The organism is Palaeococcus ferrophilus DSM 13482, assembly GCF_000966265.1.
GTDB lineage: Archaea > Methanobacteriota_B > Thermococci > Thermococcales > Thermococcaceae > Palaeococcus > Palaeococcus ferrophilus.
In genome coordinates this window covers 1-53,641 of record NZ_LANF01000009.1, presented here as the reverse complement: position 1 = coordinate 53,641, position 53,641 = coordinate 1, and the positions used below count along the sequence as shown (strand labels likewise).

Here is a 53,641-nt window from a genome sequence, read left to right as displayed (position 1 = left end):
GCTAAGAAATGCGGCTCCTGACCTCCTCAACAACCCGTTTGACGAGTCCTTTCTCGGGCAACTTGAACGACTCCACTATTGGGACTATCCTGCCAACCGCACCGTTTATTGTGGCAGCCATGTCCTCAAGGGAGCGGACGATGCGGCCCTGTTCCTCCATAGTGGAAGTTACCTCCTCAGTTGAGGCTGTGGTTTCCTCCGCAGATGCCGCTAGGTTCTCCATTGCCTTCAGTGCCTTCTCAGCCGCCTCTTTCGTGCGCATAATGCTATCTTTAACCTCTTCCATCTGGGGGGTCACTTCCTCAATCATCTCAGCGATGTTTTTGAGGTACTGAACCGTCTCCTCCAGGCTTGATGAGCTCTCTTCAACGATGTTGACGCTGTGCTCCGTCAGGTCTACCGTGTTCTCTATCCTGTCCGACATCTGCGTTATTATTGCCCTTATGTTTTCCGCTGCCTTTTTGCTTTCTTCAGCGAGCCCCTGTATCTCCTCAGCAACGACTGCGAAGCCTTTTCCGGCTTCACCCGCCCTGGCAGCCTCAATAGCGGCGTTTAAAGCAAGAAGGTTTGTCTGCTCTGCTATACCCGTTATCACGTTGGTGATGTTCTCAATGTTTTTACCCATGTCCCTTATTGAGTCAACGGCATCTTTTACGTCTCCTATGGTACTTTGAATCCTTTTTATCTTCTCTGCGGAGATGCGGCTTTTCTCCCTTCCATCATTGGCCATGATCACGACCTCTCTCATAGATCCCTCAAATTCCTCCATAGAACGAATGCTCTGGTCGCTTATCTCACTCACGTAGCGCATTCCCTCGGTTATCTCGTTGATGTTCTCCTGCTGCCTCTGCGCCTCAATTGCTATCTGTCGGACGGCTTCAGTGCCCTGCTCGACCAATCTAACGCCATCCTTCGACATCTCAAGAAGTCGTTCCGAGTTTGCCTTCAACCCTAATGTTATCTCGTTTAAAGTGCTCACTGTTTTAATCAATTTCTCCCTAAACTCACTGAGGGCCCTGTGGACCCTCTCGAACTCCGCACTCCCCTCTCCGGGTGTCACCGTGAGATCGCCGCTTGAGAGGGCAGTGATGTAATCGACAAGGTGTTTCAATTCATCCTCCAGAGTTTCTCCATGTTTTATGCTTGTTTCGTGCAGGGACATAAAATCGTTGATTATTCTTTCGAGATATCTAAGGAGATAAACTCCAACGGAGATGCTGAGGGCCAGCATTCCGACAAGGTAAATCTTAAGGTACGTGAGCTTCCTCCCGTATGTGCCGCTGTAGAGTCCTACCGCTTTGTTCATCTCGGTCAGGAGCTCAACGTTGTGAGTCAGAATATACTCAAGGGCATCCTTGAACTGTGGGTCACTCGTGTCTTTCGTGGCTACTATCTGAACGTTTCTGTAGAAAGGTTGCCATAGTGCCTCCACTTTTTTGAGTTGGGCCTGAACCTCAGGAGGCGCAGGGGGAATGGATTGTTCCTTGTTGTGTATCGGGGCGGTCCCACCGTAGAGCAGGGCTTTCAAGCTTTTATCAAAGAGTTCAGCCGTTGCCAGGAGCTCTTCCCGGTAGTTGTCTTCGCCTACTGCTATCGCAAGGGCCTCCTTCGACATCTTCTGAGTGAGCATCCTCTGCCGGCCTGCGAGGTCTATCACTACTCCGTCCGCCTTTGCCTTACTGGCGTAGATGAACACTCCCGTGACTGAGACGAGGTTGAGGATTAGCACTATGATTATCCCTACTCTGACGGTCTTTCGCATGTCCATCTATATCCCCCCGTGGAAAATAACATTTTCAAAGTTTAATACAATTTTGTGTAGGTAAAAATGTAGGTAAAGAGACTCTTTGTTAAACCCCGCCGTAAGTACTCGGCTAGAATGGAGGGCACTTCCTACGGGGAACCCGTTAGTAGGGGTTCCTCCTTTCAAAGGATGTGAGATGGAGAGAATGTTCCGGTGAAGAAGGCTGAGGAAGAGGCCAGAACACTCAAGAGAGAACTTGAGGAGGGGCGGGCTATCCGAAGAGCCAGCGCTCGATGACCTTTCCCGCGTCCTTTATCGCTATGGCCGCGTCGCTGTGCGGGAATTCCACGATGAGGGGCCTCCTAAGGGACACCGACTCAGGAACGTGGGGGTCGTAGGGAACCACTCCCAGGACGGGAACCTCGAAGGTCTCCTCGATGTAGTCCTCAATGAGTGCTGGGTCAACCTTCTGCACGTTGTTCAGAATGACCCCGTGCTCCATGCGCTCCTCCCTGTCGAGGAAGAGGTACTTCTCCAGCTGGTCGTGGATTGTGTAGGGGAGCTCTCCTCTTCCGGCCCTCTCGACGTCGAGGACGACAACCTGATGAGTGGCTATTTCGTAGAGTTCGAGAAGGTCCATGGGAAGGCCGCTCGGCGTGTCCACGAACGTGAGGGCGTACTCCTTTGAGAGCTCCTCGAAAACGTGGATTAGAAGGGACGTGTGTGCCCCCACCACCTGCCCCAGCTCCTTTGAGCCGGGCAGCACGCTTACCCCGTACTCCCTGAGCTTGTAGAGGGCTGCCTCGGGCTCCACGAGGGGGTCCTTGAGAAGCGTGTGCAGCGTCACCCTCACTGCCCCCATATCGAGGTACTCCGTCATGTCCGGGAGGTATATGTCCCCGTCCACGAGGAGGGTGTTGTAGCCCATCCTGCCCATTAAGATGCCGAGATTTATTGCCATCACGGTCTTCCCCGAACCCCCGGGGCCAACGAAGAGGACTATCAACTCCATCCCTCCTTGATGACGCGGTTTATGAACTCCGTCCCCGGGTTTCTGCCGAACACCCACCTCTCGAGGTTCTCCCCAACTTTTCGGAACGCCTTGGCTGCCGGCGACGATGGGTCGTGCTCGAGTACGGGCTTTCCGTAGTTTATGGCCTCCGGGACCTTCTCGTCCATGGGGACCACTCCGAGAACCTCAACGCGGACGTTCTCGTCGAGGAAGCGCAGTACTCCTTCAATCTCCTCCTCCGATTCCCTGACCTTGTTGAGGACCACCCCCACGCGCAGGCCGTAGAGGTCCCCGAGGGCCTTGAGCTTAAGAATCTCGTTTTTCACGAGGGTCTCGAAGGAGTGTATCGGTGAACGCTCAACCTCAACGACCACTATCTGATACTGGACCAGGGAGAAGAGGGGCAGCGTGTCGAAGGGAATCCCCGTGGGGGAGTCTATTATCGTGAGGGCAAAGTGGCGCATCGCGTTACTCACAACGTCCTTGAGTCTCTCTGCTGGTGTCATGAGGATGTCGTAGAAGCGCGAACTCCCAGGGAGTACAAAGAGCCTGTTCTCGGGAATCTCGTATATTGCCATCTCCGGCCTCAACGAGTCATCCTTCAGAAGGGCGTGAAGATGGTACCTGGGCCTGTCAAGGCCGAAATGGAACGCCAGCTTGGGGAGGTAAACGTCGCCGTCTATCAGGAGGGTTTTGTACCTTTCCCTCGCGAAGTAAGCCCCGAGGTTGGCGGTAAGTGTAGTCTTTCCAACCCCGCCCCTACCGGTTACAACAACGCCCACCATACTTACCTGCTCCTCATGAATTCTCCGGGGAGAACTGATTCCAGCATCCTCTTGATATTACTATTACAGAGAGCGTTATATACATTTCGGGCTCGCCCAGCCGCTTTTAGAGTTGTACTAAAAGGCCAAGATAAAGACAAAGGGAAGGCGCGCTCACGCGCCGAGCACCAGCTGTGCCGGGTCTCTGAAGCCGGGCCCAAGGCCGAGGACGAACATCGCGAAGTACCAGTATCTGCGCTCGTTCTCATCCTTAACAAAGTAGCGGACGCCGTAGTAAACGACCGCCAGGATAAGGAGCTTCCAGGGGTAGAGTATGAAGGGGCCGAAGTGATTCGCGAGAATCCCCTCGATCCAGTGAACCTCGTAGTGGTTGTAGCGGTGTATCGCAACCACTGTCGAGCCGAGGTCGAAGGTGTGAACGAGTACCGTGTAGAGGAACGTCCTCTCAAAGGGCCGGAAGCGGTAGAATACGAGGACGGGGAGGGCGAACGCTATCGTATAGAGCAGCGTGTAGGCGTAGGCCTCAGGCCTCACAATGTGCGTGAAGAACAGGTACAGCGGATAGGCCGAAACGATGAGCCCCCACGCCACGGTTAGCTTGGGGTAGAGGTTGAGTTTCACATCAACCGCCAGCGCGGGCACTATGAGGAAAAAGGCCGTGAAGAATATCCCGGGGGTGAGTATCCACGGGTTTGGGGAGAGCACCTTCCCGTCAACAAGGGCCCTCGTCGTGGAGCCAAAGAGAACCATGGGAATGACGGCGTAGAAGAGTCTCTCGTCCACCTTGATGTTGAAGCGCTTGATGATATGGTCGTAGGTGAGTATCACACCCACCCCGAGGAGGAAGCCGTAGAGGGCGGTGTTGTAGGGGTTGTAGCCCTCGCGGGTGTACATGGGCCTTATGAAGTAGTTCCATAGGAAATCATAAATGCTCTGACTTAACGCCATCGTCACCACCTTAGGCCACTAAGGGGGAGGTCTAATAAGGCTTTTGCCTGCACTTTGGAAAATTGCTGCCCTCTGAGGTAGCGCAAAAATATTTTAAAGGCGGAACCTTCAGGGCGTTTGAGTCACAGGGTGAGAGGCATGATTGATGCGCACGCTCACATCGAGATGTTCAAAAAAGACGCCCCGGCGGTTGCGGAGGAGAGCAGGAAGCATCTCAAAGCCGTGCTCGATTCGATAACCGAGTACCGCAAGTTCCACGTCTGGAAGAGCTGGGAGCTGTTGAAGCCCTACTTCGGCTTCGTCTTTCCGACGCTGGGTTTTGCCCCAAACGAAGCAAGAAGGGGCAACTGGGAGAAGGTGGACAGGGTCGAGGCCTTCATAAGGGAGCACTCCGATGAGATAGTGGCCGTGGGAGAGATTGGCCTCGACTTCTACTACGCCGAAACGGAGAGGGAGAGGAGGAATCAGCGGGAGATTTTTCACCACTTCCTGAACCTGGCGGTAGAGCTCGACAAGCCCGTGGTTCTGCACGCGCGTGATGCTGAGAGAGAGGTTTTCGAAGCTATCCAGAGGGCCGGAGTCAGGGCCTACTTCCACTCCTACAGCGGCCCGACGGGCCTCGCCCTCGAGATAGTCGAGAACGGTCACATCATCGGCATAAACACGGGGATAGACTTCATACCCAATGTTAGGGAAGCGGCGGAAGTTCTACCCCTTGGGGGTATCGTTGTAGAAACGGATGCTCCCTACATGAGCCCCTACAAGGGCGAGAAGAACTACCCGTGGAACGTGGAGTACGCCGTCAGGAGAATAGCTGAGCTTAAGGGCCTTGAGGTGGGAGAGGTTGAGAGGGCCACGGAGAGGAACGTGGTGGAGTTCTTTTCCCTCCCGCTATAGGGCGCACATTAGGTCAAAAACCACCGCGCCGGCCCAGTGCAGGAGGAAGCTGGGAAGAAAGCTCTCGCTCCTGAGGTCAATCTCCGCGAACACTATCCCGCCTATGAGCGAGTACGGTATTTCAAGGGGCGGTTTTCCTATGTGGACGAGCACGTAGGGAATCAGCTGGACAATTATCCCCTTCCACCTATTTTTCTTCGCCAGAGGGAAGAGGAGGAAGCCCCTGTAGAACGCCTCGTGGGCGAACATGCTAATCCCGATGAGGGCCTCCCCCATCAGGAATCCCCAGGCTGAGCGGTAGGGGAATATCGGGTAGTACGCCCTAAAAGATGGCATCCGTGAAGCGTAGAAGCTAACAGGCAGTGTGAGAACGAAGAGAAGGAGGGCAAGGATGTAACCGTCCTTCTTCCCGCGCCTGAAGCCAAGTTCCTCAGCGCTGAAGCCGGCAAGCCTCGCGAGGATGAGGGGTAGCGCGAGGTAGAAAACGACCGCCGAAAACGTCCACCCGTAGAATCCCTTCGATGTCAGAAGGCTCATGGGGATAAGGGAAAGCAGGAGGAGGTAGAAAAGAAACAATTCCGTGGCTCACTCCTCCTTGGGCTCTTCCTCTTCCTTCTCCTCGGTGGGGGCTTCCTCTCCAGCTTCCTCAGTCTTCTCCTCGGCGGCGGGCGCTTCTTCGGTCGTCTCCTCGGCCTCCTCCTTGACTTCCTCGACGTTCTCGGCAGAGGCTTCCTCTTCAACCTTCTCCTCCGGGACTTCCTCCTTGGCCTCGGGCGGCTTGAGGAGGTCGTCAACGGACGGGGTGAAGGTTATCTTCTCGTAGCCGAGCGCCTTGAGGTCGGCCTCGAGGAGGAGCTCACCTATGGCGAGGTGCCTCGGGTCAACGGTCTGCTCGCCGAAGTTTATGCTGACGTCCTTCTCGCCGACCTCTATGATGACGTTCTCCATGTTGACATTCGGGAGCCTGAGCTCGATAAGGGCCTTGACCTTCTCTATCGGGTCGTCTATCTTCTCAACGACCTCGACCTCGTAGATGAGCGTCTTCCCGGCGAGCGGGTGGTTGAAGTCAACCCTGACCCTTCCGCTTGAGACGCTGAGAACCCTCGCCCTCTTTCCGTCTATCTCGACCTCAAGGCCCGGGAACGGGTAAACGCCGTGCTTCTTGAACTGGCCGAGGGTGAGGGTCTTTATGAGCTTGAAGTCCCTCTTTCCAAAGCCCTTCTCGGGCGGAACCTCTATCTCGTATTTCTTGCCGATCTCGAGCCCCTCGAGGGCCTCATCAAGGCCCCTGAGGACGTGGCCGGCACCTATTATAATGGGGACGGGCCCGTAAACGCCCCCCTCCTTGTATATTCCCGCTTCTTTCGCTATCTCCTCGGAGGTTGTGTCGAAGACCTCCCCAGTCTCCCTGACCTTTCCGGTGTAGCTGAGCCTCACAACATCTCCCTTTGCAACCTTCATGAGCATGACCTCCCTTTTTCATGTTCTACCACAGATTTGAGGGGTTGCTTTTTAAGCTTTTGCCGGTCGGGTTGGGCTTCATAAGCATTATATAGGAATAAGTCATCCACCCATCGGGTGGTGGTAATGTTCGGAAAGCTCAAGGAGAAGTTGGGATCGTTCGTTGATAAGGTCGCCCAGACCGAGATAAGCGAGAAGGACGTTAACCGCGCTCTCGATGACCTCGAGATAGAGCTCTTGGAGGCGGACGTCGCTTTCGACGTTGTTGAGGAGCTCAAGGAGCGCATAAGGGAAAAGCTCATCGGCCAGAAGGTGAAGATAGGAACCGATAAGAGAAAGCTCGTTGAGGAGGCAGTTGAGGAGGCCATCCTTGAAATCCTAACGCCCGGGAGGGGGATTGACCTTCTCGAGGAGATACGCTCCAAGGAGGACAAGCCCTACGTGATAGCCTTCGTGGGCTTCAACGGGAGCGGGAAGACCACAACGATAGCGAAGCTCGCCCACTGGCTCAAGAAGAACGGGCTCTCCGTTGTTATAGCGGCAAGCGACACCTTCCGTGCCGGGGCAATAGAGCAGGTGGAGGAGCACGCCAAACGGGTCGGGGTGAAGGTCATAAAGCACCAGTACAAGAGCGACCCCGCTGCGGTAGCTTACGATGCTATAGAGCACGCGAAGGCGAGGGGGATTGACGTGGTGCTCATAGACACCGCAGGGAGAAACGAACTCAACAGGAACCTCATGGACGAGATGAAGAAGATCGTCAGGGTAACGAAGCCTGACCTCGTTGTTTTTGTGGGCGACGCGCTCGCGGGCAACGCCATAATCGAGCAGGCCAGACAGTTCAACGAGGCCGTGAAGATTGATAGTGTGATACTCACCAAGCTCGACGCGGACGCGCGCGGAGGAGCTGCAATAAGCATAAGCCACGAGATAAACGCCCCCATACTCTTCGTTGGCGTTGGCCAGGGCTACGATGATTTGAGGCCCTTCGACGAGAAATGGATGATGGAGAGGATTTTTGGGGCCTAGTTCCCCTCCATTTCCTCCACGGGAAGAACGTATATCTCCCCAAAGGGCTCCTCCTGGATGAGCTCGACCTTCCCCATGTTGGAGAGGAAGAGCAGGTAGAGGAAAGTCCTCGCGACTATCTTGGGGCTGAAGTCGAAGACGAGGTCCCAGAAGCTTATCTTCTCCCTCGTCTCGGCGTAGACCTCTTTCACTATCTCGTAGAGCCTCGTCACGTGCTTCTCTATGTCCACGCGGAAGTCGTCAACCACGAATATCTCTTCCTCTATGTTGATCTTCTTCTTTTTCCGCGGCTTCTTCCTCTCCGCCTCCTCAAGGGCGTCCATGAGGGCATCTATGAGATCGTCAAGCGTGTAGAGCCTGTCCACGCGCCTTATCGGCGGAACAACCGGGTCAACCTCCACCCTTATGCGCTCCTCGCCTTCCTCTTCCTCCTCCTTCTCCTCCCCCCCGTAGAGAAGGGCCTCGGTTTTCATGCGGAGGAGAATTGAGGCAGCGAGTATGGCCCTCGCGGAAACGCGGAGGTCGAGATCGCGCATCTCCCTGAGCCTCTCTATGTACTTCTCCGTTATGTCCGCTATGTCGATGTTCCAGGGGTCGACTTTGCCCATCATCACCAGCTGAAGGAGTATGTCAACGGGCGTTATCTCCTCTTCCATACGGTGCTCCATTTAACCCACCTCTTAAACAGCCTCCCTCACATCCCGAGGGCGCTCTTCTGCCTCGCCTTCTCGAGGTACTCCATGGCCTTCTCGAGGCTCAGGGAGACGACCCTTGAGACACCTTCCCTCATGCTGACGCCTATGATTTTGTCGGCGTTGGCCATCATGACGTCCCTGAGGGTTATCACTATGAACTGGCTCGTCTCGGAGCCCTCCTTTATCAGATCGGCAACGCGCTTGACGTTTGCGTCGTCAAGGTGGGCATCTATCTCGTCGAAGAGGTAGAAGGGCGCCGGCTTGTAGCGCTGTATCGCGAAGACAAAGGCGAGAGCGGTTAAAGCCTTCTCGCCGCCGCTCATGGCCTCTATCCTCTTGACCTCCTTTCCTGCTGGCTTTGCCTCTATCTCGAGGCCGCCCGAGAACGGGTCCTCCTCGTTCTCCAGCTTGAGCTTGGCCTCTCCTCCCGGCGAGAGCTTGGCGAAGAGCTCCGAGAAGTTCTTGGCTATGGCTTCGAGCGTCTGCATGAACACCGCCCTCTTCTGGCCCTCTATCTCCGCTATGAACTCCTCTATGCTCTCCTTCTCCGCCTCGAGCTGCTCCCTCTTCGACTTGAGCTCAAGGTAGCGCGTCTCAACGACTTCAAAGTCCTCTATGGCCTTCATGTTCACGGGCTCGAGGCGCTTTATCTCCTCCTCCATCTCGTCTATCTCGTCCCTGAGCTTCTCCAGGTCGAGGGGTATCTCCTTCACGAGGCTTACATCATGGTGCTTGAGCTCGCGGTTGAGCTCCTCAAGCCTGCTCCTGTACTGGGCGATCTCGATCTTCAGCGTGTTGAGCTCGAGGCTGACCTTCTGGAGCTCCTCCCTGAGCTTCTCCTTCTCCTCCCTAAGCGCGTCTATCTCCTTCCTGAGCGCGTCCCTCTCTTCCCTGTGCTTCTGGACGTCCCCCTTGAGCTTCTCCTCCTCGGCCTTGAGCTCCTCCAGCTCCCGGTTGAAGGCCTCCAGGTCGGCGGTGTTCTTCTCTATGCTCTGCTTGAAGGCGTTTATCCTGTTGGCGAGCCCCTCTATCTCCTCCTCAAGGTCGGCTTTCCTCGGAATGAGCTCCTCGTTTATCCTGACCTCGAGGCTCTCGAGCCTGCTCTCCACCTTGCTGTACTCCTCCTTGAGCTTCGTCAGCTCGTGCTCCACCTCTCTAATCTTGGTGTTGAGCTCCCTCGCCTCGGGGTTGTCGAGGGCCTTCTTCAGCTTCTCCTTCCTCTTCTCGAGGCGCTCTATCCTGCCCTCGAGTTTGGCCATCTCGCTCTTTGCCCCTTCAATTTTCTTCTCAAGCTCTTTTATGGCCTCTTCACTCACCTTAATCTCCTCGGAGGCGTTCCTGTCTTCCTCAAGGAGCCTCGCGAGCTCCTTCTGGAGCACGTCAACGTCCTTCGCAAGGTCGCTCCTCTTAACCCTCAGCTCGAAGAGCTCCCTCTCCAGCCCGCGGTGCTCAAGCTTCAGGGCGTTCAGGGCGCTCTCAAGCGATTCCTTCCTGCCCTCAAGTGAAGAAACCTTCGCCTTCAGCTCCTCCACGTTTACCGTCTTGAAGCGGCCCCGCGGCCTGTAGTGGCCGCCAACGATGGCACCGCTCCTCTCGAGGAGCTCCCCTCCGAGGGTGACCATCCTTGCTTTGCCTATGCCTATGCTCCTCGCCTCGTTCATGTCCTCAACTACAGCAGTATCGCCTATGGCGTAGGAAACGGCGTTTTTGTAGAGCGGATCAAAATCAACGAGCTCAATCGCGGGGGTCCCCACCCCGGGCTCTTTCCTCGGTTTTATCTTGTTGAGCGGGAGGAACGTTAGCCTTCCGAGCCTGTTCTTCTTGAGGAAGTTTATCGCCCTCTCCGCGACCTTATCGTCATCCACCACCACGTTGTCGTAGTGGCTCCCGAGGGCCACCTCTATCGCCACCGCGTACCTCTCGTCCCTTATCCTTATCAGCTCGCCGAGGGCCCCGTGTATACCCTCTATGCCCGAACGCTTTAGAGCTTCTATTGCCCTGTTGCTCGTCTGGGCCTCCTGCTGTGCTTCAGCCCTCATGAGTTCCTTTCTCGCGCTCTCAAGCTCGGCCGAGACCTTGGAGAGCTCCTTTGTCTTCTCCTCCATCTCCTTCTCAAGCTTCCTGAGCCTGCCCTCCCCGCGGTTCATGCTGGCCTCGACCTTGGAGAGCTCCTCCTTTCTGGCCTCGACCTCCGCCTTGAGCTCCTCTATCCTGCTCCGGAGGGAGAGCTTTTTGGCGTTTAGAGTGCTGATCCTGGCTTTGAGGCGCTCTATGTCCTCCTGAAACTTCCCTATGTTGGTCTCGGCCTGATAATAAGCCTTTTTGGCCTCCTCAAGCTCGTCGGTGGTTTTATCGAACTCCTCCTTGGCTATGCGGAAGTTCTTATCTATCTCCCCGAGCTTCACCACGAGCGCGTTCCTCTCCTTCTCCTTCTCCTCGATCTCCGCTTTGAGCTTCTCCCTGCGCTTGCCCCAGCGGTTTATCGCGCTCTTGCTCTTCTCCAGCTCGTCCGATACCTTCTTCAGCTCCTCCTTCGCCTTGGCCATGCGGAAGTTCGACTCCTCTATCTCCTTTTTGGCGATCTCAATGTTCCTCTTGGCCAGCTCAATCTTGCTCTGAACCTCGCTTATTTTCCTGGTTATCGCGAGGAGTTCATCACTGCTCTCGCTCTCTATCAGGTTCTCCAGCCTCGCGAGCTCCGCCTCCTTGCTCACTATCTCCTTCGCTATCTCCTTGAGGCGCTCCTCTATACTTGCCCCCTTCTCCCTCAGGGCCTCCTCCTTCTCCTCGCCCTCATCTATCAGCCTTTCAAGCCTCTTTATCTCCCCGACGAGGAGAGTAACCCTCGCCTTCTCCAGCTTCTCCTTGAGGTCTAGGTAGCGAAGCGCGTCGTTGCGCTCCTTCTCAAGCTTGTCGAGCTGCTTCTTGACCTCGCTTATGAGGAGATCAACCCGCGCTAAGTTCTCCTCCGCCTGCTTGAGCTCGCCCATCGCCTTCGTCTTCTTCTCGTCGTACTCTGCTATGCCGGATATCTCGTCTATTATGAGCCTTCTCTCCGTCGGCGACATCTTGATGAACTTCGTTATGTCTCCCTGGAGGACGAGGTTGTAGCCCTCCGGAGAAATCATCGCGGCGCTTAAGAGGTCGAGTATGTCGCTCCTGCTCGTCCTCTTGCCGTTCAGTTTGTAGAGGCTTCTACCGTCGGGGTAAACGCGCCTCGTTATCACGACCTCGTCCTCGTCGATGGGGAATCCCCTGTCCTCGTTGTTGAAGTAGATCGAGACCTCCGCGTACTTCGCCGGGGGTTCCTTCTTCGTGCCGGCAAAAATAAGGTCGCTTATCCTCGTTGCACGCATGGCCTTCGCCGACAGGCCGCCGAGAACGAAAAGCATCGCATCCCCGACGTTGCTCTTCCCACTACCGTTGGCCCCAACGATTGCTGTGAAGCCCTTGGAGAACGGTATTGTAACCTTCCTGTTACCGTATGATTTGAATCCCCTCATTTCAAGCTTCTCTATGTACGGCATCCTCCACACCTAAAGTGTTGGTTGCTCACACGTTCGTTATATAATTTGTGCCCGCAAAACGTGTACAAAAGCGGGCACTCAGCCGAGCTTCTTCTCAAGGAACAGTGCCAGCAGTAGGAGAAAGCCCAGCCCCAAAACCGCCATGTACGCCCACCGCGTAGTCACTTCGGAAGCGCCTATGACCGTGCCGCCCGCTTCAAGGGAGAGCCTCACCTCGCCGGTTCCCCTCACAACTATTGCCACGAAGTCCTCGTCGCTCCTCACGGCTATCCTTCCTGAAACGGTGTCTCCCTTCGCGCTGAACTCCGCTTTCTTCGGGTCGCCCAGGGGGTCAAAGTCCTCCCTCTCGCTGTTGAGCGTGAAGTGGTACGCCCTCAGCTCCAGGTTCTCCCCGCTGGCCCTTATGGTGAGGCTCCTCCCCCTGAGGGCTGTCGCGTTGAGCACTATAACCTCGAGCCCCTCTCCGAAAGGCTTCCTTCTCATGCTGAGCGTGAGGTTCCCCGGTTTATCCATGTAGCGCGCCACCAGGAGCACGGAGTTAAAGAAACCCTTCCCTTCAACCATTGCCATGAACTCGCTCTCGTTGAACACCAGGAAGTCGGGCCTTCCAGCCGGTGCCTCCGATGTGTGGAGTATCTCCCCGTAGGGGCTGAGGATGTGGAGCTTGAGGTCCTCCCCCTGGCGGACGTACCTGCCGTAGAGGAGGGCTATCTTCTCCCCCGTGGCGTTTTCGAAAATGTAGGGGGGACTTACGTCGCGCCACACCACGTGGTAGGGAAGGCCGAGGTAGTGGGTCTCCGACGTGAAGTTGCTCTTCGCGAGCCAGTTGTCCCCGTAGACGGGAAGCCTTCCGGCCCCGGCAACTTCAAGGGTTAGGGGATAGTTCTCCCCGTTAACCGTGGCGTTGAACCTCACCATGCCCTCCACCCGGAAGCCCGAGGGGAAGCTCGGGAGCGAAACCACGAGGGTCAGCTGGGCGCTTCCATCAACGTTAAGGGTTTTAACCTCGTTCTGGCCGTAGTAGAACGCGTAGCTCACAGAGTCCGGCAGTCCCGAAGTCCCGAGCTCCACCCTCCCCTTCCCGGTGATCAGAATGCTGTAAACGGCGGAGCCGCCGAGGTAGGCCCTCGAGTAATCGTTGACGAACTCAACGCGGAGGCCCCTTTCGAGGCTAAGGGGCACGCTGGTCGTGAATTCCGGGGAGCTTATGAGAACCGTGACGTAGCTCACATCCGCGGTGAGGTTAAACGTCACTTCCCTCTCCTCGCCCTCCCGGAGGGTCAGCTCAACGGATAGGGGAGAGCCGATAACGACGGAGTTGCTCGTGGGGCTGACCTTGCCGTGGAAGTAGCCGCCTTCGTTTTTGAGCCTCAGCCTCAGGGCATCGCCCTCAAGGGAGTAGGAGACGACGGAAATCACGGGGGGCTCGAAGTAAAAGCTCTCCTGGGCCACGGCGCCGTAGTTGAGCACGATGGCCCCCTGGAGGGGGTTTCTCTCGAAGGCGACCTCGACCTCCTCCCCCCTCGGGAGGTACACCTCCCTCTTCTCAAGCGTCAGACCGCCGGAGGTGAGCGAAACGGTAGCGTTCACCCCATCTCCGTGATTTAGGAGGGTTGCGTGGAGCTTCTCATCCCTGCTGAGTCTCTTCACCTCCACCTGAGGGCGGGTTTTCTCTATCAGGACGTTCTTTGTGATGCCTCCCAGGGAGAGCACGAGGGAGCGGGAGGGGGGCGTCTGCACGGTGAAAATTACCTCATCTCCCCTTCCCATACTCACGGAGAGCTCTTTGAGGAGGATGCCGTTTGAGTAAACGCGGAGGGTGTCGTTTATGCCGTAGTAGCCCTCCCACCTCACGCGGAGCTTCGTGTACGTGTCAAACGCCTCCACCACCTCGACGGAGAAGTCCTTCTTCCTCAAGACCTCCACATTGGAGTAATTCCCCTCGAGGTGGAGCACGAGCTTTTCTGTGGCCGGGTCAAAACGCCCGATGGTGTAGTTGACCCCGTTGAAGTAGAGGCTCCCCCCGAACCCGAGCACGCTCGAGTTCACTCCCTCCGGTCCCTCGACGCGGAGGTATATCAGGCTCCCCGAGGGGGAGGCGTCGAAGGTGACCACGCTGCCATCAACGATGAGCACCTCGTCAATCCCGACCTCAACGGAGTAGGCCACGACGCTCGCGGAAAAGAGGAGAAGGAGGAGGAACGTGAGGAATTTCTTCACCTTCATCACCTCACTCCGGATACTCCTTGCGGTAAATCCCCAGCAGGGTGAAGAGGAGCGCCGCCAGGATGGCTCCTACGAAGAACAGCGCTGACATTGCCGGTTCTCCTTTGTAAGCGTCGAGACCCGCGTGGAGGGTGAAGCTGCTCTTGAGGAGAACTCCAACCTGGTAGTTTAGCGTAAAGCGCTCGGGGTTGTCAAAAAAGGGCAGCTGGGGAAGGATGAACTGCGCAACGAAGACGAGGGCGAAGGCCGAGAGGGAAGCGTAGAGGGGGCGTGAGACGAGGATTGAGAGCAGCATCGCGAGCGCACCCAGGCTCCCGAGAAGGAGGAGGGTGACACCGAGGGCATAGAGCGTTTCATCGAGCGTGGCCGTGAAGCCCTCGAGGCCGGCCTTGTAGAGCAGAACCCCGTAAACCTGAAGGAGCATGTAGGGAACCCCAAAGAGGATTGCCAGGCCCGTAAGTCCAGCGAGGAACTTGCCAAATACGATCTCGCTCTTCCTTATGGGCTTTGTGAGGAGGAGCCTTATGGTTCCGCGGTCAATCTCGCTCGCGAGGAGGTCGCTCATGAGGATTATCGCCACGAGCTGGCCGATGACGCTGAGCCAGAAGTTCACCATGAACTCCGAGGTCACTATCTGGAAGGAGCGCTCGAGGGCCCTCGCCCCGTACTCCGTTATCTCCTCGTGGGTGAAGAAGTAGACTATCACTGGGAGGAGCATGGCAGCGAGCATAACCTTGAAGCGCCTCGCCCTGATGATCCGCGAGACCTCGCTGGAGTAGAGGACGCCTATCACTCTTCCACCTCCAGGCTGAACTTCTCCATGAGAATCCTCTCGAGGGGGCTCGTGTGGGGCTTGAAGAGCTTGAGCCTTATCCCCTCGGAGCTCAGGTACTTTGGAAACGCCAGAAAGAACTCGTCGCGGAACTTCGGTTCCACGATTACCCTGAGAACGTTGTCCTCCTCCCATGCCTCCCTCACGTAGGGCCTCTCGCGGAGGTAGGCGAGTGCCTTCCCGTTGTCGGAGGTTATCACGTCGTACTCGTTCTCCTCCACCTGCGTCAGCTCGCTTATCCTTCCCTGGGCTATTATGCGCCCCTGGTTGATTATCCCCACGTGGTTGCACATCCTCTCTATCTCGCTGACTATGTGGGAGCTCACGAAAATCGTCTTTCCCTCCTTTGCCAGCTCCAGAATTCTGCCGATGAACTCTATCCTCCCGAGGGGGTCGAGGTTGGCGGTGGGCTCGTCGAGGATTAACAGTTCGGGATCGTTCATGAGCGCCATCGCGAACATGACCCTCTGCTTCTGTCCGCTTGAGAGCTCCTTCATTTTGTTGAGCGCTATCCTCCCGACGCCCACGTACGCCATCAGCTCCTTGGCCCTCTCCCTTGAGGCGTCCCTCTTCATCCCGGAGAGGCGCCCCATGTAGGTTAAGAACTCGAAAATGGTCATGTTGTCGTAGGCTATCGGCGTTTCGGGCATGTAGCCGACGTTCTTCATTATCTTTACCCTCTCCCGGGGCATTTCCATGTCGAAAATCCTTATCTCGCCGTAGGTGGGCCTTAGGGCGGCGGTGAGCATCTTTATCGTGGTGGTCTTTCCGGCACCGTTGGGGCCGAGAAAACCGTAGACCGCACCCTCCGGCACGTTCAAATCGAGGTTGTAGACTATGTTCCTCTTCCCGAAGAACTTGGTGAGCTTTTCCGTCCTGATAACGTCCATAAACGGCACCTAATACTGCTTTGCTCGTGAAGATTATAATCTAAACGGATTTAAAAACGTTTTGATGGAAACTTCCTTTGACAAACAAAAAAGGGTAGAGGGCTCAGAATATCAGCGGGGCCCTGTACTCGCCCCAGACCTCGCGGAGGACGTCGGTGACCTCTCCGAGCGTCGCGAGGTGCCTGTGGGCCTCGATGATGTAGGGCACGAGGTTTTCATCCTCAGTTTCGGCGGCCTTCCTGAGCCTGTCGAGGGCCTCCTCGACCTTCTTACCATCACGCTCGCTCCTGAGCTTCTTAAGGCGCTCAATCTGCCTGTCCCTGATGCTCGGATCAACCTTGAGTATCTCCACATCCAGCGGCTCGTCAACTATAAACTCATTCACGCCGACGATGATGCGCTTCTTCTCCTCGACTTCCCTCTGGTACTTGTAGGCTGACTCCGCTATCTCCTTCTGGATGTAGCCGCGCTCGATGGCCTTCATCATGCCGCCCATCTTCTCTATCTTCTCGATGTACTTGAGGGCCTCATCGTAGATGTGGTCGGTGAGCCACTCGATGTAGTAGCTTCCTCCGAGCGGGTCTATGGTGTCGACGACGCCGCTCTCGTAGGCGATTATCTGCTGCGTCCTGAGGGCGATCCTAACGCTCTTCTCGGTCGGGAGTGAGAGGGCCTCGTCGTAGGAGTTGGTGTGAAGGCTCTGCGTTCCGCCGAGGACAGCAGCGAGGGCCTGGATAGCAACCCTAACTATGTTGTTCTCGGGCTGTTGGGCGGTAAGGGTTGAGCCAGCGGTCTGGGTGTGGAAGCGCAGGAGCATTGAGCGCGGGTTCTTGGCGTTGAACTTCTCCTTCATTATGTAGGCCCAGAGCCTTCTGGCCGCTCTGAACTTGGCTATCTCCTCGAGGAAGTTGTTGTGGGCGTTGAAGAAGAAGCTCAATCTTGGAGCGAACTTGTCAACGTCCATACCCCTCTCTATGACGGCGTTAACGTACTCTATACCGTCGGCGAGTGTGAAAGCCACCTCCTGGACGGCGTTCGCTCCAGCTTCCCTGATGTGGTAGCCGCTTATCGAAATCGGGTTCCACTTGGGGACGTTCTCGGCGCAGTACATTATGACGTCCGTGGCGAGGCGCATACTCTGCTTGGGCGGGAAGATGTAGGTCCCCCTCGCTATGTACTCCTTGAGGAGGTCGTTCTGGACGGTTCCACGGAGCTGTTCGGGCTTAACGCCCTGCTCCTCCGCAACGAGGATGTACATCGCCAATAGGTTGGCGGCCGTGGCGTTGATGGTCATTGATGTGGAAACCTTGTCGAGCGGGATTCCATCGAAGAGTATCCTCATATCCCAGAGGGAATCAATGGCAACGCCGACCTTACCGACCTCTCCCTCGCTCATCGGGTGGTCGCTGTCGTAGCCTATCTGGGTCGGCAGATCAAATGCCACACTCAAACCCGTCTGGCCCTGCTCAAGGAGGTACTTGTAGCGCCTGTTGCTCTCCTCGGCGGTTCCGAAACCGGCGTACTGCCTCATCGTCCAGAACCTGCCGCGGTACATGGTCGCGTAAACGCCCCTCGTGAATGGATACTGGCCCGGAAAACCGAGCTTATCAAGGTAGTCCCACTCTTCGAGGTCGGCAGGGGTGTAAACGCGCTTGACCTCGAAGCCGTCATCCGTCATGAACTTCTCCTTTCTCTCGGGCCTCTTGGCGATGAAGGGCTTAACGGTCTTTTCCTCCCATTCCTTCTCGGCTTCCCTAATCTTCTTTATCTTCTCGGGGTCAAAGGTCATCCGCACCACCACTCACTCATATGTTTTAAGCCTATAAAAACCTTTTACATTGGGAAAAGCGGGGTTTTGCATTGGATAATTTGTCCAGCAGGAAGGGATAAATACCCCCGCGGGAATTCCCATTGGGTGGTTGTGTGATTGAGAAGGTCGTTCTTGAAAGGGCCGCGGAGAAGATAGAAGAACCCTGGTCTCCCGTGGAGGTGGCGAAGGTAAACGATTACGTGGTCAGGATGGCGCTCTTTGAGGGTGAGTACCACTGGCACAGGCATGCCAACGAGGACGAGCTCTTCTACGTGCACAGGGGCAGGATAGTCATCCAGCTGAAGGGATTCCCCGATATACACCTCGAAGAGGGCGAGCTCGCGGTCGTTCCAAGGGGAGTTGAGCACTGCCCGAAGGCGCTTGAGCCATCCTACGTGCTCATGTTCGAGAGGGGCACGCTCAAGAGCAGAGGGGACTGAATTGGAGCGTTAAAATCGGCTTTGGGAGAAAGGAACCTTAGAATTGTGGTGCGGTGGCCGGGATTTGAACCCGGGCCAGCGGCGTGGCAGGCCGCTGTCCTAGACCAGGCTAGACTACCACCGCACTGCCCCTGCCGTAAGATACTACGTAAGGGGAGCATTTATAAAGTTTTCGGTCGTTCTACCGGTGGTGAGGGATGATGATAATCGAGACACCAAGAAGGCTTCACCTGGGCCTTATAGACCCTTCCGGTTCCCTCGGAAGGCGCTTTGGCTCCCTCGGCGTTGCCCTTGAGGACGGCTACAGGATAAAGCTCTTTCCTCATGATTCGCTCGTGGTTAAGGCGGAAGGCGAGGACGTTGAGACCATAAAGAGCGTGATCAAGAGGATGAACGAGCGCTTTGGAACGGGGTTCAACTATTTGGTTGAGGTCGAGAGGGCCATACCGCGTCACGTGGGGCTCGGTTCCACCACCCAGCTCTCCCTCGGCCTGGCACTCGGCATAGCAAGGCTCAATGGGGTAAACACGAACGTTGAAGAGCTGGCTTCCCTCCTCGGGAGGGGCAAAAACTCGGGAACCGGGATATACGCGTTCAAATTCGGCGGTTTTGTGCTCGACGGCGGCGTCAGGGGTGGAATCCCCCCGCTCATCTTTAGGGAGGAGTTTCCGGAGGATTGGGCGTTCATACTCGTCACGCCCGAGGTGGAGCCGGGGTTTGACGAGGAGGAGGAAAAGCCCGTCATGGAGGGGACACTCGGGAACATCGAGGCCGCGAGGGAGATAAGCCACAGAATCCTCCTTGGACTCCTTCCAGCGCTCAGGGAGAGGGACATAGAGGCCTTTGGGGGACACCTCTCCGAAATCCAGAGGCTCGTTGGGAGGCACTTTGAGAGCACCCAGGGGGGCGAGTTCAGGGAGGACGTGAAGCTTGTAGTGGACTTCCTCCGCGAAAAGACCCATGGCGCAGGGCAGAGTTCATGGGGGCCTACGGTTTACGGGCTCATTGATAGGGAGCTCTATCCGGCGATCTCGGCAAAGCTCAACGACTTCCTCAGGGAGCACGGGATAAGGGCGAGGGTGGAGCTTGGAAGGGTTAGGAACAGGGGTGCGGAAGTGATAAGTGAGAACGCATACCTCGAAAGGTTGATAAGGTCCGTCGGGGAAAGATGATTGGTGGGAATATGGGGGCCTTGGAAAGGGCTTTGGAGCTAATTGAAAAATTTTTTGGAGATAATGCGGAGATTGTGCTCCTTTTCGGTTCACGGGCCCGGGGCTCGGGTTCCCCCTCCTCGGACTACGATATCCTGGTCATCCTGAACTCAAAAAAGGACAAACCTATCTTTTGGAAGAAGCTTTTCAGGCTGGAGGTAACCCTTGGTGTGTCCTACGATGTGGTTTTGGTGTCAAAAGATGAGATAACGGCCGATAATCCACTGATCTGGGGTATTTTAACGGGGTACAAGGTTCTCAAGGGACAGGAAAAGTGGGAGAAAATTCTTAATTCACTCCGGAAAGAGATCAAGGCTAAAAAGCCCGTTTTGATCGAGGAGGGAAGGAAATGGGAGATCGCCCAGCTGATTTGACGCTGAAAATAGCGGGGGAGCACCTCAACGCCGCCCTGGACGAGCTGCATGCTGGAAGATTGAATTTTGCCGTCTTCCACATACAGCAGGCCATTGAGAAAAGCCTCAAGGCGCTTCTACTCTCAAGGAACACAGATATTAGAACCCACAAGCTTGGTCAGCTCTTCGCCCTTGCCCGGATTGACCTCTCGGACGAGGACATGCTGAACCTTGGCGAAATAGAGAGGGAGTACACCCGGAGCAGGTACTACACCCCGGGCTTTAACCCCCTGACGGATTATAAAAAAGAGGACGTCCTTAGGTGGTACGCAACAGCAGAGCGCATTTATTCCCTGGTGGTGAAAATGATATGACCCTCGAACGCTTCATCGGCGTGAAGTACCGGAGGGACGAGGATAAAATCGCCCGCCTCAGGGAGCTTTTAGAGGAGATAGGCATCGAAGGGGCGAGGGTCATCGAGGAGAGGGTTGACCTGCAGTTCGATGCCCTCAAAAACCTCCGCGAGAACCTTGAGGATGACGAACTCTTCATAAAGCTCGTCATAGCGAACGCCGTTGTGAGCTACCAGCTGAGCGGAAAGGGGGAGGCTTGGTGGTGGGAGTTCTCGCGCCACTTTTCGGAGAATCCTCCGGAGGGAAGCATCTGGAAGGCTTACGCCGATTTTCTGCCCCGTTCCAGAACCAACAGGCGGCTCGTCGCGGGGAAGGTGAAGCGCCTCCAGAGGCTCGAGCCCTTCCTTGAGCCGCTCGACCTGAACGCCCTTGGGGAGTACTACCTCGCCGGAATGGGGCGCCTCAGGGATGATATTGCGGAAGCGCTCAATTCAAAGAGGAGCGCCAAAACGATAGTCTTCGCCGTCAAGATGTTCGGATACGCCGGGAGGATAGCCTTTGGGGAATTCGTGCCCTACCCGATGGAGATTGAGATACCCGACGACGTGAGGATAAACGCCTACACGAAGCGCTTCACGAACGAACCCCCCGTGAGCTTCTGGGCGGGAATAGCGGAGGAGACCAAAATCCCCCCGCTCCATATTGACTCGATACTCTGGCCCGCCCTCGGGGGAAACGAGGAGGTAAAAAAGAGGCTCAAAGGGAACTGCAAAAAGTGGGAGCTGGTCCTTGAGCTGGTTGAGCTTTAGACGCTGGCCCTCTCGAACTCCTCCTTTCTATCGAGCGGTTTTGTGGCGTCAATCCCCCACTTGGCGGTGAGGCTCTTCGTTGCGGAGGGATCGAGGGAGCTTCCCCTCGCGTTGGGAACTATCACAAGGTCCCTGTCTGCCTGGAAGCGCGTTGCCACCGCCCACTCCACATCCCTGTCGTCGTAGATGTTGATGTCCTCGTCAACGACAACCACGTGCTTTAAGCTGGGGTGCCCGGCGAAGGCGGCGAGAATCGCGTTCTTCCCATCCCCGTCGTGCTGTTTGGTGATGCTAACAACGGCGTGGAGCCACATGCCGCTGCCCTCCGTTAGGCGGACGCCGTGAACCTTCGGCACAACCCTTTTCACGCTCGCGTATATCTGCGGCTCCTTCGGGAGGCCCATGAGCATGAAATGTTCATACCCTCCGGGGAGGAGCGCGTGGAAAATCGGGTCATCAACGTGGTACATCCTCTCGAAGACCATCAGCGGCTGCTTCCTCACGTAGTCGTAGGTTCCGGTTATATCAACGAAGGGGCCCTCGTCAACCAGCTCGGGCGTTATCCTAGCCTTAAAGGCGAACTCCGTCTCTACCGGCACGGGGATGCCGTCAACCTCAACCACTTCAAGCGGCCTTCCAAAGGCCCTCTCGCTCATTCTCGACGCTATCTCAAGCTCGCTCACTCCGTAGGCGGTGCTCACCGCTCCCGCAAGGAGGAGGTGGATGGGGTTGCCAACCACAACGACCACGTCCAGCTCCTCCCCCCTCTCGGCCCTCTCCTTCCACATGGCGTAGAGGTGTCTCGGGACGAGCCTTATGGCGGCGGTTTTTTCATCCCTCACCATCATCCTGTGGAAGGACACATTTACGAAGCCGTTATCGTCCTTCGCAATGACCATTGCGGAGGTGAAGTACTGGCCGCCATCCTTGGGGTAGTACACGGGGATGGGCAGCTCCGTTAGGGAAAAGTCCTCCGTGGAGTTCTTGAGGAACGGCGCATCTTCCACCACCCTGTAGGGTGAGGGGTTCTCCATAGCATCTGCCATGAAGTGGATTATCTCCCCTATGCCTATGCCGAGGTAGGCCGCTATCCTATCCCTCGTGCTCCACACGTTCCCCGCAACCTTCCACCCCTCAACGTCAGTGAAGAGAACGGGCCGGTCCATGTGCCTGAGCAGGTGCCTCGTCACCTCGAGGCGTTTGCTGACGGGCTCATCAATCACAACGGTATCCCCAAACCTCTCGATTATCTCCGCGAGCATGATACCACCTGAAAAATGTAGGGGAGCGGGAATAAAAACCTTGGCTTTAGTGCGTGTAGAACGCCTTCCTGTAGAGTTCCTTTATCTCGTTCACTGTCGGCTCGATGGGATTGAAGTTTATGAGCGGGTCGCGGTGGGCTTTTTCTGCCATCTCATCGAGCCTCCTGAGGAACTCGCCCTCGTCAACGCGCTCCATGAGCGGCTCAACTTTGAGGGTCTCGCTGAGCTCCCGTACCTTCTCAACGAGCTCTTCCGCTCCACTCAGCCCCAGCTCCCTGGCAATCTCCGCGTAGCGCAGCCTCGTCCTCCCGTCGCGCATGTTAAACTCCATCACGTGAGGAAGCAGAACCGCGTTTAAATAGCCGTGTTCGCCCATCCACGCCGCTTTGTGGCTCATGGCATGCGCCAATCCGAGCCTGGCGTTGAGGAAGGCTATGCCGGCCATGGTTGCCGCGTAGTGCATCTCCTCCCTCGCCTCGGGGTCGCCCTCAAGGGACTTTGGAAGCCACTCGAAGACCGCCTTTGTGGCCCTGAGCGCGAGCGCGTCGCTGAAGGGCGTCGTTGCGGTGGTGGTGTAGGCCTCAATCGCGTGCACGAGTACATCCAAGCCCGAGTTCCTCGCAACCTTAGGGGGCATGCCGCGCGGAAGCCTCGGATCCAGTATCGCGTACTCCGGCGCTATCTCAAAGCTCACGAGTGTGTACTTGAGGTCTCCGTACTTGAGCACGCTCGCTGCTGATACTTCACTCCCGGCCCCGCTCGTGGAGGGGATTGCCACAAGGGGTGTCCTGAGAGGTGGAATCCTCTTCAACGGCGGATTGAAGCGGTCGAGAACCGCGACCTCCTCGAACTCAGCATCCGAGTCGTAGAAGACTTTAACCGCTTTGGCAACGTCTATAACGCTCCCCCCGCCGATGGCCACGATCATGTCGGGGCCGAAGGCCTTAACGCGCGGGAGCACCTCCTCCACGTACTCGTAGCTTGGCTCGGGGGGAACGCCCTCCACCACCATCACCCCTGCCCCGGCATCTTCCACGTGGTTCATGGCCTCGTTGAGGAAGCCGTGAACCCTCATTGACCTGCTCGAGAATATAAGAACCCTTTCGTGCCCCTTCGCCACGCTCCGGAGGTATGAGAGGGAGCCCTCCCCGAAGGCTAGTCGAGTTTTCAGGCTGAAGAACCTCATGCGCATCACCGGATAATCTTCGCGAGGGAAGGATAAAAGGCTAACCCAGACCCTCGGCGATAGCTGGTGTCATCACAGTTCAGTTCCGAAACCGCTCGTCATCGGGTGTGAGGGAGTAGGAATCAGCGCTTTTAAGTTCTCCGCACGTAGGTCTTCCTCTCCACCACGCGGCCCTCCTCAAACCGGTACACTTCAACCCTTTCGAAGCCGAGGGTTTCCCTCTTGTAGGCCACGAGGTAGTCAATGAAGTTCCTAAGGGCGTAGCGCGTTATTGAGCTCCCCACGTACTTCCTCTCGTAGAGGAGAACCAGCCTCTCGGTCTCCTTCAGCCAGGTGTAGAGCTTTGACCTCTCCCCCTTTGGGCGGCTCAGGGGGTCAACTATAAGGTAGCCGTCGAAGGTGTACCCCTCAAAGGGTGAGCCTATGAAGACGTTCTCCTCAAAACCCTCGAGGGGGAAGGGGAGCGCCTCGGCAAGGAAAGTCATTCCCCTGGAGAGCCACGCCTTCATGAATGCCCTCCCTATCCTCTTGGCGTCCCCCGTGAGGAGAACCACTCCGGAATCAAGGTTCGCTATGTCTATCAGCATACTCCATCCCACCGTTTTTTAAACGAAGGTGTTTAAAGAATTTCAGAGAGGGATTTAAAGCCAAATTGGTGCATAGGGAGTAACGCAACTCCCCGGTCCTACAGATGGGGCTTCACTGGCGGTGAATACCGCAAGGTATATAACAATGCCGCTGAAACTCTGTGGTGAGGTGTTACCCCATGAAGAAGGTGTTTGGATTGTTGTTGATTGGCCTCATGGCCTTCGCCGTGGTGGCCAGCGGATGTATAGGCGGTGGGGAGAAGAGCACCACGCAGGGCAAGATAGCCATAGTCTACGATGTTGGTGGCAGGGGTGATCTGAGCTTCAACGATATGGCCTACCTCGGTGCCAGCAAGGCAGCTAAGGACTTTAACCTCCAGCTCGTTGAGCTCCAGAGCAACAGTGAGGACGACTACGTCACGAACCTCGAGACCCTCGCGAGCCAGAAGGAGTACACGATTATAATCGCCGTTGGATTCATGATGACCGACGCGGTTAAGCAGGTCGCCACAAAGTACCCCGACCAGAAGTTTGCAATCATAGACGGTTTTGACCCTGAGATGCCCGACAACGTCATGATGATCCTCTTTAAGGAGAACGAGGGTTCAGCCCTCGTAGGTGCTCTTGCGGGCCTCATAGCGGCCAACGACGGAAAGGACAAAGTGGGTATCGTCCTTGGAATGGAGATACCCGTTCTCTACAAGTTCGAGGCAGGCTACCGCTTCGGTATCAAGTGGGCAGAGGACTACTACAAGCAGAAGGAGGGCAAGGACATCAACCTGGACGTTCTCTACCAGTACACCGGCTCGTTCGGTGACGCCGCTAAGGGTAAGGCCGCCGCCCAGGCCCAGCTCAGCCAGGGTGCCTGGGTGATATACCAGGTCGCCGGCGGTACGGGCCTTGGTGTGTTCGATGCCGTTGAAGAGGCTCTCAAGGCCCAGAACAAGAAGATGGGACCGCCGTTTGCAATAGGTGTTGACTCGGCCCAGGACTGGATTAAGCCGGGAGTCATCATTGCCTCAATGATGAAGAGGGTTGACGTCGGTGTCTACACCGCCGTTAAGGACGCGGTTGAGGGCAACTTCAAGGGCGGCGTCGTTGAGCTCGGCCTCAAGGAGGGCGGTGTTGGCGTAAGCACCGTGGACGATGTTATGGCGATGTTTGACTCACTCCCGCAGGATACCCAGCAGCAGAAGCTTAAGGACCTTGGCTTCAACAGCAGGGACGAGCTCAAGCAGTACCTTGAGGACACAAGGAAGCAGGTTCCTGACTGGGTCTGGGGGGCCGTTGATGAGCTCAAGCAGAAGATCATCAGCGGTGAGATTAAGGTTCCGGCTCCCATGGACAAGGACGGCATAGAGGCCGTTAGGAGCGCCCAGACCTGGCAGGACATGATGAACCTCGCCAAGTGAAGTCCTTTTCTTTTTCATTCTCTTTGGGAGGTGCGACGATGGAGAGGACGCCAATAATCGAGATGAAGGAAATAGTCAAGGTTTATCCTGACGGAACGAGAGCCCTCAAAGGTGTTGACCTTACCGTGTATAAAGGTGAGATTCTAGGTCTGCTTGGTGAGAACGGTGCAGGAAAGACCACCCTCATGAAGATACTCTTCGGTATGCTCTCCCCGACGGACGGTAAAATATTCGTTAACGGGGAGGAGCTTCATTTTAAGAGTCCTTCCGATGCCATAGCCCACGGCATCGGTATGGTTCATCAGCACTTCACGCTCGTTGATGTTTTTGACGCCCTCCACAACATAATCCTGGGCATGGAGGGCCACGGTCTCTTCTCGAAGATAGACGTTGATAATGCAAAAAAGAAGCTCCAGAGGCTTATGGACGACCTGAACTTCCAGGTGCCCCTCGAGGTTCCGGTGGAGGACCTCCCCGTGGGGGTCCAGCAGAGGATTGAGATACTTAAGATGCTCTACCGTGACGTTGACGTCCTCATCCTTGACGAGCCGACCGCCGTTTTGACCCCCCTTGAGGTGGAGGAACTCTTCAGGGTTCTGAGACAGCTGAAGGCCGAGGGGAAGACGATAATCTTCATCAGCCACAAGCTCAACGAGGTTCTGGAGCTGACCGACAGGGTCACCGTCATAAGGAAGGGGGAGCTCATCGGAAGCGTCAACACGAGCGAAGCTACCCCACAACTCCTTGCGAAGATGATGGTCGGCAGGGACGTCGTTCTGAGGATTGAGAAGCCCCCCAAGGAGCCGGGAGAGCCAATTTTCAAAGTCGAGAACCTCAGCGTTATGGGGGATAGGGGGGAGGTCGCCGTCAAGAACCTCTCCTTCGAGGTTCGCGCGGGTGAGATATTCGGTATAGCCGGTGTTGAGGGCAACGGCCAGACGGAGCTTATAGAGGCCATATCTGGCCTTCGAAAGGTTGCTGGAGGGAAGGTTTACCTCAACGGCAATGACGTAACGGGGAAGGGGCCGAAGGATCTCTACGACAGGGGAATGGCCCACGTTCCCGAGGACAGGACCCACATGGGTCTCATACTCGACATGACCGTTACGGAGAATTCCATACTCGGCCTCCACTGGCACCCGAATTTCCAGCGCTTCAGGGGAGTGATTCACTGGGGCAAGGCAAGGGAACACGCGAGGGCCCTCATAAAGCAGTTCGACATCTCCGCCCCGGGAACTGAGGCGCCGGTTAAGTCCCTCAGCGGTGGCAACCAGCAGAAGTTAATCGTGGCGAGGGAGGTTAGCAAGGAGCCGGTGTTCATAATAGCCGCCCAGCCGACAAGGGGCGTTGACGTCGCCTCAACCGAGTACATAAGGAACTACCTCGTCAGGCTGAGGAATGAGGGCAAGGCGGTTCTTCTCGTCTCGGCCGACCTGGACGAGGTCATCCAGCTGAGCGACAGAATGGGAATAATCTACGAGGGAGAGTTCATGGGCGTTGTGAAGCCCGAGGAGGTAACCATTGAAGAGATAGGAATGATGATGGGAGGTATCCGCTATGAAAACATCAGGAAGTGAGCTCCTAAAAACGGTCAACTTCCGCCCCTTCGTCGAGAGCCTCATAGCCGTCCTCGTGGGATTCCTCATAGGTGCGATAGTCCTGGTGGCCTTTGGGTACAACCCGCTTGAGGCGTACTACTGGCTGCTGCGGGGCGCTCTGGGGTCCGTGGGTGGGATGGCCTCGACCCTCAAGTACTCCACCCCGATAATGCTCACGGCCCTCACCTTCGCCCTCGGCACGAGGACGGGAATCTTCAACATCGGTGCGGAGAGTTCGTTCTACTTCGGGGCAATAGCTGCGGTTATCTTCACCAACATGTGGCCCAACGAGCTCTTTGGAATCGTCATGGGCATGCTCCTAGGTGCCCTCTGGGCCCTGCCCGCGGCCCTCCTCAAGGTTTACCGCGGCGTCCACGAGGTCATCTCCACGATCATGCTCAACTGGATTGGGTGGTACTTCGTCCTCTGGCTCATAGTCGGCCCCTACGCCAACCCCAACGACCCCAACAAGACCATCAGAATACCTGAAGTCGCCAGACTGCCGGAGATCGGCTACGGCCTCTCGATAGCCATCGTGATAGCAGTCCTCGCCTCCATACTAACCTACTTCCTGCTCTGGCACACCAACCTCGGCTTTAGCATGCGCGCCAGCGGTATGAACGAGAAGGCCGCCCGCTACGGCGGAATGAGCCCGAGGATGGCCATCATATGGTCCTTCGTCATAGGAGGCTTCCTCAGCGGGCTCGGCGGTGCGATGAAGATTATGGGAGAGGGACCCACCTACGCCATAAGCCAGGGCGGTGCGAACATCTACGGGTTCGGTTTCGACGGAATAGGCGTGTCCCTCGTGGGAAGGAACCACCCCCTCGGCATAATACTCTCGGCGGTGTTCTTTGGAATGCTCAGGGCGGGAAGGTCGCTGATGCAGGCGAACGCCCACGTTCCCCTCGAGATAATCAACGTCATCCAGGGAATAATCGTCATCACCGTCGCCGTCCCGTCCCTCTACGACCTCGTTAAAAAAGCCCTGAGGAGGTCTGCCCCATGAACGCGGTGGACATAATGACGATCCTCTTCACCTCCCTGATGGCCATGGTGCCCATAGTGCTCACGAGCGTTGGAGCGGCGTGGAGCGAGAGAGCGGGTGTGGTCAGCATAGGCTACGAGGGCGTCCTCCTCATGAGCGCCTTCTTCGGCGCGATATTCGCGGAGCTCACCGGACACGCAACCATTGGCCTCGTAGGAGGAATTATCACGGGGATGCTCCTTGGGATGCTCCACGGTGCCCTAACGGTTTATCTCAAGGGAGACCACGTTATCCCGGGCATTGGAATAAACCTCCTCGCCATGGGTGTCGTGCCCTTCGGTATACTCGCCTACTGGGGAACCGCGGGCCAGCACCAGCTCGTGGGGAGCGCCCAGCTGTGGCACATAAAGACCTCCACCGTGGAGCTCAGCCCCATGGTCTTCGTGACCATAATAATCGCCATCGTGACGTGGTGGGTGCTTTTCAAGACGCCCCTCGGTCTTCGCGTTAGGGCCGTCGGTGAGAATCCGGAGGCGGCCGATGCACTCGGTATAAACGTCGAGAAGTACCGCTTCTGGTCAACGGTTTACGGCCACGCCCTGGCGGGACTTGCTGGAGCCTACATGAGCGTTGACTGGCTCGGGCTCGTTCACAAGACGATGTCGGGCGGAAGGGGCTTCATAGCACTCGCCAACATGGTCTTCAGCGGCTGGAACCCCGTGGTCTCGCTCATCGGCGGCTGGCTCTTCGGTTTCTTCGAGGCGCTGGCTACTTGGTTGGCTCCAAAGCACATAATCCCGGGGCAGTTCATCCTGATGCTGCCCTACATAATGACCCTCGTCATCGTGGCAGGGATCATCGGAAAGGCGAGGCCGCCGAAGGCCGATGGAAGGCCCTACAAGAGGGAGTGAGCCGTTACCCATTTACCCCTTTCTTTTGGGGGCTTGGCAAAACTTTTTATTCACTTCCGACATAGGTGGCCACCAGCTGGAGAAGAGGTGAGAGAACATGAGGTTCTGCCCCAAGTGTGGAAGTGTCATGATTCCCGACAGGAAGAGGGGAGTGCTCGTGTGCAGGCGCTGCGGTTACGAGGAACCCATTGACCCCGAGAAGGCCGAGGCGTACAAGGTCAAGAAGACGGTTGAGCACAAGCCCGACGAGGGCGTTATCGTGGTCGAGGAGGACGTCAGAACACTTCCCATAGCCAAGGTCAAGTGCCCCAAGTGCGGCAACGAGGAGGCCTACTGGTGGGAGCTCCAGACGAGGGCTGGTGATGAGCCTTCGACCATATTCTACAAGTGCACCAAGTGCGGCCACACGTGGAGGAGCTACGAATGAGGGACGAAGTCCTGAAGCGCCTCGCGGAGAAGGCTCTGAAGGAGCTTGAGGAGGCCTACCTCAGGACACCCGACACCAACAACGGAAAGGCTTATTTGTGGAGAGGGAAAGAAAGAATTAAATTGATGCTTAGAATAATAGAGGGGATGGAGGGATAAGGTATGTTCGAGATAGTTTTCGATGGTGCAAAGGATTTTGCGGATCTGATAGCCACTGCCAGCAACCTCATCGACGAGGCGGCCTTTAAGGTCACCGAGAACGGAATAAGCATGCGCGCCATGGACCCGAGCAGGGTCGTGCTCATAGACCTCGACCTCCCCGAGAACATCTTCTCGAAGTACTCCGTTGACGGGGAGGAGACCGTTGGCGTTAACATAGACCACTTCAAGAAGGTTCTCAAGAGAGCCTCCGGCAAGGACACCCTCGTGCTCCGCAAGGGAAAGGAGAACTACCTCGAGATAGTCCTCCAGGGCACCGCCACCAGGAAGTTCAAGCTTCCTCTCATTGACGTTGAGGAGCTTGAGCTCGACCTTCCGGAGCTTCCCTTCACGGCCAAGGCCGTTATCCTTGGCGAGGTCATAAAGGAGGCTGTCAAGGACGCTTCCCTCGTCAGCGACAGCATAAAGCTCATCGCGAAGGAAAACGAGCTCGTCTTCAAGGCTGAGGGGGAAACCCAGGAGGTTGAGATTAAGCTCACCCTCGAGGACGAGGGCCTCCTCGACATAGAGGTTGAGGAAGAAACCAGGAGTGCCTACGGCATAAGCTACCTCGCCGACATGGTTAAGGGCATTGGAAAGGCTGATGAGGTCATCCTCCGCTTCGGCACGGAGATGCCCCTCCAGATGGACTACCCCGTAAGGGACGAGGGAAGACTGACCTTCCTCCTCGCTCCTCGCGTGGAGGAGTGACCCCCTAATCTTTTTTGGGTGATGGGCTTGGACATAATCCAGCTGAGGGAGCTGTTGGAGAGAGAACTGGGGAGCACTGAGCTTGAGCCCCTGGACGAGGGCTTCTACCGTGAGTTTGAGGCCCTCGAAAAAGCCCTGAAGTTCAAGGCAGAGGGGGCAGGTGAGAGGGGCGAGGACGTTGAGGAGAGACTCGCCCTGGCCGAGCTTAAGATAGCCGAGAAGCTCGTGAGGGAGATAATACGCACCCGCCTTCACAAAATCGTTGACCTCGCGGTTAGGGGCGTTCCGGCGCCCATGACGCCCGAGGAGAGAAGGGTCTTCTCGCTTCTTGTGGCCTTCATCAACAGGGAGGAACTCCCCTCAGGGGTTCCAGAGGAGGTTCACGTTGAGGAGACCATGGAGGAGAGCGTGGAAGTTAAGAGAACCATCAGGGAGGCCTACATAATAGAGGCCGACATTCCCAGGATCTTCGATGAGGAACTAAACGAGCACGGCCCCTTCAGGGAGGGGGACATGGTAGTTCTCCCGCGTTCCCTTGCATCGGTCCTCGAGGAAAGGGGAGTCGCGAGAAGAGTGCGTATAGAGTGAAGTGCCGGAGAATGTGAAAAAAGCTCAATCCTCCCAGTCTTCTTCCCACTCATCCTCCCACTCGTCTTCCCAGTCGTCCTCAAATTCCTCCTCTTCCCACTCCTCCTCGTCCTCGAAGAGCTCGTCCTCTATCTCCTCAACCTTCTTTTTCTTGGGAGGCTGCATGGAACCACCTCAACATGGGTTACCTCTCCGGATTTATAAATTTGTTTGGGTGGCAAGCGCCTCTCCCATCTGCGATGTGTAGAGCCTGTAGAAGTGGCCCCTCCTCGCGAGCAGCTCCTCCGGAGAGCCTTCCTCCACTATTCTTCCATCCTCAACCACGACGACCTTGTCGGCGAAGCGCGTTATCCCGAGGCGATGGGCGATTATGATGCTCGTCCTGCCCTCCATCAGCCTGAGCATAGCATCCTGCACCAACCTTTCGGTCTTCGGGTCAACGCTTGAGAGCGCCTCATCGAGGATTACTATGTCGGGATCCTTTAAAAGCGCCCTCGCGAGGGAAATGAGCTGCCTTTCCCCAACGGAGAGGAGCTTTCCGGCCTCTCCCGCGGAGGTGTTGTAGCCCTGCGGGAGCCTCTCTATGAACCCGTGGACGCCGAGCTGTCTGCATACCCTTACCACGTCCTCCTCCCTCGCCCCGGGGTTCGCCATGAGGATGTTCTCCATTATGGTGCCCGGGAAGAGGTAGGTCTCCTGCGGGACGTAGCCGATTCTCTTCCTCACGCCCCTTCTGCTAATCTCCCTCCCGTCGAGGCCATCGTAGAGTATCCTGCCGCTCGTCGGGTCGTAGAAGCGCATTATCAAGCTGGCTATCGTGGTCTTCCCGGCCCCCGTCTTTCCAACAACGGCCACCTTCGTGGCGGGAGGAATGTGGAGGTTTATCCCCTTGAGAACGGGGATGCCCTCCTCATACTCGAACCAGACGTTCTCCAACGTGAGCTCGCCCTTCAACCTCTCGACGTCCTTTCCCGAGTAGTCCTCCACGTTCCCGTCATCCAGAACCTCGTATATCCTCTCCAGAGCGGCCAAAGCCGACTGGAGGCTGTCGTACATGCTCACGACGTTGTTTATGGGCCCGCGGAAGCGCTGGGCGTACTGGATGAAGGCAACTACGACGCCAACGCTAACCGCGCCCCGGTAGGCAAGGTAGCCACCGTAGGCCATGACGACTATCACAGAGAGCAGGCTGGTTATGTTCATGAGCGGCCAGAAGAGGCCCATGTACACTGCCACCCTGAGGTAGGCCTTTATCGTCTCCCTTGACACCTTTGAGAACTCCCGTTCCGCTTCACCCTCCCTGCCGAAGGCCCTTATGGTCTCCACACCGGCGACGCTCTCCTCCACGACGCTCGAAATCCTCGCTATCTTCTGCCTCGTCTCCCTGTAGGCCCTCCTCATCTTCCCCCCGAAGTAATAAGCTACAAGGACCATCAGCGGAACGCTCGTGAGGGTCACGAGGGTTAGCTTAACGTCGAGGAGGAACATGGCGATGATTATGCCCGTGAGGCTGAGCAGACTTCCAAGGCCCCCCAGGAGGCCCGAAACTAGGATGTCGTTCACTATTCCCGTGTCGTTCACTATCCTCGACACGAGGTCCCCGGTTGATTTGTCCTTGAAGAAGTTCAGACTCGAGCGAAGAACCTTCTCGTGGAGCCTCGCCCTCAAATCGCGGAGCACCTTCTGGCCGAAGACCTCGATGTAGAAGGTTTGAAGCGTCGCGAAGAACCACTGGGCCACGAGAGAGGCAAGGTAGAGCAGGCCTATGACCCAGAAGCGGGAATAATTGCCGGCCAGGATGTAGCGGTCAATCGCTATACTCAGGATGTAGGGTGGCGCTAGGGTAGCCAGGGCGGAGCCCACTATGCTCACAACTACTATCGCGAGGGTTTTCCTGTGGGAGAGGGCCTCGCCTATGAACCTCCTGAGGAGCGAGAGGGACGACTTACCTTCCATTCCACCCACCCCTGCCGAGCATCTCGCTGAAGAGCCCGCCTTTCCCTGCCAGCGCCTCCGGCTTTCCGTCCTCCACAACCCTTCCATCGACCATCACGATAACCCTATCAACGAGCCTCGCCATCGAGAGCCTCTGGGAGACGATTATTGCGGTCTTGCCCTCAAGGATGTCCCTAAGGTCTTCGACCAGGCTCTCCTCGGTCTTTGCGTCGAGGTTTGAGACAGGATCATCAAGGAGGATTATCTTCGGCTCTAGGAGGAGGGCCCTCGCCAGAGCTATCCTCTGCCTCTGGCCTCCGGAGAGGGTTACGCCCTTCTCACCGACAACCGTATCGTAACCCTCTGGAAGCGAGGAGATGAAGTCGTGGATTTTCGCTATTTTGGCCGCTCTGATAATCTCCTCAAGGCTCGCGTCGGGGTTTGCCAGCGCTATGTTCTCCCTCAGGCTCCTGTTGAAGATGAAGGGCTCCTGCGGGACGTAGGCGACGGTTTTTCTGAGGCTGGAGGTCTTTATTTTGCCCACGTCCACGCCGTCAATCAGCACTTTCCCCTTTTCGGGTTCGTAAAAGCGCGCTATGAGCTTCAGCAGGGTGCTCTTCCCGGAACCGGGCGGACCGGTTATTAGGACTCTCTCACCCGGCCGGATTTTAAGGTTAAGCCCCTTGAGGACCGTCTTCCCGGTGTGGTAGGTTAGGTAAACGTCCCTGAACTCTATTTCCCCGCGCGGATTGGTGAGCTCTACAGCGTCAGGCGGGTCGATGTGTTCCGGGGCCGAATCAATCACCTCGAAGAGCCTTGATGCTGCCGCTAAGCTCCTCTGGATGTCGCCTATCGTGAAGCCCAAAGCCCTAAGGGGCCACGTCATGGTGAGCATGTAGGTCAGAAAGGCTGTAAGCTCTCCGACGGTCAGGTTTTGAGCCATTATCGCCCTCCCGCCGTAGTAGAGCATGGCGCTCATAGCTATTCCCATGATCAGGAAGGGCGCGTTTCCGTAGAGGGCCGTTATCTTGGTGGCCTCGACGTTGAGGGAGTAGAGTTCCTCGTTCTCTCTCTGGAACTTCCCCTGGATTTCTTCCTCCACGGAGAGGGCCTTTATCGTCTTAACTCCCGCTATGCTGCCCGTTGAAACCGAGGCTATGACTCCGGTCTGGTGTCTCACCCTGTCGTAGATGGGCCTCACTTTCCTCGCGTAGGTGGTGTTTAAAGCGACCACGAGGGCTATCGTGACGAGGGCGACAGCCGTAAGGGCCCGGTTCATGCGTGCCATGTAGTAGAGCGAGACTATGATGAGGAAGACGGAGTAGACGAACATCCTCACTCGGAACGATAAAAAGCGCGTTATCCTCTCCGTGTCGTTGGTTATCCTGCTTATTAGCTGGCCCGAGTAGGTCCTGTCGAAGAACTCCATTCTGTGCCGCTGAATTGCCTTAAAAGCGTCCATACGGAGGTGGTAGACTGCGTGCTGGGCCGCCCTTACGAGGAGATAACGCCCGCTGAAGCTGAATGCCCCGTTGAGAACCGCAACGAGGAGGACGAGAAGGGCGTAGCGGATAGCGATGCGGTACTCTCCGGTGGTTATTCCCCCGTCTATCGCCTCCCTTATGAGGACGGGGATTACGCCGTTGGTGTAGGACATCAGGAGGACCAAGAATAGGCCCGCAATGAAGTGGGGTCTGTGCTCCCTTAGATAGCCCAACAGCCTTTTGAGTTGCCGCAGCGAGTCGCCCATGGTGGAAACGTTGTGCCCGCCATTATAAATATCTGCCGGTTAAGACGTCCATCTGATGGGAGCCTCAACAAGCTCCCGGCTTAAAATAGGGCCGCTTCAACGAAGTCCTTTTCTCTCCACGGCCCGATAAATTTTTTGAGGGCAACCCCCGAGGTTCCATCCCCTCACCTCATCCCTCAGAACTCAGGAATCCTTATAGGTGCCTGGAGCTCCTTCTCGTTCTTTTCGAGGTTCGTCGCGAGCATCCTTATTCTCTCACAGCCCTTGATTTCCCTGATGAACCCGGCGACGCTTTTAGGGACAAGCTCTTCCCAGGGCTCCCCCTCAATCATCCGCCTCCTTATCTCCGTGGCAGAGAGAATGTCCTTCCTGAACATCGGCTGGACGATGACCTCGTAGCCCTTCTCGCGGAAGAGCTGGGCAACGAGGGAGTTACCCGTGAAGACGACGTCAAACCTTGGTACCATGCTCACCACGTAGGTCGCCCATATGGCGTTGAAGTTTATGTCTGGCAGGGGAATCAGGTAGTAGCGCTTGTCCGCGAGGTGGGTCTCGTTCAACGCCCTTATGAGCATCTCCATCCTCTCGCTCGTCGTGAAGGGGTTCTTCAAGGTGTGGCTTGCCTGAGCACTCCCGATGCCGATTATCACCTCATCAACCTGGGAAAAAACAAATTCAAGCGCCTTCAGGTGTCCGTTGTGCACGGGCTGGAAGCGGCCCACGAAGAGACCACGCTTAACCATTGCTTTCACCTCCACGGTTGCCTACACTACAGACGCAGTCAATTCCCTCTGAGGTTGATGCCCTCTCAAAATCCGAGTCCATAGAGACAAGTGAGAGCTCATAAAACTTGGCGGTTGCTAAGATTATTGCATCGTTCGGAAGGAGGGCATATTTCTTAAGGAATCCAAAGGCCATATCGCTGATCTCTTCGGTAATCGGCAGTTCCACGAAGTTGTCTCTTAGGAAGAGGTAGAGCTTCTCAATTTTACCTTTGTGTACCTTTATTTCCCTCACGTTATTTCTGAGTGTTAAGTAGCTCTTTCCGGTTATTTGTTTAAGGAACACAAAGAGGACTTCGCTGAAGATCACGGGGTTTATGAACTTCGGATCGTTTTCTATGGACTCCAGCAGTTCCTTCGCATGGGGATTCCCTCTGAGGGCCTCTAGGATGACCGAAGAATCAACCAAATACCTCTTCATAGAACTCCATCCTCAGTTCTTTTGCCGATTTTTTGGAGGGCATCATTCCGAATACGTCATCGACTTTTACCCTCGGCTTTTTCTTGGCCTTCCAGAGAGCCTCAAGAATCGCCGACAGCTCCCTTTCGAAAATTTCTTCCATCCCGTCTGGAACTACTACCCTAACTTCTATCTCTCCCATTTTCCCACCACTTCCATATCGTCTTCAGAGCTGATAACGTTTTCTTCTCCAGAAGTTATCAGATAAGCCTCACCCTCACCTCGTCCCCAACATTGAGGCCGAGCCTCCCGGCGGCAGAACCCTGGTTCACGGCTATCTCAAGGTAGCCGTGGCTTCCGGGCAGGGCGAGGAGCTCTCCCCTATTGACCATCCCGTAGGTCTCAAGGTAGGGGATTTTTAGGTTAAAGTCGGGGAGCTCAACCTCACTCGGCCTTCCGTAGTCCTCAAGGTTCAGTATGACGTTTCCGAAGTCGTCCACGTAGATGACCTTGAGAATCCAGGTATCGCCCTCCTTCCTTGGCTCGACGTCTAGTTTGATGAGGCTCTCCAGCGGAATCTCGGTTGCAAACTCCTCCGGCGAGATTTCCCTGTCAATCAGCGCCCCCGCGGGCCCGAAGACGTCCCTGCCGTGGAAGGTCGAGCTCACCTCCCAGCCGGTGAAGCGTTTCAGTTTTTCAACGTCGATCTCCCACGCCCTTTTTGGCTTGATATGCTTGAGCGGGAGCGTAGCCAATCCGTTGTCCGGAACGACGAGCCACTGATTCCCCTCGATTACCACCGCTCTCCTTGAGGTTCCCACGCCCGGGTCTATAACGCCGACGTGAACGGCTCCTTCCGGGGAATACTTAACAACCTGCTCCATGACGAAGGAGCCCTCGATGATTGAGTGGCGCGTTATTCCATGAGTCACATCAATGATGGTAGCTTTTGGGTTCACTCTGAGCATGGCCACCTTCATCTCGCCGACGTATGGACCTCTCAGGCCAAAGTCGGTCGTCAGCGTTATCATCGCACCACCTAAAAGATTATTAATCTCCCATGTTATAGGCTTTTAGGTGAAGGGATTGCGCAGAATCCTCCTCCCCCTCATCATACTCGTCCTCGCTTTGGGCTGTCTCTACAAGGCCCCTTATTCTATAAAAGCATCGGTGGAGGGAAGCGCGGTTTCCCCGGGGGAGGTGTTCTACATAATCGTGGATTTCAACAACACGGGCAAAGTGGCCTTCGTGGGCATGGAGGATTTAAGCCAGATTCCCGATGGCTTTATGGTTCTCCAGGAACCCCAGTTCCCCAAACTCCTCAAAGTCGGGGAGAGCGTACAGCTCGTCTGGATGATAAAGGCCCCTACTGCACCGGGAGCTTACCCCATAAAGCTGCGCCTCAACTTCGTGGACGAGCTCAACAGGAAGTGGTTTGAGTACCATGAGTTCCTGATAACAGTTGTGGCATCGAATCCTCCACCTCCCTCTCCCGAACCAAAAGAGGGACACCTAACGGTTAAGCTGGCCTCGCCGAGGGAAGTCCTCGGGGGGGAGGAGTTCGAGGTTGAGGTAAGCCTCTCCAACGAGGGGGAGGGAGACGTTAGGGTTGAGGGCGTGGGTCTTCACCTTCCGGGAGGGCTTAAGGTTGTCAGTTCCCCTGTGTTCCCGCTCGAACTCGAGCCCCACGAGGATAAAAGAGTCGTCTACGCCGTCAGGGCCCCCTACTCAACCCTCGAGGGTTACATGACGCTGGTGGTGTCCTACGACGAGGGGGGCGGTATGGAGAAAAAGCCCCTGAGCGCTCCCATAAGGGTCGTGTGGCAGCCCTGGAAAAACGAAGGCGCCCTTGAAGAGGCGTACGGTGATAACTACCGCTGGATAGCCAACCCCTACGTTGTGGATGGCTACTGGGCGCGCAAATACAACGCAGACATTGTGGGGGACGTGGAGAGCCTCAGGAACGTTGCGCTCCCCATAGTGGAGAACGCCTCCTCTGAGGTGGAAGCGGGAGAAAGGCTCTACGGGTGGATAAAGGAGAACTACGTCCTCGGAGACAACACCACGGCGGTTGACCCGGTGAAGGTGCTCCCCCAGAGGAAGATAAGCTACGCGGAGGCGGATATCCTATTTGTGGGGCTGATGAAGGCAGTGAACGTTCCCGCGAGGCTCGTGACGCTTTACGATGGGAAGGACTGCACCGCCCGACCTGTGGCGGAGTTCTACGCCGGGGGCAAATGGTACGTTGTGAACTTCGAGAGGGACTTCTTTGGGGAGCTGGGGGACTATATGGCAAGCCCGTACTTCCCGCGCCTCTACCAGCTCCTCGGGGAGGGGTACATGGCCGTCTCCTTCAATCCCATAACACTGGCCGGCCACGAGCACGTTGATGTGAGTGCCCACCTCCTGGAGGGTGTTGAGGATGCAATCTTCAAAAAGGTCGGGGAGAGGCTGACCCCAAACAGCAGGCTCCAGTTTGAGAAGGTCATCAACTCGCTGGATGACAATGACAAGCTTTTTGCCCTCTTTCTCTTCGCCTCCGCCCCCCGGGAAGAGCTTAACTACGTCCTGAGCCATTATCCCACCGGCGACATTGTGAAGGGGGTGGAGGTAATCCACGAGTTTTATAAGGGTAAACCCTACCCAGAGGACTTCGGGAAATACTGGAACGTTCTAAAGGAGGGACTTGGATGATAGCGGTTTTGAGACTCGGCCACAGGCCGGAGAGGGACAAGAGGATAACGACCCACGTGGCTCTGACGGCGAGGGCCTTTGGGGCGGAGAGGATAATAATTGCCGCGGAGGAGGATGAGCACGTTAAGGCGAGCGTTGAGGACGTTGTCGAGAGGTGGGGAGGCCCCTTCTCCATAGAGTTCGACCCCAACTGGCGCAGAATCCTGAGGGAGTGGCGGGGGAAGATAGTCCACCTCACGATGTATGGGAGGCACATAGACGACGCCCTGCCCGAAATAAGGGGAGACCTCGAGGCGGGTGAGGACATCCTCGTCGTCGTCGGTGCCGAGAAGGTTCCGAGGGAGGTTTACGAGGTGGCCCACTACAACGTTGGCGTTGGGAACCAGCCCCACAGCGAGGTGGCCGCGCTGGCCGTCTTCCTTGATAGACTACTCGATGGTGAGGGCCTCAAGAGGGAGTTCGAGAACGCGAAGGTTAAGATAGTCCCTCAGGAGAGGGGCAAGAAGGTAATAACGCTCGAATGAGGTGGTTGGATGTTAAATAAGTACCGCTCGAACGTTAAGGGCATCCTCGAGGCCATCGTGAGGCCGCTGGCCAGGGCGGGCGTTACGCCCAACACGGTGACGGTTTTGGGGCTTGCCATAAGCCTCCTCGGGGCCTACCTCTTCTACAGGGGAGAGCAGTTCTGGGCAGCAATCGTCCTCCTAGTGGGTTCCCTCATCGATGCACTCGACGGAACTCTCGCGAGGATGACGGAGAAGACGAGCGCCTTCGGTGCATTCCTCGACTCCACCTTCGACAGGGTGAGCGATGGGGCGGTGCTCTTCGGCATAGCCCTCGGCAACCTCGTGGATTGGAGGTGGGCGTTTCTGACGTTCATGGGGGCCTATCTGGTTAGCTACGAGCGCTGCAGGGCGGAGCTTGCCGGGGCGGGGAGCCTTGCCGTTGGCATCGCCGAGAGGGCCGAGAGGCTCCTCATACTGATACTCGGGGCTTTGTTTGGACGCGTTGAGGTGGCGGTCTACGTGGTTGGGGTGCTCGCATGGATAACCGCCTTCCAGAGGATGTGGGTGGCTAGAGAGCGGTTGAACCGTTAAGTTTATTATCTTAGCATTCCCCTTATTCTTCATGAACATTTTTATACCCCTGGTCCTCGGCCTCCTAATCGGCAGACTCTTCCGCGACAGGCTTAAGGGGAGCGTTGATACCCCGATGAGCGTTACCTTACTCCTCCTCATCTTCTTCATGGGGGTTGAGGCGGGAAAAACCGACATAAACGCCCTGAGCGTGCTCCTCCTCTCGGTCCTCTTCGCCCTCCTGACGATAGCGGGAAGCCTGGGCTTTGCTATCCTTATTGGGGGTGGGAGGGAGTGAGGTTCCTCTACCTCGTGGTTCTCTCGCTCCTCCTCGGGCTTGCGGTCGGCCACTGGACTTCAATTGAGGCCGGCCTTCCCGCGGAGCTTACCCTCTACCTTCTTATCTTCATCATAGGCCTTGACGTGGGCAGGAACAGGGCGATAGCTGGAGAGCTGAGGGAACTCGGCCCCCTCGGCGTTAAGCTCCCGCTCGCGACCATCCTCGGCTCCCTGAGCGGGGGAGCGGTGGCAGCCCTAATAGGGGGCGTGCCCTTGAAGTGGGGCCTCGCAATATCTGCCGGTTTTGGGTGGTACTCCCTCACGGGCCCCCTCCTGGCCCAGTATTCTCCACTCTACGGTGTGCTGGGCTTCACGGCTAACCTCACGAGGGAGATATTCACAATACTGATTTACCCGCTCGTCATAAAGCATCTCCCAAAGGAGCTGGCCGTCAGCATGGGCGGCGCCACCACCATGGACTCCACGCTCCCCGTAATGGTCAAGTTCGGGGGAAGCGACGTTACTCTTGTCGCGTTCGTTCACGGCTTCATCCTGACGTCTCTGGCGCCCGTGCTGATACCCCTGATCCTCGGACTTTAGGCTTTTCGCTCCACGCCAAAAACGTTTTAAAGCCTCTCCCTTTAGGGTGTCATGAACTGTCATGGGTTCATGGCTCGGGGGTGTCCGTGAGGAACCCACCGGGCTGCCCGCTGGAGGTGAAAGCATGAAGTTCCCAAAGAAGATAAGGACCTACTGCCCGTACTGTAAGAAACACACGGTTCACAAGGTCGAGAAGGTCAAGAAGAGGCAGAGGAGCGAGCTCAAGCAGGGTCAGAGGCGTTTCAGGAGAATCACCAAGGGTTACCGCGGTTTCCCGAGGCCGAACCCGGCCGGAAGGGAAAAGCCCGTCAGGAAGCTCGACCTTCGCTACCGCTGCACCGTCTGCGGTAAGGCGCACATAAAGGGAGAGGGCTTCAGGGTTAAGAAGTTTGAGATGGTTGACGTGGAGGTGTGAAGAATGGAGCTTCCAAAGGGACTCATCCCCATGCCCAGCTCAAGGTTCATCAAGGTCAAGTGCATTGACTGCGGAAACGAGCAGATAGTGTTCAACAAGCCCGCCACCAAGGTTAGGTGCAACGTTTGCGGTGCCACGCTCGTTGAGCCGACCGGCGGTAAGGGCATAATAAAGGCCAAAATCGTCGAGGTTCTCGAGTGAACCTCACTTCCCTTTTCCTTCCGGCTCTTCTTCCTTCCGATTAACTTTTAAAGTCCCGTGTCGTGATACATTCAGGACGAAAAGGAGGAGATGATAAATGCCGAGGAAGAGCAAACCCTATCCCGAGGAGGGAGAGTTTGTTGTCGCGACCGTTAAGAACATCCATCACTATGGAGCGTTTCTCAGCCTTGATGAGTATCCCGGAAAGGACGGCTTCATGCACATAAGCGAGGTGGCCCCCACCTGGGTGAGGAACATAAGGGACTACCTCAAGGAGGGTCAGAAGGTCGTTGCCAAGGTCATAAGGGTTGACCTCAGCAAGGGACACATAGACCTCAGCCTCAAGCGTGTTAACCAACAGCAGAGGAAGGCCAAGCTCCAGGAGTACAAGCGCGCCCAGAAGGCGGAGAAACTCCTTGAGATGGTGGCCCAGAAGATAGGGAAGAGCTTCAACGAGGCCTGGAACGCCGTTTGGGTTCCCCTGGAGGAGGAGTACGGGGAGGTCTACGCGGCCTTTGAGGACGCCGCCCAGAACGGAAAAGGGGTTCTTGAGGGTCTCATCCCGGAGGAGTGGATTGACCCCCTCTACGAGGTCATCTCGGCCTACGTTGAGATACCCACGGTTACTATAGATGCCGAGTTCGAGATAACGGTTCCCACACCCAACGGCGTGGAGGTCATAAAGGAGGCGCTCATAAAGGCCCGCGACAGGGCGAACAAGGAGGAAGAGGTCGAGGTCAAGTTCTCCTACCAGGGAGCGCCGCGCTACAGAATAGACGTGACCGCGCCCGACTATTACAAGGCGGAGGAGGTTCTTGAGAGCATCGCCGAGGAGATACTCCGCGTCATCAAGAAAGCCGGAGGAGAGGCCAGCCTCATAAGGAAGGAGAAGAAGATAAAGAAGATAAAGAGGAGAGGCGAATGAGGTGGCGCATAAGGAAGTGCCCTGAATGCGGGCGCTACACCCTCAAAGAGGTCTGTCCGGTGTGCGGGGCCGAGACGAAGGTGGCCCATCCGCCCAAGTTCTCGCCGGAGGACCCCTACGGGGAATACAGAAGGAGGCTTAAGAAGGAAATCCTTGGAATTGGGGTGAAAAAATGAGGGAAACCATGATAGTGGTTCACGAGAGGCCCAGGCTCAACGACCCCATATTCATAGAGGGGTTACCGGGCATAGGCCTTGTTGGAAAGCTCGCCGCGGAGCACTTGATACAGGAGCTCAACGCGAAGAAGTTCGCCGACCTCTACTCCCCCCACTTCATGCACCAGGTTCTCGTGAGAAAGGACTCCACCGTGGAGCTCATGAGAAACGAGTTCTACTACTGGAAGAACGAGAACGGAAGGGACCTCATAATCATAACGGGCGACACCCAGGTGCCCCCGACGGACAGCTACGGCCACTTTGAGGTCGTGGGAAAGATGCTCGACTTCGTTGCGGAGTTCGGCGCGAAGGAGATCATCACAATGGGCGGTTTCCAGGTGCCGGAACTTCAGGGGGAGCCCAAGGTCCTCGTCTCCTTCACCGACCTTGAGACGAAGGAGGAGTACAAGCCCATTCTCGAAGGACTTCCCGTCCTCTTCAGGGAGGACGAGGGAGGGGCGATAGTTGGAGCGGCAGGTTTGCTCCTCGGCATAGGGAAGCTGAGGGGAATGAGGGGCGCGTGCTTCCTCGGGGAAAGCCTTGGATACATAGTTGACGCCAAGGCCGCCAAGGCGGTTCTTCAGGTTGTGGCTAAGGTTCTTGGAATCGAGGTGGACATGAGCGCCCTCGACGAGCGCGCCAAGGAGACCGAGGAAATCCTGCGGAAGGTTCAGGAGATGCAGAGGGCCATGCTTGAGCAGGAGATGCCCCAGCAGGGCGAAGAGGAAGACAGGGGCTATTTGTGAGCCCTACCAACTTTTTTACTCCTGGAGCCGTGGGGGCAGTGCAGGTTGATGCCGACCTTCACATACACTCCCGCCACTCGAAGGCCGTCTCAAAGGCCATGACGATTCCCAATTTAGCGGAGAACGCGCGCTTCAAGGGACTGGGGATAGTGGGGACCGGCGACATACTCAACCCCAAATGGGAGGAAGAACTGCTCAGATACGCCAAAAAAGTCGACGAAGGAACCTACGAGAGAGATGGGATAAGGTTTCTCCTCACGACGGAGGTCGAGGACAACCGGAGGGTTCATCACGTTCTCATCTTTCCGAGCATCGAGGCCGTCCGCGAGATGAGGGAGAGGTTGAAGCCGTATTCTACAGATATTGAAACCGAGGGAAGGCCCCACCTCACCCTTTCGGCGGCTGAAATCGCCGATTTGGCCAACGATCTCGATGTTCTAGTCGGCCCGGCCCACGCCTTCACCCCCTGGACGAGCCTCTACAAGGAGTACGACTCGCTGAAGGAGGCCTACGATGGAGCAAAAATCCAGTTCCTTGAGCTTGGTCTCTCGGCTGATTCAGAGATGGCGGATAGAATCAGGGCCCACCACAAGCTCCCCTATTTAAGCAACAGCGATGCCCACTCCCCAATGCCCCACCGCCTTGGAAGGGAGTTCAACCGCTTTGAGGTCAAGGAGGCGACCTTCGAGGAGGTCAGGAAGGCCATCCTGAAGCGCGGCGGGAGGAGAATCGTCCTCAACGCCGGTTTAGATCCGAGGCTCGGGAAGTACCACCTCACCGCTTGCTCCCGGTGCTACACGAAGTATTCGCTTGATGAGGCAAGGGCCTTCAAATGGAAGTGCCCGAGATGTGGGGGGAGGATAAAGAAGGGCGTAAGGGACAGAATCCTTGAGCTCGCCGACACGGAGGAGAGACCGAAGGACAGGCCGCCCTACCTACACCTCGCCCCGCTCGCGGAGATAATAGCGATGGTCATTGGGAAGGGAGTTGAAACCAAGTCCGTTAGAATAATCTGGGAGCGCTTTTTGAGGGAATTCGGGAGCGAGATTCGCGTTCTGGTTGATGCGCCCCTGGAGGCCCTGGCTGAGGTTCACGAGGATGTGGCAAAAGCGGTTTGGGCCTACAGGGAGGGCAAGCTCATCGTCATTCCCGGCGGAGGGGGCAAGTACGGCGAGATCAAGCTTCCGGAGGAGATAAGGAACGCGAGTATAGGGGAGCTTGAGTCCATCGAGGTGGATGTGAAGAGCGAGGAGTACAGACCGAGGCAGACGAGTTTGATGAGGTTCCTGCGAAAGGATTAAATAGAATCAGTAAGAATTTCTTACGGGTGAGAAAATGGAAGTGGTTCGGGTTTCCTCAAAGGGACAGGTTGTGATCCCGAAGGAAGTGCGGGAGAGGCTGGGCATAAAGGAGGGCGAGTACCTTCTCCTGGTTCAGGAGGGGGACCTGATACTCATGAAGAAGCTTGATATCGACGTTGAGGAAATCCTGCGCGAGGGGGAGAGGCTCGCCAGGAAGCTCGGGATAACCAGGGGAGACGTCGAGAGGGCCATAAGGGAAGTGAGGTATGGGAATGAGGCTGCTCCTTGACACGAACGTCCTGATCTCTGCATACTTCTGGCACGGAAACGAGAGGAGGCTCCTCTGGGAGTGCATCCTTGGAAACCACGAGTGCTTCGTTTCCGATTACATCCTGGACGAGATGAGGACTGTCCTCGTCCGAAAGTTCAATCTCCCAGCGGAGAGCGTTGAGCGCTACGCTTCATTAATTCGGCGGTTCATGAAAGTGGTCAAAGCCGAGACAGGCCCTCACCTTTCCCGTGATCCAGAGGACAATCCCATACTCTGGGCCTGCGTTGCGGGAAGTGTAGATGCTCTGGTAACGGGGGATAAAGACCTGCTGTCCATGAGAGATGAGAACATGGAACTCTGCGTGAACGGGCACTGCTTTAAAGTACTCCGTGTTAAGGAGGTTCTAAAATGAGGGAATCAGAGATAATCGAGCTCTTCCTCAAGCACCTGAAAAAACAGGGAGACCTTCCCCTCGGAGACGACGCCGGGGCCTTGAGGCTCGGTGATGAGTGGTTGGTTGCCACGAACGACATGCTCGTTAGAAAGACGGACGTTCCCGATATAATGACGCCCGAGCAGGTTGGCTTCAAGGCCGTGACCATGAACGTGAGCGACGTTGCCGCGATGGGGGCCAGGCCCGTGGGTTTCCTCTTCTCCCTCGGCGTCCCCCGCGATATGGACAGGGGGTATCTGGAGGGGATTGCGAGGGGGATGGGGAGGGCGCTTGAATTCTATGGCCTTCCGGTTCTGAGCGCCGACACCAACGAGTCCGATGATCTGATAATAGACGGCGTCGCGATGGGGATAACGAAAAAACCCCTCACGCGCTCCGGGGCGAAGCCCGGCGATTTAGTTTGCGTTACCGGTGATCTAGGCCGGGCCCTCGCAGGTTTGCTCGTTTGGATGGAGGACGTTGACGTATCACCTACGACAAGGAGGGTGCTCTACGGGAAGCTCCTCGAGCCGAGGGCGAGGGTTCGTGAGGGTGCGAAACTGAGCGGGGTGGCCAACGCGGCCATAGACGTGAGCGACGGCCTCTCCAAGGAACTTCATCTCCTCGCGAGGATGAGCGAGGTGAGGATAGACGTTAACTCCGGGGCAATCCCCCTAATGGAGGAGACGATTGAGGTGGCGGAGTTGCTGGGTAGGAACCCCGTTGAGATAGCTTTGGCAAGCGGGGAGGAGTTTGAGCTGGTCTTCACAATTCCAGCCAGGAGGGCTGATGAGTTATCATTCGAGTTCTCCATCATAGGGAAAGTGAGCGAGGGGAAGGGCGTTTACATTGACGGTGAGCCCATGCCCGTACTGGGCTGGGAGCACATGAGCGGGAGGTAATTTTCACATGAAAATTCTTAAATAGCATGCCCTCTTTTATTTCTCTGGTGAATGAGAATGAAGGTCAGGGAGCTTATAGAGAACCTTACGGAGAAGCAGAAGAGGAGCGTGAACAGATGCCTGGAGCAGTGCCGCCTGCTTGACCCCGAGGAAGAGATTAAAGTGAAGGTTGACGACGATGTCCTTGAGTTTGTTAAACTCCTCTCGAACCCGATAAGGATGGGAATCCTGAACATGCTCATGGGGCGCTGGATGTGCGTGTGCCTCATAGCCAACGCCCTTGACCAGGATCAGACCCTCATAAGCCACCACCTGCGTTCCCTCAAGAAGCTCGGTCTCCTCCACGAGCGCAGGGAGGGTAAGTTACGTTTCTACAGGACGAACGAGGAAGTCCTGAAGGAATACATCGAAAAGCTCAAGGGGGAGTTCTTCGGGTGATAGAATGAGGGCCCAGCGCGAGGTGGATGAACTCATTCGAGAGCTCGGAGGCTACTGGGGCCCATTTGAGATGCTCGCGGCCCTGGTTGAGGAGGTGGGGGAGCTCGCGGACGCAATGCTCGCCGTTGAGGGTGTTAAAGGGAATCAGGAAAAGGCACGGCTGGAGGAGGAGATAGGGGACGTGCTTTTTGCACTGGCGTGCATCGCCAACCGCTATGGGGTGGACCTCGAGAAGAGCCTCCTTGGGAGCGTTGGGAAATACAGGGAGAGGGATTCCCCACGTGGCACACCATAGGATGGGGTTTTAGATTACTCTTCCCAGTTTTACGGTGTTATCACCTTAAAAATTTTGTTACAATATGTGCCGATAAAGTGCCCTAAAAGACCCTATTTTGAGCTATAAAAAGGACATATCGTGAGAAGTTAGGTGAACTTAATCCACCCACTTGGATATTTTCCGAAACATTTTTATATGTTTTCAGCCAGTAAAACAGAGAGGTGGTTCCAATGCGTGCTAAAATAGACAGGGCGGACATTGAGCTTATCAAGCTTCTCTCGAAGAACGCAAGGTACACATATAAAGAACTCGCCGAGATATTGAAGACCACGCGGCAGCGCATCTCCCGCAGGATGGACAAGCTCGAGAAAATGGGCGTCATAAAGAAGTACACCGTAATCCCGGACTTTGAGAAGCTTGGCTATGTGTACGTGATACTCGGTATAACGTTCAAACCGGGTACAGATGTTGAGAAAATCGTGGAGAGCATTAAAGAAGACGAGGACGTGAAGATAATAGAGCGCGCTATAGGTTCCCACAACCTGATCCTCCACATCGTGGCACCCAAGGACATGAAGTCAATAGAGCAGAAGATACACCAGATATCCTCGAAGATGGAAGGTATTGACAGCATGGACGTGACCTTCATAACGGACATAGTTAAGTTTGATATCCTCTGACATTTTCATCTTTTTCCGGGTGGGTAATTCCTTTCGGCGTGCGTCGAGGGAAAACGTAATAAAGCAACCGGGTTTATTCTCTCAAAAAGTTCAATAAGGGGACAGAAATGCTGGTACTGGACACTGCACTGCTCGCCGCTGCAGCGATTCTTGTGTACAAAAAGGGTGCGCTTGACCTAAAGGGTGTTGTGGCCGCCTTCTTCGTGGGTGTGATAACGCTCGAGCTTGGGGGTTGGATACCGTTTCTGGCGCTCTTTGTGTTCCTTCTCACAGGAACGCTCGCCACGAAGTTCAAATACCATGAGAAGGCCAGGCGCAAAATCGCGGAGGGAAAAAGGGGCGTTAGAAGCTGGGGGAACGTCCTCGGGAACGGCCTCGTGGCGGCCCTCCTCATAGTCCTCGAGTACGTAACTAAGAAGGATGTGGTGTGGGCGGCAACCTTCGCCTCCATAGCCACCGCCAACGCGGACACACTTGCGAGCGAGCTCGGTAAAGTTTACGGAAGGAACCCCCGCCTCATAACTAACCTCCACAGGCGCGTTGAGCCGGGAACCAACGGTGGGGTTACGCTCCAGGGAGAGCTCTTCGCCCTCATTGGAGCAGCCATAATAGCCCTTATCTCCATTCCCCTCTTCGAGAACAGGGCTGGGGCATTCCTCTCGGTGCTCATTGGGGGAGTACTGGGCTGCAATGCCGACAGCGTAATAGGGGCCACCCTTGAGGAGAGGGGATGGTTCAACAACGACATGACGAACTTCAGCGCCACGGCGGTGGGAGCCCTCATGGGAGCCCTGGCTTTCGGGGCACTCACAGGCAGCCTCTGACGTCAAAAGCCTTTTAAATCCCCCTCCCAATTCTCCTTCCGTATGGCCGTCCACGTGATAGCACTCCACCAGGTTTACGGAGAGCTGATATTCCGTGGCCTGAAGAGCCACGAAATAAGGAAGAGCCGCAAGTTCAGCGAGGGAGACACGGTTTTCCTATACATTGCCAGGGGGAGCCCCTACCTTCTGGAGATGACGCTTGAGAGGCTCGGCCTCGACAGGGACAGACTTTTGACGACTAGGGGAACTATAGCGGGCGGTTTTGAGGTGGGAGAGGTCGTTAAGGCAGATTTTGAGACCCTATGGGAGCTCACGAAGGACACTAGCGGGCTCACCCTCGTCCACGGCGAGGAGGGCAGGGAGTGGCTCAGGGAATACGTGGGGAACTATGGCTACGCCTTCACAATAGAGCGTCCCTTCCTTCTAAGAGAGCCCGTGTCTAGGGAGGAGCTGAGGGAGCGCTACGGGGTCAGGGTCGAGGGGATAATCCATATCTCAACCAGAACCCGGAAACCGTGGGTTCGTGAACTTCTGGAGGATTTGATGAGCAGAGAGGCCATCTTCATTTGAATGGAAAAACTCCAAACCGTGGCTTTTTTTACTCAATACCGGTAGCTATTCAGAGCAAACTTTAAAAGGAGCTGTGTACTAAGCTTATTCGGTGATACCAATGCGTATGGCACGGGTTTTAATTGCCGGGCTTGTAATGTTGCTCGTTGGTACGGGATGGGCTGCCGCCCTCCAGTACGGGGACTACGGAACCTACTACACGGCGGGCAAGGTGTGGTACTACCTCTACCTCAATCAGAACAGCACCTTCACGGAGCTCTACGAGAAGGCCCTCGACGCTGGCGTGGACAACGAAACGCTGGCCCTCGCCCTTGAGCTTCAGGCCAACTCGACGGAACTCTTCAACGAGGCAATCAGCGTCGGAACGCCTGACGAGGGCAGGATACCGATGCCCTGGAAGGTCAGGAAGGCCTACCTCATGATAAAGGAGGCCGTTGGAATCCTCGCTGAGGCCCTTGAGTGATTGAACCCCTCCCTTTTTCACTTTTGATAAGGCGGCGATAGGCCTCACAGCCCCAGCCTTTTCCTCACTTCCTCCGCGTCAAGCCCCCTTACCAGAAGGTCCTTCTCCCTGCTCGTTTCCCCCTTGACTATGCTGACCTCAGTCCCAAGGAGCTTTGAGAAGAACTTCACAACTTCCTTGTTCGCCCTGCCCTCAACGGGGGGAGCTTTCACCCTGACCTTCAGCCTTCCGCGCCACTCGTCCACCCCCTCAATCGCGTTCTTCTTCGCTTTGGGCTGGACATGAATGAGGAGAACGATTCCATCCTTGGTCTCCTTAATGAACTTCATCTCAACCCCTCCAGTCGTATTCCCAAACGATTTCTGGCGGGAAGTCCTTCCGTTTAAGCTTTTCGAGTACCTCCCTGGCCACGGAGTAAGCGAAGTCGAAGGTTTCCCTGTCTATCAGCCCGTAGTTGAGGGCCATCTCAAGCTCGTCCTCGTCCAGGAGGAAGGCCTCTCCGTTCGGGAAGACGAAGATGTCCAGGAACAGGTCTAGCATCTCCAGGCTGTCCCCATCGCGCTTCGTGTAGGCCAGAACGTCAATGTAGAGACCTTTAAAGTTCCCCTCTTCGTCGTACACCTTGAGGATGTCGTAGTTCTCTCCAATGAAAGCGAAGTAGAGCATGCCGTAGCCGTTCCTGATCACCTCGACCCCGTTCACCTTGAGCGGGGCGAGCATGCCGGAGAAGCGGGATTTCGCCACAACAACCTCTCCAAGATCCGCGATAACCTCGTCTTCCCTCTCAAGAACCCTGTTCGGAATGCGCCTATAAGTCAGGTGAATCTTCCTCATTTTCCCCCTCAAAGGAGTTCGCTCAGGAGCTTTAAGGCAGTTGCGGAGCCAAGGATTACGTAAACCCACCTGAGCTTTTCGCTTCCGAGTTTCAGGGCGACTCTGGCACCCAGCCACGCCCCCACGCATATTGGGACGAGTATGGGGAGGAGCAGTTCGCCGTTGATTTTTCTTCCCAGCCCGTAGACGAGGGCCGCAACCAGGTTGTTGGAGAATATTATGGCCTTGGCCGTTCCGTTGGCCTTCAGAATGTCCATGCCGAAGAAGCCCCGCAATGCGGCTATCACTATGAGCGTGGACGCTATGCCGAGGATTCCGATGTAGGCACCTATGACGAATCCCACACCCGAAACGCGCAGCCTGTTCGCACTCCAGCTTTTGGAGGGTGCCCTCTCCACTTCGCCTTTGAGTGAGAGGTAAATGCCGGCAAAAAGGAGGGGGAGCACCACAATTCCCGCTGCCCCCTCGGGGATGGAGGCAAAGAAGTAGCTGCCGGCAAGGGCGCCCGCGATGGAGAAGGTGACGAGGTACGGAGCGGCTTTCACATCGAGGGCATGCCCCCTGTAGTAGGTCACCGCCGAGACGAGGGTGAGCGCCGCTATGGCCACCTTTAACGTCCCCACGGCGCTCTGCACGGGGATTCCAAGGAAGGTCAGCAGGGAGAATATCACTATGCTCCCGCCGCTCATGAGGGAGCCTATGAAGCCGGCAGAGAGGGAGATGATGGCTAGCACTAGGGTTCTCATGTGCCTGACTTGGTGAAAGTCTTTAAATGGTTGTTGGGTGTTGGCAAAGCATTTTTATTATTTGAAGCCTTATACTTTAGATGATGAAGCGGAAATTAGAAGACATCAAGAGGACTTTGGAGGAACACAAACATGAGCTCCATTCGCGCTTTGGGGTTAGCACTATAGCTATATTCGGCTCCTACGCGCGGGGCGAGGAGGGCGAGCTCAGCGACCTTGACATCCTCGTTGAATTTGAGAGGCCGATAGGCTGGGAGATAGTGGACTTAAAGGACTACCTCGAGTCCCTGCTGGGAGTGGAGGTTGATCTCATAACAAAGAACGCCGCAATGAGCCGGAAGAAGTTCTGGGAGCATATAAAAGGGGAGTTGGTGTATGTCTAAGCGCGACCCATGTCTCTTCCTAACCGATATCCTGGAGGCCATCGAAAGAATTGAAGAATACATCGAGGGGTATGACTTTGAAACCTTCGTAAATGACAGAAAAACCGTTGACGCAGTTCTAAGAAACCTTGAAATAATCGGAGAAGCTGCGAAAAACGTGCCAGAGTATATCCGGGAGAAATATTTGTCCATTCCCTGGAGAAGGGTTGTGGGCCTGAGAAACGTCGTTGTTCATCACTATTTCGGCGTTGATCTCTCGATTGTATGGGTTATCGTTAGCTCCCAACTTGGAGAGCTAAAAGAAGAGGTGGAAAAGATAATCCAGGAGGAGTGCTAACCTCCAAAAATAAGCTCCCTCAGCTTCCCCGGGAGTTCTTCGATCTTCACTCTGACCTGCTCCCTCGTGTCACGGTCCCTTATGGTTACCGTGCCGTCCTCGGGCGTCTGGTTGTCCACGGTTACGCAGTAGGGCGTTCCTATCTCGTCGTAGCGCATGTACCTCCTTCCGACGGTGTCCTTCTCATCGTAGACGACTATGAAGCCCTCCTTCTGGAGCGTCCTGAAGACGTCGTAGGCAATGCTCTTGAGCGGCTCCTTGGCGACGAGCGGGAGCACCGCCACCTCGATGGGGGCCATGTCCTTCTTGATCTTCAGGTACGTCCTGTCCTCCTCGATGACGAGGCTGTTCTCGAGGAGCAGGTAGAAGGGCCTGTCTATACCAAAGCTCGGCTCAAGGACGTGCGGCACTATCTTCTCGCCGGTTATCTTCTCCTCGACCTCCCTGATTATGAAGTCGTCCTTTTCAAGCTCGTAGCCCTCGAGGGTGACCTTTCCCTCCTTTTCGAGAAGCGCACCCAGCTCGCGCTTCTTCTCCTCGTTGAAACCGGCTATGAGATCGTTTATCCTCTTCGCATCGCCTTTCAGCTTCGGTCCGACGCGCTTCATGTTGAGGCTCACTTTGAGGTGCCTCACAACCTTCGGCTCGTCGTAGTGGATGAGAACGGTTAAATCCTCGCCGCTCTTCTTTATGTGCCTGCTCAAATCGTAGTCGCCGCGGTAGGCTATTCCAACGCACTCCACCCAGCCGAAGCGCTCGCTTCTTATCTCCACGTCCCACGTGTCGCTCGAGTAGTGGGCCCTCTCCTCAGGCAGCTGCTGACGGAACCTTACGGCCTCCCACGGGATGCCCATGTCCAGAAGGGCCCTCTTCACCATGACCATGTAGTAGGCGAAGAAGGTGTTCATAACGTAGCCCTTCTTAACCGCCTCCTCCGCGGTGAGCTCGATTACGCCCAAATCCTTGAGCTGGTGCTCTATCGGGTAGAGCCTCAGCTTTTCGTCCTTAACCTCCTCAAAGTGCGGGTGTTCCGTCTCGTTGGGATTGAAGAATATCTCAGCCTCAGCCTGCGTGAACTCTCTGAGGCGTATCATCCCCTGTCTGGGGGAAATCTCGTTGCGGTAGGCTTTGCCAATCTGGAAGACCCCAAAGGGGAGCTGGTTTCTGGCGAAGTGGTTGAGGCGCTTGAAGTTTATGAAGAGGCCCTGGGCCGTCTCAGGCCTCAAATAGCCCTTCTTGTCCTTGTAGGGGCCGATAAACGTCTCAAACATCAGGTTGAAGTACCACACATCACCCAGCTCTCCGCCGCACTCCGGGCACTTTATGCCCTTCTCCCTTATGAGCTCCGTGAGGTGCTCGGCGCTCATGCCTTCGGTATCGATCCCAAGGGCCTCCTCAACGAGGTGGTCGGCCCTGAAGCGCGTCCCGCACTTCCGGCACTCCACGAGCGGATCCACGAACTTCTCGACGTGCCCGCTGGCTATGAACACCTCCTCGGGCGTTATGGTGGGCGTCTCAAGCTCGAAGAAGCCCTCCCTCTGGAATGCCTCCCTTATTTTCTGCTCTATTTTGCGCTTTATCGTGGCCCCGAGGGGACCGTAATCATAAAAGCCGGCGCTTCCACCGTAGATTTCAAAGCTGCCCCATGCAAAACCTCTCCTTCTCATCAGGTCCTGAAGGACTTCGTACTTGTCGGTCTGCTTCACCTCTCTCACCTTGGAGGGGCTACGAAAAGAAGCTAAAAACTTTTGTGGTGTGCTGGCCGTTTGAGACAAAAACATTTATAAATGTAAAGTGCATCGGATTGGATAAATTATCCATAACTGCCAGGTGGTGAGGTGTGATGAACTGGAAAACACTGGATGGTATGTTCTCTCCGGAGAGCGTCGCTGTCATAGGTGCCTCAAACGTGCCCGGGAAGGTAGGAAACGCCATAATGCGCTCGATAACCCTTCGCTTCGATGGGAAAGTTTACCCGGTTAACGTGAAGGGCGGTGAGATTGAGGTCAACGGAAAGAAGTTCCCCGTTTACAAGAGCCTCAAGGAGATACCTGATAAAATCGATGTCGCAGTCATAGTGGTTCCGGCCAGATTCGTTCCTGATGTGATTGACGAGTGCGGTGAGAAGGGAGTTAAGGCCGCCGTTGTTATTTCTGCCGGCTTTAAGGAGGCCGGAAGGGTTGAGCTCGAGGAAGAGCTCGTTAAGAGGGCTAAAAAGTGGGGTATAAGACTCGTCGGCCCGAACTGTCTCGGCGTTACGAACCTTGAGAACGGT

The 53,641-nt window shown here is 56.0% G+C and carries 64 protein-coding genes and 1 tRNA gene; 38 read left to right on the top strand and 27 right to left on the bottom strand.

From position 1 onward, the window contains the following. Position 1: 1 nt before the first annotated feature. The 4 genes from PFER_RS03335 to PFER_RS03320 form a co-directional block, all read right to left on the bottom strand. A complete protein-coding gene (locus PFER_RS03335) occupies positions 2–1,768 on the bottom strand; it encodes a methyl-accepting chemotaxis protein (RefSeq protein ID WP_052696176.1) in 1,767 nt (588 codons plus the stop codon). Positions 1,769–2,015: 247 nt separating this feature from the next. Next, a complete protein-coding gene (locus PFER_RS03330; protein WP_048148754.1) occupies positions 2,016–2,756 on the bottom strand; it encodes a MinD/ParA family ATP-binding protein in 741 nt (246 codons plus the stop codon). Continuing rightward, on the bottom strand, positions 2,747–3,541 hold the full coding sequence (locus tag PFER_RS03325) for a MinD/ParA family ATP-binding protein (protein ID WP_048148752.1): 795 nt from the start codon (positions 3,539–3,541) through the stop codon (positions 2,747–2,749). Before PFER_RS03325 ends, PFER_RS03330 begins: the two co-directional genes overlap by 10 nt. 153 nt (positions 3,542–3,694) lie before the next feature. After that, on the bottom strand, positions 3,695–4,489 hold the full coding sequence (locus PFER_RS03320; RefSeq protein ID WP_048148750.1) for a DUF63 family protein: 795 nt from the start codon (positions 4,487–4,489) through the stop codon (positions 3,695–3,697). Positions 4,490–4,627: 138 nt separating this feature from the next. Between PFER_RS03320 and PFER_RS03315 the strand changes: the two genes are divergently transcribed. Beyond that, entirely contained in the window at positions 4,628–5,386 is a 759-nt protein-coding gene (locus tag PFER_RS03315) for a YchF/TatD family DNA exonuclease (protein ID WP_048148747.1), read from the top strand. On the opposite strand, the gene mrtA is transcribed toward PFER_RS03315, so the two are convergent. Beyond that, entirely contained in the window at positions 5,381–5,962 is a 582-nt protein-coding gene (gene mrtA, locus PFER_RS03310; protein ID WP_245612418.1) for a CPBP family archaeomyxosortase MrtA, read from the bottom strand. The two genes, PFER_RS03315 and mrtA, sit on opposite strands and share 6 nt — an antisense overlap. A 9-nt stretch (positions 5,963–5,971) precedes the next feature. Continuing rightward, positions 5,972–6,847, bottom strand: a complete 876-nt coding sequence (locus PFER_RS03305) for an FKBP-type peptidyl-prolyl cis-trans isomerase (protein ID WP_048149101.1) — start codon at positions 6,845–6,847, stop codon at positions 5,972–5,974. 126 nt (positions 6,848–6,973) lie between these two features. Between PFER_RS03305 and ftsY the strand changes: the two genes are divergently transcribed. Continuing rightward, positions 6,974–7,876: a signal recognition particle-docking protein FtsY gene (gene ftsY, locus PFER_RS03300; RefSeq protein ID WP_048148745.1), complete on the top strand. Its 903-nt coding sequence runs from the start codon at positions 6,974–6,976 to the stop codon at positions 7,874–7,876. On the opposite strand, the gene PFER_RS03295 is transcribed toward ftsY, so the two are convergent. The 6 genes from PFER_RS03295 to PFER_RS03270 all read right to left on the bottom strand — a co-directional run bounded on the left by PFER_RS03295 (position 7,873) and on the right by PFER_RS03270 (position 17,835). Beyond that, positions 7,873–8,544, bottom strand: coding sequence for a segregation and condensation protein A (locus PFER_RS03295; RefSeq protein WP_048148743.1), 672 nt, complete (start codon positions 8,542–8,544; stop codon positions 7,873–7,875). The two genes, ftsY and PFER_RS03295, sit on opposite strands and share 4 nt — an antisense overlap. Before the next feature lie 26 nt (positions 8,545–8,570). Next, positions 8,571–12,098, bottom strand: coding sequence for a chromosome segregation protein SMC (gene smc, locus PFER_RS03290; protein WP_048148740.1), 3,528 nt, complete (start codon positions 12,096–12,098; stop codon positions 8,571–8,573). 78 nt (positions 12,099–12,176) lie between these two features. Further along, a complete protein-coding gene (locus tag PFER_RS03285) occupies positions 12,177–14,324 on the bottom strand; it encodes a hypothetical protein (RefSeq protein WP_157255035.1) in 2,148 nt (715 codons plus the stop codon). A gap of 4 nt (positions 14,325–14,328) precedes the next feature. Then, the gene (locus tag PFER_RS03280) at positions 14,329–15,117 is read right to left on the bottom strand and encodes an ABC transporter permease (RefSeq protein ID WP_048148735.1); all 789 of its coding nucleotides are present in this window, start codon (positions 15,115–15,117) and stop codon (positions 14,329–14,331) included. After that, positions 15,114–16,046, bottom strand: a complete 933-nt coding sequence (locus PFER_RS03275) for an ABC transporter ATP-binding protein (protein ID WP_048148733.1) — start codon at positions 16,044–16,046, stop codon at positions 15,114–15,116. Before PFER_RS03275 ends, PFER_RS03280 begins: the two co-directional genes overlap by 4 nt. 103 nt (positions 16,047–16,149) lie before the next feature. Further along, on the bottom strand, positions 16,150–17,835 hold the full coding sequence (locus PFER_RS03270; RefSeq protein ID WP_048148730.1) for an acyl-CoA mutase large subunit family protein: 1,686 nt from the start codon (positions 17,833–17,835) through the stop codon (positions 16,150–16,152). A 134-nt stretch (positions 17,836–17,969) separates the two neighbouring features. Here PFER_RS03270 and PFER_RS03265 point away from each other — a divergent pair, with 134 nt between their 5' ends. Beyond that, positions 17,970–18,296: a cupin domain-containing protein gene (locus PFER_RS03265; RefSeq protein ID WP_084593899.1), complete on the top strand. Its 327-nt coding sequence runs from the start codon at positions 17,970–17,972 to the stop codon at positions 18,294–18,296. A 46-nt stretch (positions 18,297–18,342) separates the two neighbouring features. Here PFER_RS03265 and PFER_RS03260 read toward each other — a convergent pair. After that, positions 18,343–18,420, bottom strand: a tRNA-Gly gene (locus tag PFER_RS03260). Positions 18,421–18,496: 76 nt separating this feature from the next. Between PFER_RS03260 and PFER_RS03255 the strand changes: the two genes are divergently transcribed. From PFER_RS03255 to PFER_RS03240, 4 genes are read left to right on the top strand one after another with little or no spacing between them, the layout of a single operon-like run. Continuing rightward, on the top strand, positions 18,497–19,468 hold the full coding sequence (locus tag PFER_RS03255; protein ID WP_048149098.1) for a beta-ribofuranosylaminobenzene 5'-phosphate synthase family protein: 972 nt from the start codon (positions 18,497–18,499) through the stop codon (positions 19,466–19,468). Between the two features lie 11 nt (positions 19,469–19,479). Further along, positions 19,480–19,881 (top strand): nucleotidyltransferase domain-containing protein, encoded by a 402-nt coding sequence (locus tag PFER_RS03250; RefSeq protein WP_048148727.1) that lies wholly within the window; start codon positions 19,480–19,482, stop codon positions 19,879–19,881. After that, a complete protein-coding gene (locus tag PFER_RS03245) occupies positions 19,857–20,234 on the top strand; it encodes a HEPN domain-containing protein (RefSeq protein WP_084593897.1) in 378 nt (125 codons plus the stop codon). Before PFER_RS03250 ends, PFER_RS03245 begins: the two co-directional genes overlap by 25 nt. Next, on the top strand, positions 20,231–21,022 hold the full coding sequence (locus tag PFER_RS03240; RefSeq protein WP_048148724.1) for an N-glycosylase/DNA lyase: 792 nt from the start codon (positions 20,231–20,233) through the stop codon (positions 21,020–21,022). Before PFER_RS03245 ends, PFER_RS03240 begins: the two co-directional genes overlap by 4 nt. Here PFER_RS03240 and PFER_RS03235 read toward each other — a convergent pair. From PFER_RS03235 to PFER_RS03225, 3 genes are all read right to left on the bottom strand, one after another. Continuing rightward, entirely contained in the window at positions 21,019–22,284 is a 1,266-nt protein-coding gene (locus tag PFER_RS03235; RefSeq protein WP_048148722.1) for a UbiD family decarboxylase, read from the bottom strand. The two genes, PFER_RS03240 and PFER_RS03235, sit on opposite strands and share 4 nt — an antisense overlap. 46 nt (positions 22,285–22,330) lie before the next feature. Beyond that, positions 22,331–23,470, bottom strand: coding sequence for an iron-containing alcohol dehydrogenase (locus tag PFER_RS03230; protein WP_048148720.1), 1,140 nt, complete (start codon positions 23,468–23,470; stop codon positions 22,331–22,333). 131 nt (positions 23,471–23,601) lie between these two features. Then, complete coding sequence (locus tag PFER_RS03225) at positions 23,602–24,057, bottom strand: hypothetical protein (protein ID WP_048148717.1); 456 nt, start codon at positions 24,055–24,057, stop codon at positions 23,602–23,604. A 179-nt stretch (positions 24,058–24,236) separates the two neighbouring features. Here PFER_RS03225 and PFER_RS03220 point away from each other — a divergent pair, with 179 nt between their 5' ends. From PFER_RS03220 to PFER_RS03190, 8 genes are all read left to right on the top strand, one after another. Further along, positions 24,237–25,469, top strand: coding sequence for a BMP family lipoprotein (locus tag PFER_RS03220; protein ID WP_048148715.1), 1,233 nt, complete (start codon positions 24,237–24,239; stop codon positions 25,467–25,469). A 38-nt stretch (positions 25,470–25,507) separates the two neighbouring features. Beyond that, the gene (locus tag PFER_RS03215) at positions 25,508–27,046 is read left to right on the top strand and encodes an ABC transporter ATP-binding protein (RefSeq protein WP_048148713.1); all 1,539 of its coding nucleotides are present in this window, start codon (positions 25,508–25,510) and stop codon (positions 27,044–27,046) included. Next, on the top strand, positions 27,027–28,076 hold the full coding sequence (locus PFER_RS03210) for an ABC transporter permease (protein ID WP_048148711.1): 1,050 nt from the start codon (positions 27,027–27,029) through the stop codon (positions 28,074–28,076). The genes PFER_RS03215 and PFER_RS03210 overlap by 20 nt, the downstream gene beginning before the upstream one ends. Next, positions 28,073–28,966, top strand: a complete 894-nt coding sequence (locus tag PFER_RS03205; protein ID WP_048148709.1) for an ABC transporter permease — start codon at positions 28,073–28,075, stop codon at positions 28,964–28,966. Before PFER_RS03210 ends, PFER_RS03205 begins: the two co-directional genes overlap by 4 nt. A 97-nt stretch (positions 28,967–29,063) precedes the next feature. Continuing rightward, positions 29,064–29,393: a transcription factor S gene (locus tag PFER_RS03200; protein ID WP_048148707.1), complete on the top strand. Its 330-nt coding sequence runs from the start codon at positions 29,064–29,066 to the stop codon at positions 29,391–29,393. Continuing rightward, entirely contained in the window at positions 29,390–29,551 is a 162-nt protein-coding gene (locus PFER_RS12265) for a hypothetical protein (RefSeq protein WP_170218347.1), read from the top strand. Before PFER_RS03200 ends, PFER_RS12265 begins: the two co-directional genes overlap by 4 nt. Positions 29,552–29,554: 3 nt before the next feature. Further along, on the top strand, positions 29,555–30,301 hold the full coding sequence (locus PFER_RS03195; RefSeq protein WP_048148705.1) for a DNA polymerase sliding clamp: 747 nt from the start codon (positions 29,555–29,557) through the stop codon (positions 30,299–30,301). A 21-nt stretch (positions 30,302–30,322) separates the two neighbouring features. Then, complete coding sequence (locus PFER_RS03190; RefSeq protein ID WP_342666374.1) at positions 30,323–30,889, top strand: DNA replication complex subunit Gins51; 567 nt, start codon at positions 30,323–30,325, stop codon at positions 30,887–30,889. Between the two features lie 24 nt (positions 30,890–30,913). On the opposite strand, the gene PFER_RS12105 is transcribed toward PFER_RS03190, so the two are convergent. The 7 genes from PFER_RS12105 to PFER_RS03160 all read right to left on the bottom strand — a co-directional run bounded on the left by PFER_RS12105 (position 30,914) and on the right by PFER_RS03160 (position 36,787). Further along, a complete protein-coding gene (locus PFER_RS12105; protein ID WP_157255033.1) occupies positions 30,914–31,054 on the bottom strand; it encodes a hypothetical protein in 141 nt (46 codons plus the stop codon). A 33-nt stretch (positions 31,055–31,087) separates the two neighbouring features. Then, a complete protein-coding gene (locus PFER_RS03185; RefSeq protein ID WP_048148701.1) occupies positions 31,088–32,845 on the bottom strand; it encodes an ABC transporter ATP-binding protein in 1,758 nt (585 codons plus the stop codon). Next, positions 32,835–34,574 (bottom strand): ABC transporter ATP-binding protein, encoded by a 1,740-nt coding sequence (locus tag PFER_RS03180; protein WP_048148698.1) that lies wholly within the window; start codon positions 34,572–34,574, stop codon positions 32,835–32,837. Before PFER_RS03180 ends, PFER_RS03185 begins: the two co-directional genes overlap by 11 nt. A gap of 176 nt (positions 34,575–34,750) precedes the next feature. Further along, complete coding sequence (locus tag PFER_RS03175; protein WP_048148696.1) at positions 34,751–35,317, bottom strand: nicotinamide-nucleotide adenylyltransferase; 567 nt, start codon at positions 35,315–35,317, stop codon at positions 34,751–34,753. After that, a complete protein-coding gene (locus PFER_RS03170) occupies positions 35,310–35,777 on the bottom strand; it encodes a type II toxin-antitoxin system VapC family toxin (RefSeq protein WP_048148693.1) in 468 nt (155 codons plus the stop codon). Before PFER_RS03170 ends, PFER_RS03175 begins: the two co-directional genes overlap by 8 nt. Continuing rightward, complete coding sequence (locus PFER_RS03165) at positions 35,758–35,958, bottom strand: hypothetical protein (protein WP_048148691.1); 201 nt, start codon at positions 35,956–35,958, stop codon at positions 35,758–35,760. The genes PFER_RS03170 and PFER_RS03165 overlap by 20 nt, the downstream gene beginning before the upstream one ends. A 58-nt stretch (positions 35,959–36,016) precedes the next feature. Next, a complete protein-coding gene (locus PFER_RS03160; RefSeq protein WP_048148689.1) occupies positions 36,017–36,787 on the bottom strand; it encodes an SAM hydrolase/SAM-dependent halogenase family protein in 771 nt (256 codons plus the stop codon). A gap of 46 nt (positions 36,788–36,833) precedes the next feature. On the opposite strand from PFER_RS03160, the gene PFER_RS03155 reads away from it, so the two are divergent. The 20 genes from PFER_RS03155 (at position 36,834) to PFER_RS03060 (ending at position 49,066) form a co-directional block, all read left to right on the top strand. Then, on the top strand, positions 36,834–38,450 hold the full coding sequence (locus tag PFER_RS03155; RefSeq protein WP_048148686.1) for a COG1470 family protein: 1,617 nt from the start codon (positions 36,834–36,836) through the stop codon (positions 38,448–38,450). Continuing rightward, a complete protein-coding gene (locus PFER_RS03150) occupies positions 38,447–38,974 on the top strand; it encodes a tRNA (cytidine(56)-2'-O)-methyltransferase (protein ID WP_048148683.1) in 528 nt (175 codons plus the stop codon). The genes PFER_RS03155 and PFER_RS03150 overlap by 4 nt, the downstream gene beginning before the upstream one ends. Positions 38,975–38,983: 9 nt before the next feature. Next, the gene (gene pgsA, locus PFER_RS03145; RefSeq protein ID WP_048148680.1) at positions 38,984–39,547 is read left to right on the top strand and encodes an archaetidylinositol phosphate synthase; all 564 of its coding nucleotides are present in this window, start codon (positions 38,984–38,986) and stop codon (positions 39,545–39,547) included. 31 nt (positions 39,548–39,578) lie between these two features. Next, complete coding sequence (locus PFER_RS03140; RefSeq protein WP_048148679.1) at positions 39,579–39,824, top strand: hypothetical protein; 246 nt, start codon at positions 39,579–39,581, stop codon at positions 39,822–39,824. After that, positions 39,821–40,405: a lysine exporter LysO family protein gene (locus PFER_RS03135; RefSeq protein ID WP_048148677.1), complete on the top strand. Its 585-nt coding sequence runs from the start codon at positions 39,821–39,823 to the stop codon at positions 40,403–40,405. Before PFER_RS03140 ends, PFER_RS03135 begins: the two co-directional genes overlap by 4 nt. Before the next feature lie 124 nt (positions 40,406–40,529). Continuing rightward, the gene (locus tag PFER_RS03130) at positions 40,530–40,820 is read left to right on the top strand and encodes a 50S ribosomal protein L44e (RefSeq protein WP_048148676.1); all 291 of its coding nucleotides are present in this window, start codon (positions 40,530–40,532) and stop codon (positions 40,818–40,820) included. A gap of 3 nt (positions 40,821–40,823) precedes the next feature. Next, positions 40,824–41,021, top strand: coding sequence for a 30S ribosomal protein S27e (locus PFER_RS03125; RefSeq protein WP_048148672.1), 198 nt, complete (start codon positions 40,824–40,826; stop codon positions 41,019–41,021). Positions 41,022–41,118: 97 nt separating this feature from the next. Continuing rightward, the gene (locus tag PFER_RS03120) at positions 41,119–41,946 is read left to right on the top strand and encodes a translation initiation factor IF-2 subunit alpha (RefSeq protein ID WP_048148670.1); all 828 of its coding nucleotides are present in this window, start codon (positions 41,119–41,121) and stop codon (positions 41,944–41,946) included. Further along, positions 41,943–42,122 carry an RNA-protein complex protein Nop10 gene (locus PFER_RS03115; RefSeq protein WP_048148668.1) on the top strand — a complete coding sequence of 60 codons (180 nt, stop codon included), beginning with the start codon at positions 41,943–41,945 and terminating at the stop codon, positions 42,120–42,122. The genes PFER_RS03120 and PFER_RS03115 overlap by 4 nt, the downstream gene beginning before the upstream one ends. Then, entirely contained in the window at positions 42,119–42,907 is a 789-nt protein-coding gene (locus PFER_RS03110; protein ID WP_048148667.1) for a proteasome assembly chaperone family protein, read from the top strand. The genes PFER_RS03115 and PFER_RS03110 overlap by 4 nt, the downstream gene beginning before the upstream one ends. 38 nt (positions 42,908–42,945) lie before the next feature. After that, positions 42,946–44,208, top strand: a complete 1,263-nt coding sequence (locus PFER_RS03105; protein ID WP_048148664.1) for a TIGR00375 family protein — start codon at positions 42,946–42,948, stop codon at positions 44,206–44,208. Positions 44,209–44,242: 34 nt separating this feature from the next. Continuing rightward, a complete protein-coding gene (locus PFER_RS03100; RefSeq protein ID WP_048148662.1) occupies positions 44,243–44,497 on the top strand; it encodes an AbrB/MazE/SpoVT family DNA-binding domain-containing protein in 255 nt (84 codons plus the stop codon). After that, entirely contained in the window at positions 44,481–44,891 is a 411-nt protein-coding gene (locus PFER_RS03095) for a putative toxin-antitoxin system toxin component, PIN family (protein ID WP_170218348.1), read from the top strand. The genes PFER_RS03100 and PFER_RS03095 overlap by 17 nt, the downstream gene beginning before the upstream one ends. Continuing rightward, positions 44,888–45,814: a thiamine-phosphate kinase gene (locus tag PFER_RS03090; RefSeq protein WP_048148660.1), complete on the top strand. Its 927-nt coding sequence runs from the start codon at positions 44,888–44,890 to the stop codon at positions 45,812–45,814. The genes PFER_RS03095 and PFER_RS03090 overlap by 4 nt, the downstream gene beginning before the upstream one ends. A 57-nt stretch (positions 45,815–45,871) precedes the next feature. Continuing rightward, entirely contained in the window at positions 45,872–46,252 is a 381-nt protein-coding gene (locus tag PFER_RS03085; protein ID WP_048148658.1) for an ArsR/SmtB family transcription factor, read from the top strand. Positions 46,253–46,256: 4 nt separating this feature from the next. Then, the gene (locus tag PFER_RS03080; protein WP_048148656.1) at positions 46,257–46,547 is read left to right on the top strand and encodes a MazG nucleotide pyrophosphohydrolase domain-containing protein; all 291 of its coding nucleotides are present in this window, start codon (positions 46,257–46,259) and stop codon (positions 46,545–46,547) included. A gap of 212 nt (positions 46,548–46,759) precedes the next feature. Further along, positions 46,760–47,209 (top strand): Lrp/AsnC family transcriptional regulator, encoded by a 450-nt coding sequence (locus PFER_RS03075; RefSeq protein ID WP_048148654.1) that lies wholly within the window; start codon positions 46,760–46,762, stop codon positions 47,207–47,209. A 107-nt stretch (positions 47,210–47,316) separates the two neighbouring features. Continuing rightward, on the top strand, positions 47,317–48,033 hold the full coding sequence (locus PFER_RS03070) for a DUF92 domain-containing protein (protein WP_048148651.1): 717 nt from the start codon (positions 47,317–47,319) through the stop codon (positions 48,031–48,033). Positions 48,034–48,075: 42 nt separating this feature from the next. Continuing rightward, entirely contained in the window at positions 48,076–48,603 is a 528-nt protein-coding gene (locus tag PFER_RS03065) for an ASCH domain-containing protein (protein ID WP_048148649.1), read from the top strand. 91 nt (positions 48,604–48,694) lie between these two features. Continuing rightward, positions 48,695–49,066 (top strand): hypothetical protein, encoded by a 372-nt coding sequence (locus tag PFER_RS03060; protein WP_157255031.1) that lies wholly within the window; start codon positions 48,695–48,697, stop codon positions 49,064–49,066. Positions 49,067–49,110: 44 nt separating this feature from the next. On the opposite strand, the gene PFER_RS03055 is transcribed toward PFER_RS03060, so the two are convergent. The 3 genes from PFER_RS03055 to PFER_RS03045 are packed head-to-tail and all read right to left on the bottom strand — an operon-like array spanning position 49,111 to position 50,646. Beyond that, complete coding sequence (locus tag PFER_RS03055; RefSeq protein WP_048148647.1) at positions 49,111–49,395, bottom strand: DUF167 domain-containing protein; 285 nt, start codon at positions 49,393–49,395, stop codon at positions 49,111–49,113. Position 49,396: 1 nt separating this feature from the next. Then, entirely contained in the window at positions 49,397–49,900 is a 504-nt protein-coding gene (locus PFER_RS03050; RefSeq protein ID WP_048148645.1) for a DUF402 domain-containing protein, read from the bottom strand. Positions 49,901–49,908: 8 nt separating this feature from the next. Further along, positions 49,909–50,646: a sulfite exporter TauE/SafE family protein gene (locus PFER_RS03045; protein WP_084593896.1), complete on the bottom strand. Its 738-nt coding sequence runs from the start codon at positions 50,644–50,646 to the stop codon at positions 49,909–49,911. 80 nt (positions 50,647–50,726) lie between these two features. On the opposite strand from PFER_RS03045, the gene PFER_RS03040 reads away from it, so the two are divergent. Together PFER_RS03040 and PFER_RS03035 are read left to right on the top strand one after the other, a co-directional pair. Further along, on the top strand, positions 50,727–51,029 hold the full coding sequence (locus PFER_RS03040; RefSeq protein WP_245612417.1) for a nucleotidyltransferase family protein: 303 nt from the start codon (positions 50,727–50,729) through the stop codon (positions 51,027–51,029). Beyond that, complete coding sequence (locus PFER_RS03035; protein ID WP_048148642.1) at positions 51,022–51,366, top strand: HepT-like ribonuclease domain-containing protein; 345 nt, start codon at positions 51,022–51,024, stop codon at positions 51,364–51,366. The genes PFER_RS03040 and PFER_RS03035 overlap by 8 nt, the downstream gene beginning before the upstream one ends. On the opposite strand, the gene glyS is transcribed toward PFER_RS03035, so the two are convergent. Then, entirely contained in the window at positions 51,363–53,033 is a 1,671-nt protein-coding gene (glyS, locus tag PFER_RS03030; RefSeq protein ID WP_048149089.1) for a glycine--tRNA ligase, read from the bottom strand. The two genes, PFER_RS03035 and glyS, sit on opposite strands and share 4 nt — an antisense overlap. Before the next feature lie 176 nt (positions 53,034–53,209). On the opposite strand from glyS, the gene PFER_RS03025 reads away from it, so the two are divergent. Continuing rightward, positions 53,210–53,641, top strand: a 432-nt coding sequence (locus PFER_RS03025; RefSeq protein WP_048148639.1) for a CoA-binding protein, incomplete at its 3' end; no start/stop codon positions are given.

Excerpts from the sequence above, each read along its gene's own strand:
- PFER_RS03240 (WP_048148724.1), top strand. The coding sequence starts at position 20,231 with ATGACCCTCGAACGCTTCATCGGCGTGAAGTACCGGAGGGACGAGGAT.
- PFER_RS03245 (WP_084593897.1), top strand. The coding sequence starts at position 19,857 with ATGGGAGATCGCCCAGCTGATTTGACGCTGAAAATAGCGGGGGAGCAC.
- PFER_RS03180 (WP_048148698.1), bottom strand. The coding sequence starts at position 34,574 with ATGGGCGACTCGCTGCGGCAACTCAAAAGGCTGTTGGGCTATCTAAGG.
- PFER_RS03065 (WP_048148649.1), top strand. The coding sequence starts at position 48,076 with ATGGCCGTCCACGTGATAGCACTCCACCAGGTTTACGGAGAGCTGATA.
- PFER_RS03110 (WP_048148667.1), top strand. The coding sequence starts at position 42,119 with ATGAGGGAAACCATGATAGTGGTTCACGAGAGGCCCAGGCTCAACGAC.
- PFER_RS03250 (WP_048148727.1), top strand. The coding sequence starts at position 19,480 with ATGGGGGCCTTGGAAAGGGCTTTGGAGCTAATTGAAAAATTTTTTGGA.
- PFER_RS03035 (WP_048148642.1), top strand. The coding sequence starts at position 51,022 with ATGTCTAAGCGCGACCCATGTCTCTTCCTAACCGATATCCTGGAGGCC.
- PFER_RS03055 (WP_048148647.1), bottom strand. The coding sequence starts at position 49,395 with ATGAAGTTCATTAAGGAGACCAAGGATGGAATCGTTCTCCTCATTCAT.
- smc (WP_048148740.1), bottom strand. The coding sequence starts at position 12,098 with ATGCCGTACATAGAGAAGCTTGAAATGAGGGGATTCAAATCATACGGT.
- ftsY (WP_048148745.1), top strand. The coding sequence starts at position 6,974 with ATGTTCGGAAAGCTCAAGGAGAAGTTGGGATCGTTCGTTGATAAGGTC.
- PFER_RS03305 (WP_048149101.1), bottom strand. The coding sequence starts at position 6,847 with ATGAAGGTTGCAAAGGGAGATGTTGTGAGGCTCAGCTACACCGGAAAG.
- glyS (WP_048149089.1), bottom strand. The coding sequence starts at position 53,033 with ATGAGAAGGAGAGGTTTTGCATGGGGCAGCTTTGAAATCTACGGTGGA.
- PFER_RS03225 (WP_048148717.1), bottom strand. The coding sequence starts at position 24,057 with ATGCTGATAGACATAGCGAACCTTGATTCCGGAGTGGTTCTCCTCACG.
- PFER_RS03125 (WP_048148672.1), top strand. The coding sequence starts at position 40,824 with ATGGAGCTTCCAAAGGGACTCATCCCCATGCCCAGCTCAAGGTTCATC.
- PFER_RS03275 (WP_048148733.1), bottom strand. The coding sequence starts at position 16,046 with ATGGACGTTATCAGGACGGAAAAGCTCACCAAGTTCTTCGGGAAGAGG.
- PFER_RS03090 (WP_048148660.1), top strand. The coding sequence starts at position 44,888 with ATGAGGGAATCAGAGATAATCGAGCTCTTCCTCAAGCACCTGAAAAAA.
- PFER_RS03070 (WP_048148651.1), top strand. The coding sequence starts at position 47,317 with ATGCTGGTACTGGACACTGCACTGCTCGCCGCTGCAGCGATTCTTGTG.
- PFER_RS03215 (WP_048148713.1), top strand. The coding sequence starts at position 25,508 with ATGGAGAGGACGCCAATAATCGAGATGAAGGAAATAGTCAAGGTTTAT.
- PFER_RS03325 (WP_048148752.1), bottom strand. The coding sequence starts at position 3,541 with ATGGTGGGCGTTGTTGTAACCGGTAGGGGCGGGGTTGGAAAGACTACA.
- PFER_RS03330 (WP_048148754.1), bottom strand. The coding sequence starts at position 2,756 with ATGGAGTTGATAGTCCTCTTCGTTGGCCCCGGGGGTTCGGGGAAGACC.
- PFER_RS03230 (WP_048148720.1), bottom strand. The coding sequence starts at position 23,470 with ATGAGGTTCTTCAGCCTGAAAACTCGACTAGCCTTCGGGGAGGGCTCC.
- PFER_RS03295 (WP_048148743.1), bottom strand. The coding sequence starts at position 8,544 with ATGGAGCACCGTATGGAAGAGGAGATAACGCCCGTTGACATACTCCTT.
- PFER_RS03175 (WP_048148696.1), bottom strand. The coding sequence starts at position 35,317 with ATGGTTAAGCGTGGTCTCTTCGTGGGCCGCTTCCAGCCCGTGCACAAC.
- PFER_RS03270 (WP_048148730.1), bottom strand. The coding sequence starts at position 17,835 with ATGACCTTTGACCCCGAGAAGATAAAGAAGATTAGGGAAGCCGAGAAG.
- PFER_RS03100 (WP_048148662.1), top strand. The coding sequence starts at position 44,243 with ATGGAAGTGGTTCGGGTTTCCTCAAAGGGACAGGTTGTGATCCCGAAG.
- PFER_RS03220 (WP_048148715.1), top strand. The coding sequence starts at position 24,237 with ATGAAGAAGGTGTTTGGATTGTTGTTGATTGGCCTCATGGCCTTCGCC.
- PFER_RS03150 (WP_048148683.1), top strand. The coding sequence starts at position 38,447 with ATGATAGCGGTTTTGAGACTCGGCCACAGGCCGGAGAGGGACAAGAGG.
- PFER_RS03285 (WP_157255035.1), bottom strand. The coding sequence starts at position 14,324 with ATGAAGGTGAAGAAATTCCTCACGTTCCTCCTCCTTCTCCTCTTTTCC.
- PFER_RS12105 (WP_157255033.1), bottom strand. The coding sequence starts at position 31,054 with ATGCAGCCTCCCAAGAAAAAGAAGGTTGAGGAGATAGAGGACGAGCTC.
- PFER_RS03130 (WP_048148676.1), top strand. The coding sequence starts at position 40,530 with ATGAAGTTCCCAAAGAAGATAAGGACCTACTGCCCGTACTGTAAGAAA.
- PFER_RS03075 (WP_048148654.1), top strand. The coding sequence starts at position 46,760 with ATGCGTGCTAAAATAGACAGGGCGGACATTGAGCTTATCAAGCTTCTC.
- PFER_RS03160 (WP_048148689.1), bottom strand. The coding sequence starts at position 36,787 with ATGATAACGCTGACGACCGACTTTGGCCTGAGAGGTCCATACGTCGGC.
- PFER_RS03210 (WP_048148711.1), top strand. The coding sequence starts at position 27,027 with ATGAAAACATCAGGAAGTGAGCTCCTAAAAACGGTCAACTTCCGCCCC.
- PFER_RS03185 (WP_048148701.1), bottom strand. The coding sequence starts at position 32,845 with ATGGAAGGTAAGTCGTCCCTCTCGCTCCTCAGGAGGTTCATAGGCGAG.
- PFER_RS03120 (WP_048148670.1), top strand. The coding sequence starts at position 41,119 with ATGCCGAGGAAGAGCAAACCCTATCCCGAGGAGGGAGAGTTTGTTGTC.
- PFER_RS03235 (WP_048148722.1), bottom strand. The coding sequence starts at position 22,284 with ATGCTCGCGGAGATAATCGAGAGGTTTGGGGATACCGTTGTGATTGAT.
- PFER_RS03320 (WP_048148750.1), bottom strand. The coding sequence starts at position 4,489 with ATGGCGTTAAGTCAGAGCATTTATGATTTCCTATGGAACTACTTCATA.
- PFER_RS03315 (WP_048148747.1), top strand. The coding sequence starts at position 4,628 with ATGATTGATGCGCACGCTCACATCGAGATGTTCAAAAAAGACGCCCCG.
- PFER_RS03205 (WP_048148709.1), top strand. The coding sequence starts at position 28,073 with ATGAACGCGGTGGACATAATGACGATCCTCTTCACCTCCCTGATGGCC.
- PFER_RS03190 (WP_342666374.1), top strand. The coding sequence starts at position 30,323 with ATGGGCTTGGACATAATCCAGCTGAGGGAGCTGTTGGAGAGAGAACTG.
- PFER_RS03255 (WP_048149098.1), top strand. The coding sequence starts at position 18,497 with ATGATAATCGAGACACCAAGAAGGCTTCACCTGGGCCTTATAGACCCT.
- PFER_RS03050 (WP_048148645.1), bottom strand. The coding sequence starts at position 49,900 with ATGAGGAAGATTCACCTGACTTATAGGCGCATTCCGAACAGGGTTCTT.
- PFER_RS03335 (WP_052696176.1), bottom strand. The coding sequence starts at position 1,768 with ATGGACATGCGAAAGACCGTCAGAGTAGGGATAATCATAGTGCTAATC.
- PFER_RS03115 (WP_048148668.1), top strand. The coding sequence starts at position 41,943 with ATGAGGTGGCGCATAAGGAAGTGCCCTGAATGCGGGCGCTACACCCTC.
- PFER_RS03170 (WP_048148693.1), bottom strand. The coding sequence starts at position 35,777 with ATGAAGAGGTATTTGGTTGATTCTTCGGTCATCCTAGAGGCCCTCAGA.
- PFER_RS03045 (WP_084593896.1), bottom strand. The coding sequence starts at position 50,646 with ATGAGAACCCTAGTGCTAGCCATCATCTCCCTCTCTGCCGGCTTCATA.
- PFER_RS03095 (WP_170218348.1), top strand. The coding sequence starts at position 44,481 with ATGAGGCTGCTCCTTGACACGAACGTCCTGATCTCTGCATACTTCTGG.
- pgsA (WP_048148680.1), top strand. The coding sequence starts at position 38,984 with ATGTTAAATAAGTACCGCTCGAACGTTAAGGGCATCCTCGAGGCCATC.
- PFER_RS03080 (WP_048148656.1), top strand. The coding sequence starts at position 46,257 with ATGAGGGCCCAGCGCGAGGTGGATGAACTCATTCGAGAGCTCGGAGGC.
- PFER_RS03140 (WP_048148679.1), top strand. The coding sequence starts at position 39,579 with ATGAACATTTTTATACCCCTGGTCCTCGGCCTCCTAATCGGCAGACTC.
- PFER_RS03040 (WP_245612417.1), top strand. The coding sequence starts at position 50,727 with ATGATGAAGCGGAAATTAGAAGACATCAAGAGGACTTTGGAGGAACAC.
- PFER_RS03085 (WP_048148658.1), top strand. The coding sequence starts at position 45,872 with ATGAAGGTCAGGGAGCTTATAGAGAACCTTACGGAGAAGCAGAAGAGG.
- PFER_RS12265 (WP_170218347.1), top strand. The coding sequence starts at position 29,390 with ATGAGGGACGAAGTCCTGAAGCGCCTCGCGGAGAAGGCTCTGAAGGAG.
- PFER_RS03165 (WP_048148691.1), bottom strand. The coding sequence starts at position 35,958 with ATGGGAGAGATAGAAGTTAGGGTAGTAGTTCCAGACGGGATGGAAGAA.
- PFER_RS03195 (WP_048148705.1), top strand. The coding sequence starts at position 29,555 with ATGTTCGAGATAGTTTTCGATGGTGCAAAGGATTTTGCGGATCTGATA.
- PFER_RS03200 (WP_048148707.1), top strand. The coding sequence starts at position 29,064 with ATGAGGTTCTGCCCCAAGTGTGGAAGTGTCATGATTCCCGACAGGAAG.